This window comes from Bifidobacterium sp. ESL0798 (genome assembly GCF_029395415.1).
Classification (GTDB): Bacteria; Actinomycetota; Actinomycetes; order Actinomycetales; family Bifidobacteriaceae; genus Bifidobacterium.
The window spans coordinates 1728878-1786548 of the sequence record NZ_CP113914.1 but is presented as its reverse complement, the minus strand read 5'-3'; the positions used below and the strand labels follow the sequence as shown (position 1 = coordinate 1786548).

Genomic DNA, 57671 nt, shown 5'->3' with positions numbered 1-57671 from the left:
GTACCCACCCACGAGCTGGTCAGCCCTGAGTCGCTGATTGCCCGAACCAGTATCAACCGGATGGCCGGCTTCACCACCATGCCCCCGCGCGATGTCGCCAGTTTTCTGCCGCAAACGGGGTTCGAGCCGCCGGAGGGCCCGTTTTATCTGGTCATCGATCCGCACACCGGCACCGCCTACGTCAACCGTGAGCCGGATGTGGCCCGCAAGCTCATCGATTCCGACGAGCGTATGCCGTTGACCCTCGAGGAAGGGCTGGCCATCGCCACCCAGCATCCGGATTGGCTGGTGCGTAAGAACGGCTTCAACCTGCTCGGTTCCCGCAGCGCCGACGGTCGCGTGCCGAGCATCTGGATGAGTCAGAACGCCCCGCGTCTGGGCTCGGTCTGGCCCACCTCTCGTCACACGTGGCTCGGCAATGCATACTGCCAGGCCAGGCGAGGCATCTCCCTGTTCCGCTAAATAATTTACGAAAATTGCCTGTTGACTGCAGTGTGCTGATTTTCGTTTTTCATCATGAATCCGGCATCGTTTACAGTTTTCGGACTTAGCTGTCGCGAAAATGGTTCACATTAAATCGCAGTTACCAAAGGAAACCGTGGAAATACGTACAGTATTTTCTGGTAACCATAGGTTGGTGTGAACGCGATTTTATTTTCCTCATCAAATCTTGGAATATGGGCGGTTTTATCGCTTCGGCCCGTCTATCATTAGCATTTATATGTTTCTGAAAGGTAATTAAGCCTATCAAAACATACGATATTTAGTTACAGCGCGTCGCAACGTGCGGTACGCAACAAAAAAGAAAAGGAGGAGTGATGGGTCAGGATCAAGCATCATCGGTATTTGATCTCGCGGCAGTCGCCGCACAATCCAATGGAGGTAACAATGACCTGCTGCTGCCTCCCCGGCGTTTCGTAGGAGACCCACAAAAGCCCAGCAAAATGCCGTATACGAAGTATGTTGCGTACGACAGGCAGGTTCCGTTCGATTACCCCGAGCGCACTTGGCCGGAGAAGAAACTGCGCCGTGCTCCGCGTTGGTGCTCGGTCGATCTGCGTGACGGCAATCAGGCGCTGGTCAACCCGATGGATTCCGAGCGCAAGCTGCGTTTCTGGAACCTCCTGATTTCGATGGGCTTCAAGGAAATCGAAGTCGGTTTCCCCTCGGCTTCTGACACGGATTACGATTTCGTGCGTCTGCTGATCGAACGCGAGCTCATCCCCGACGACGTCACCATCGTCGTGCTGACCCAGGCCCGCGAACATCTGATTCGCAAGACCTACGAATGCCTGCGCGGTGCCAAGCGTGCGGTCGTGCATTTCTACAATTCCGTTTCCGTCCTTCAGCGCGAGGTCGTCTTCCGCAAGGACAAAGAGGGCATCAAGAAGCTGGCCACCGACGCCGCCGAACTGTGCAAGGACCTTGAGGGTGCGGCCGGCGACACCGACCTGTATTACGAGTATTCGCCGGAATCGTTCACCGGCACCGAGCCGGATTACGCCGTCGAGGTATGCAACGCCGTCATCGACGTCATCAAGCCGACCCCGGATCACAAGATGATCATCAACCTGCCGGCCACCGTTGAGATGACGACGCCGAACGTCTTCGCCGACGAGGTCGAGTACGTTTCCCGCAACCTCAAAGACCGCGATTCCATCGTTCTTTCGCTCCATCCGCACAACGATGAGGGCATGGGCGTGGCCGCCGCGGAACTGGCCGTGCTCGCCGGGGCCGATCGCGTCGAAGGGTGCCTGCTGGGCAACGGCGAACGCACCGGCAACGTCGACCTGGTCACGCTGGGCCTCAATATGCTCACGCAGGGCGTCGATCCGCAGATCGATTATTCCGACGTGCCGAAGATTCGCAAAACCGTCGAATACTGCAATCAGCTCACCATCTCCGAGCGTCATCCCTACGCCGGAAGCTTCGTGTTCACCGCTTTCTCCGGCTCCCATCAGGACGCCATCAAGAAGGGGCTCGAGGCTCGCCAGGCCGCGGCCGAAGAGCGCGGGGCGAACCTCGACGATTTCGTCTGGCTCGTGCCCTACCTGCCCATCGATCCCAAGGACATCGGTCGCAGCTACAAGGCCATCATTCGCGTCAACTCGCAGTCCGGCAAGGGCGGCATGGCCTACTTGCTCAAGACCAATCACAACCTCGACCTTCCCAAGCGCCTGCAGATCGAGTTCGAGAAGGTTGTGCAGAACTACGCCGACAAGACCGATAAAGAGGTCAAGGACGACGATATCTGGAGGCTTTTCAAGGACGAGTACCTCCCTGTCGAGGAGAACGGCTCGTTCGCGATCGGCGAGGCCGTGGGAGACGAGGGCGACGACGATCTGCAGTCGTGGGGCCGCCTGAAGCTCTTGAACGTTTCGGTGACTTCCGGCTCGGACGGTTCCGACACCGTCCTGAAGGCCAAGCTCCTGGACCGCGGTGCCGAACCGGGCGCCGACCCGATCGAGCGCGAGGTCAGCGGCGCAGGCAACGGTCCGCTGGACGCCTTCCTCAACGCGCTTTCCTCGATTGCCATTACCGTCAGCGTCATGGATTACGCCGAACACGCCATGACCGCCGGCACCGACGCGATGGCCGCCTCCTACGTCGAATGCCAGATCGGCGGTGAGGCCAACGCGAAGATCATCTGGGGCGTCGGCATCGATTCGTCGATCACCACCAGCTCCTTGAAGGCGATCATCTCCGCGATCAATCGCTCGCTGCGTTGATAGGGTCATCTCGTATTCCCTGCTGTTTCCGGTTGCCAAAGCCGGGGCGAAAGAGGATGCGAAAAACCTAAAACCATAAAGATATGGGCTTGTTTCACCGAGGATGCAAGCCCATATCTTTATGTTGTTGTTTATCGCTTATTGCTGCTGGGTCTGTGGGCTTTGCTGTTGTCCGCTTTCGCCGCCACTGGCCCCGCCGGTGCTGCCATTGGATTCGTTCTGCCCTTGGCTCGGGGTTTCGCCGGTTCCATTTCCAGCTCCTGCTCCGCCAGAACCGGTTGTGCTTCCAGCTCCGGAGTCCGTTGAGGTCGAGCCGTCTGAAGTGCCGCCAGACGATTTGTTCGAGTCGCTGTTCCCGTAGCTCCTGCGTTTGTAGGATCCGCTCGAATAACTTGATCTGGCGCCGCTGCCCCATGTGCCGTCCGGGCCGCCGATCTTGCCTTCGTCATGGGCGACGGGGAAGGTTTCGTTCGGTTGGTCGGCAAGTACCTGCTTCATGTACTCGGTGAACAGGTGGGCGGGGTAGAGGCCGCCGGAACCGTAGCCGCCATGCAACGGTTGGATTTCCTCCGGCGTGATGCCATCGGCCGCGGGCTTCCACATCGCGAAGACGGTGACCACGCTGGGGGTGAAGCCGATGAAGCTGCCGGCCGTCGAATCGTTTGCGGTGCCGGTTTTTCCGGCGATGGTCTTGCCTACTTTCCTCACTTCTGTGGCTGTACCGTACTGCACGGTTCCGGTCATCGCCTTGGCCACCAGCGCCGCGTCGTTGGCGCTGAAGACGCGCTCGGTATTGGTGGGCGCGCGATACATGTCCTTGCCGGCCGAATCCTTGACGCTTGCCACGATATGCAGCGTCGGTTTGTTGCCCTGATTGGCGATGGTGGCGTAGGCCTGCGCGACGTCGGAGACGCGCACGGCGTTGTTGCCGAGCACGGTGAACGCGTTGTCGCCGGGTACGAGCCTCGGGCTCATTCCCGCCGCCTGCGCGGTCTGCGCCACCTTCTTGGTCCCCAGATGCTCCTGCAGGTCCATGTAGACCGTGTTGACCGAATTCGCCGTTGCGCGGTACAGGTTCGTATAGCCATACTGCTCGTTGCTGAAGTTTCTGACCGGCTCGGTGATGCCGGCGTAGGTGCGCGGCGAGTTGCCGTTGAAGGTCGTGTCGAGGCTGACGCCTTCCTGGATGGCCGCCATAAGCGCGAACGGCTTCATGGTCGAGCCGAGCTCATAGGTGGACTGTGTGGCGTTGTTGAGCTGCTTTTTCAGGTAGTCGTCGCCGGCGTAGAAGGAGATGATCGATCCGTCCTTCGGGTTGACGCTCATTGCCCCGGTCTGCATGCCCTGGTTGAGAATCTTCTGGTTCTCCGCGCTTGACGGGCTTGCGGTGTTGAACATCAGATCCTGCTTGGCCTTGTCGATGGTGGTGACAATGGTATAGCCGCCGGTGTCGAGGTCGTCGCGGGTGAACGCCCCGCTGCCGGTCAGTTCGTCGCGCACCATCTGCAGGATGTAGCCGTTCGTTCCCTTATACGAGCTTTGCTGGCCTTGCGGGGCTACCGTCGGCGGCATCTGCTGGTTGGCCGCGGCGTCCTTCGGGCTGATATAGCCCTGTTTCTCCATGATGCCGATGACGCGCGTATAGCGCTGCTGTGCGCGCTTGGGGTTCACCGCCGGGTCCCAGGTCGAAGGGGCTGGGATGATGCCGGCCAGCAGCGCGGATTCGGGCATGGTCATATCCTTGGCGTCCTTGTTGAAGTAGGCCTTCGACGCCGCTTCGATGCCGTAGGCCCCGCGGCCTAGGTAAATCGTGTTCATGTAGTTGCACAGGACCTTGTCCTTGTCCTGCGACTTGGTGATTTTCATCGCCAGAATCGCTTCGCGCACCTTGCCGGCATACGTGTGGGTGTCGCCCATATAGTAGCGTTCCGCGTACTGCTGGGTGATGGTGGAGGCGCCCTGACGCGCGCCTCCGCTGACGTTATTGAGCAGGGCTCGTGCGATGCCTTTGAAATCGACGCCGGTGTCTTTGTAGAATGACTGGTTCTCGCTGGCCACCATGGATTGCCCGATGTATTTGGGCAGGGCGTCGCAGCTGATGATCTCGCGGTTCTGCGTGGCGAAATCGCCGACCGGAGTAGTGCCGTCGGCGTAATAGATCTTGGTCTTTTCGGCCATCGCGATTTTTTCCGGGAGTGGAATTTCGGTGGTGGCGTAAAGATAGGCGAACGTGCCTGCTCCGCCGACGATGAGCAGCGCAATGATGCCCAGCGTCCATTTGAGGATGCGATGCCTGTGTTTTTTAGGTGCCTTGCGTTGCGGCCCGCGTCTGTTCGGACGTTTGCGGGCCGTGTCAGCGTTGCTGCGCGAGTATTGGGCGCGCGGTGTTTTGGTGTTTCTGTAGCTGCGTTTGGGTTTGGCTCTGCCGGGATTTGCGGCACGCGCCGAAACTGTGCGAAACTCTGTGACCATGCCAACTACCGTAACGGTTGCCCTTGAAAAACAGCTGGGATTTGCGGGCAGAAGCGGTTTGAATGTGCGGTTTTGGTGACGGAAAACGGAAGAATGGCTCAATTCACGACCGCTTGGCCAGTGGCGCCTAACGTTTTCCTCGGTTCTTTCATGGAGTTGGCGGGTATCGGTTTTGGCAATTTTTTGTTACATTGGTTGTGTGTATACAGTACACGCCTGTGTTCTTTTCTTCATGAAGAGCTAGACTCGTAAATGGAATTTTGCACGTGAAATAAAGGAGTCAATATGAGTATTCGCGTGGCAGTGGCAGGCATTGGCAATTGTGCCTCGTCTCTGATTCAAGGTGTTGAGTATTACAAGGATGCGAAGGATGATGAGAAGATCCCCGGTCTCATGCACAACAATTTCGGCGGCTACCGGGTCCGCGACATTGAGTTTGTAACGGCGTTCGACGTTGACGCCTTGAAGGTGGGCAAGGATATCAGCGAGGCCATCGGTGCCTCGCAGAACAACACCTACAAGTTCTGCGACGTGCCGAACAAGGGCGTCGAAGTGCTGCGCGGGCCGACCCTTGACGGTTTGGGCGAATACTACAAGAAGATGATCACCGAGTCCGACGCCGAACCGGTCGATGTGGCCCAGGTACTGCGCGACAAGAAGGTCGACGTACTGGTCAGCTACATGCCCGTCGGTAGCGAGCAGGCCGACAAGGCCTATGCCCAGGCCGCGATGGATGCCGGTTGCGCCTTCGTCAACTGCCTGCCCGTCTTCATCGCCAGCGACCCGGAGTGGGCGCAGAAGTTCCGCGATGCCGGCGTGCCGATTATCGGCGACGACATCAAGAGCCAGGTCGGCGCCACCATCACCCACCGCGTGATGGCCCGCCTCTTCGAGGACCGCGGCGTGCGCCTCGACCGCACCTATCAGTTGAACGTCGGCGGCAACATGGACTTCATGAACATGCTGCAGCGTTCGCGCCTGGAGTCCAAGAAGGTCTCCAAGACCCGCGCCGTCACCTCGATCGTGCCTCACGAGATGGAGTCGCGTAACGTGCACATCGGCCCGTCCGACTACGTGGCGTGGCTCGACGACCGCAAGCTGGCGTTCGTGCGTTTGGAAGGCACCACCTTCGGTGACGTGCCGCTGAATCTGGAATATCGTCTTGAGGTTTGGGATTCCCCGAACTCCGCAGGCATCGTCATCGACGCCGTGCGCGCCGCCAAGATCGCGCTCGACCGTCACCTTTCCGGCCCCGTTCTCGCTCCGAGCTCCTACTTCATGAAGTCCCCGGCCGTCCAGCATGAGGACAACGAGGCGCGTGCGCTGGTGGAGAAGTACATCGCCGGCGAAGTCGAGAAGGACGAAGCCGGACTCGATGCCGATGTGAAGTCGGCCAAAGACAACGGCAAGGACGTCTGGCACGCCTGAGTAAAGCGTGTATGATATTCATCAATATCTGGTCGCCACTTGCATTACGCAAGTGGCGATTTTCGCATCAGATGCCTTCAAAAATTCCGTCATGCGGCCGTATGGTCTTTCCGATCGGTTCAATGCGCTCCGACCCCTTGATTTTCCTGCTTTTTCTTCGATACGGACATCGTTCGACATCGATTTGATATTGTCGTTCATTCATGGATTTACCTGTTTTTTGGAATCGATGTAAACAAGCATTAGTCATCATCGTATAATTATTCCATCTGTCATGAAAAACAGAAAAGAAAGAAGCAAGAAGTCAAATGAAACGGAAAAGATGGTCTGGGCTGACGGCATTAGCCGTAACAGTCTCGATGTTCGCCGGCTTTGCAGGCGCGATGACCACGGCGAATGCCGCGGAAGTCGACAACGGTGGCGCACTGACGTTGAATCAGCGGGTCCTCAAGGGCGAGAAGGGGAAGGTCGCGCCTTCGGTCGCTGGAGCGTCCGGCAAGATTGATGCCTTCATTTCCACGACGGGTACCGCTGGAGTGGAGAAAAAGACGCAGGTCCTCGATCGTCTTGACCTGCTTCGTAGCGGTTCGCCGTCGCAGCGTGAGCAGCAGGCGAACAGCGAGGGACGGCAGTCGGCCAGCAAGGCCGGTGCGACGGCAAACCGCGTATTCGCCGAGCTGAAGAAAATCGACCCCAGCGCGCAAATGACCTTTGTGACCTCGTATTCCACAACTGGTGTGGCGGTTCGTGCCGATGCGTCCGCGTTGCGCGATTTGGTCAAACGCTCCAAAAACGTTTTGCGTGTTTCGTCTTTGCCGAAGATGACCGTGGCCGATGATCCGTCCACTTCGGGTCAGGCCGGGACGGCGAAAGCCCGGGCTGCCGATGGGGAAACGAAGGCCACGGCAAACGGCAACGATACGACTCCCGCTCCTACCGGCAACGCCGGCGATAGCAGCAAAGCCGCTGATCCGAAATCCGATGAAACCCCCAAGGCTGGCGTTCAGTCCGAGGCTCCGAGTGCTACTCAAGGGTCGGCGCAAACGCAATCGAGCGCCCAGCCTGAAGCGCAGGATGCCGGTGAGGTTCCATACAACAAGCACAGCGATCAGTTCATCAATGCCGTCAATACTTGGAATCAGACGGGTAAGACGGGTGAAGGCGTCAATGTGGCCGTGGTGGATACCGGCCTGGATTATACCCATGCCGATTTCGGTGGCGTAGGCACTCCTTCCGCCTACCAGACCGCTCTTTCCTCCACCGCCGATCCGTTGACGGACCCGACGCTGAAAACGCTGCTCGACTCCGGCAAATTCAAGGGCGGCTACGATTTCGCAGGCCCGGTCTATGGTTCGGATGACGCCAGCGGCAATATGATCGATACCCCCACTCCGGACGCCAACCCGATTGATGGCGAGGGAGGCCACCACGGCACCCATGTGGCCGGTACCGTGGCAGGTTATGGCATTACCGCAGGTGGAAGCCGATTCTCGGGCAACTACACCTCGCTGAACAACAGCGATGTGCAAGGCATGAAGATCGGTCCGGGATCTGCGCCCAAGGCCGGCCTGTATTCGTTGAAGGTTTTCGGCGACAACGGTGGCAGCACCGGACTGACGCTCGAAGCCCTCGATTGGGTCTCCAGGCACAACCTGAGTTGCGCTCCCGCCGATAAGATCAGCATTGTTTCCATGTCGTTGGGCTCCTCCTTCTCGCAAGGGGACGAACCTGATGCGGCAGCGGTCGACAATCTTTCCAAGGACGGCGTGGTCTCGGTGATCGCCGCCGGCAATGACGGCGACTACACCGACATTCTGGGTTCTCCGGGATCCGCACGCAGTGCATTGACCGTCGCCGCCAGCGAAACCGGCATGATCCTGCAGGATGCCATCAAGGTTACCGCAGGTCCTTCCGTCATCAATGGCAGGTACCTTGCCGGACAGTATTCGTCCGGTTTCACTGGCAGCTTCAACGTCACCGCTCCGGTTGTCGCCATCAAGGGTTCGACGGATGACCCCAACGACAACGCCGAAGGTTGCAAGGCATATTCTGCTGCCGATGCGGCTGCGGTAAATGGCAAGATCGCTTATGTGCACTGGGACGACAGCAACGTCTCGTGCGGTTCGAGGGCCCGGTTCAACAATGCCGAGCACGCAGGGGCCGTAGGTATCATCTTCGATTCCCAGCAGAATGTGCCGGCGGCCGGAATCGCCGGTAACTCGACCATCCCCGGCTTCCAGATTATCAAACAGGATTCCGACGATATCTCCCTTGACTCCCTCATTGAGGCCGGTGGGGTGAGCGTGCAGCTCGGTGACGCGTTGAAGCAGACCCAGGAGAACGATTACTCCGGTGAAATTGCCGATACGATCGCCGACTTCAGCTCACGCGGAATCCATGGCTCCTATAACGGCACCATCAAGCCCGATGTGGCGGCTCCCGGCGTCGGCATCGGTTCGGCTTCGGCCGGAAGCGGCAATGGCATGGAAGTCATGCAGGGCACCTCGATGGCGACCCCGCTGGTTTCCGGCGTGACCGCTCTTGTGCGTGGCGCGCACCCCGATTGGAGTGCATCGCAGGTCAAGGAACAGATGATCAACACCGCCACCCATGACATCAAAACCGATCACACCCCCAACGCCAAGACTTATGGCCCGATGCGCGTGGGTACCGGTCGCGTCGATGCCCTTGCCGCGGTCAACAACCCGGTCCAGGTCTCCTCTGACGATCCTTCCGCGGTCACGGCCGGTTTCGGCGTGGTCCAGGTAGGCCAGAACGGATACAGCGCCAAGAAGACCATTACGGTCAGTAACACTTCCAGCGTTGCCCGCAACTTCTCGGTGGCCTACCTGCCCCGTACACAGACGCCCGGCGTCAATTACACGTTGAGCACGAGCAACGTCACCGTTCCCGCGAACGGAAGCGCGAACTTCGACATCAACCTGAGCGTCCCCGATCAGTCAGCGTTGCGTCACACCGTGGGCGACACCCAGACTGACAGCGCGCAAGGCATCGCCAGCGCCATCGTTACCGATGCCACCGGCGTGATCGAACTGACCCCGACCGATTCTGCGCCGAATGCTTCGCCGTTGCGTGTGGCCGTCGCCGTGGCTCCCAAGCCGGTTTCCAACACCAATACCACTTATGCGGTGGCGTCGGACGGAAGCAAGAGCCTGGTGACCGGCGGGCAAGGCATTTCCCAGGGCATCGGTAACCAGAAGTATGTTTCTCGCCAGATTCCTCTGGTGCTTTCGGCAACCGATTCCGAGACCGCGAAGGACGATGAGGTTGCGGCCGGCTGGCCGGTGCGTGGTTCCCAAGCCTATGACATTCGGGCCATCGGCTATTCCAGCACCGCGCCTCAGGTCAGCGACCCCACTAATGCCGCCGTCAGTTTCGGCATCGTCACCGACAAATCCTGGAGCCATCTGGCTGACGGGTTCAACTTCGACATCGATATCGATACGGACGGCGACGGACAAATCGATCGCATCATCGAACCGTCGCTCAGATATCAGGGCAACCAGCTGGACACAGCGATTGCCTTGGTGGCAAAGGTCAGTGGCGGCAACACTACGATTGTCGACCAGGTCGAGATTGACCCGGAGTTTGTCAATGATTCCAACCAGCTTGTAGTCACGGTACCGTTGAGCGATCTGGCCGATGTCACTTCTGCCAGCACGAGCGCACCTATGTCCTATAAGGTCGAATCGTCCTATTTGGGCACAAACCAGACGGTCGATGAGGTCGGATCGTTCAGCGATACGAAGTTCGATGCCATCAAGCCGGCCATGTGGTATGGCAATGCAGGCTTGGGCAGTAACGGCGATTTCGAATTCCCCGATCAGAACGGAACCACCATTCCGGTTCACATGGCTCAGGCTGCCCCGCAGGTTTCCGCTCAGGGCGGTAGTGCTGATGAGCGGATTCCGGCCACCCTGCTGGTCCACACATTGGGTCAGGTTCCTGACAACGATGCGCAGACCTTCTCGATGGATGTGGCATCGCGAGCAGGCAAGACGGATCTGCAGGCCGCCATCGATGCGGCCGCCGGTCTGAACGAAGCCGATTACACAGCGGCTTCATGGTCGCAGCTCCAGACGGCTCTCGCTTCGGCAAGGGCGGTAATGGCCGACGAGGACGCGACACAAAGCGATGTCGATACGGCGACCACAGTGCTCAGGAACGCCGAGCATGCCCTGGCGCAACAGGTGGCCGGACAGAGCGATCGTGACGTGCTGCAGGCAGCCGTTGATGCCGCTTCCAGGCTCAATCAATCCGACTACACGGCCGACTCGTGGCGCGCGTTCGCTTCGGCTTTGGCTCAGGCCAAGAGTCTTCTGGCGAATCCCAATGCCGCAAAGAACGATGTCGTGGCTGCCACCGTCGCCCTCAAGCAGGCCCAGCAGGGATTGCAGAGGCTTGAAGGCGGTTCCGCCGGTGTGGGGCCTGCGGCTCCAGGAATCGGCTCGGCTGCTCCCGGCCTTGCTTCGGCTGCGTCGCTGTCGTCCCGCTCTTCTCGCAGGTCTCGCGGATCTCGCGGTTTGGCTACAACCGGTTCGTCGGTTGTCTTCGAAGTGCTGGCTGCGGTGACATTGCTTGCCGGAGGTGTTGCGGTGTCGTTCGCAAAGCGTCGTCATATGATGCGTCTTTGAGCACCCGATGTCGTCCCGTAGCAGATGCTACGGTGACCGACTGATATAAGCAATCGCGTTCGTCCTGATATTCCATGGGATGAACGCGATTGTGCATCTTGTCTTTCTTGGCGATCCAGTAGGCTTGTGTTGAGAAGGTGCTTTTGGGATATGCAAAATACGTCTTCTTTGCTGTTCCTACGTTTTGGCGCAAAGAAAGACGCATACGAGGAATAAAAAAACGTCTTTCCGGCATTGTGGTGTTGGAATGCCGGAAAGACGCAGTAACGGATCGCAGTTACTCTTACTTGCCTAGCAGCGGGGAGACCTGCTTGTCGTAGGCGATGAGCGCTGAATTGATGACCTGGTGCATGTCGTAGTAGGCGTAAGTGCCCAGTCTGCCGCCGAAGATGACTTGCGGCTCCTTGGCTGCCAAGTCCTTGTATTGCTGGTAGAGTTTCTGGTCGTCGGCGGTGTTGATGGGGTAGTAGGGTTCGTCGTCGCGTCCGGCGGCGCGGCTGTATTCCTCCCAGACCACGGTCTTGTTAGGGTTCTGCTTCTCCTTGCGCTCGGGGTTGAAGTTCTTGAACTCGATGGCGCGGGTGTAGGGCACGTCGGCGTCCACGAAGTTCATCACCGGGCAGCCGAAGTGGTCGCCCTCCTCGTAGCGTTGCTCCTTGAAGTCGACGGTGCGCCACTTGAGGTCGCCGAGCGCATAGTCGAAGTATTTGTCGACCGGGCCGGTGTAGACGATGGGCACGCTTCCGACCAGCGCCTTCTTGTTGAATGGCTGGTTTTCATCGAAGAAGTCAACTCCGAGCGTCACATGGATCTTCGGGTCGTCGATCATGCGCTGCATCCAGGCGGTGTAGCCGTCGGTGGGCAGCCCCTCCCAGGTGTCTTTGAAATAGTGGTTGTCGTAATTGAAGCGTACAGGCAGGCGCTTGATGATGCTCGCCGGCAAATCCTCCGGCGCGGTCTGCCACTGCTTGCTGGTGTAGTTCTTGATGAACGCCTCGTAGAGCGGGCGGCCGATAAGCTGGATGCCTTTGTCGTTGAGGTTCTCCGGGTCGGTACCGGCCAGCTCGCCCGCCTGCTTCTCGATGATCGCCTTGGCCTCACCCGGCGTGTAATGCGCATGGAAGAACTGGTTGATCGTCCCCAGGTTGATCGGCATGGGGTAGACCTCGCCGTCGTGCGTGGCGTAGACGCGGTGCTGATAGTCGGTGAAGGTCGTGAAGCGGTTGACGTAGTCCCACACGCGTTTGTTGGAGGTGTGGAAGAGGTGCGCGCCGTACTTGTGGATTTCGGCGCCGGTCTCCTTGTCCATATAGGAGTAAGCGTTACCGCCGATATGTGGCCGGATGTCGATGATTTCGACGCTGTGGCCGTGCTCGGCCGCCTGCTGCGCCACGGTCAGTCCGAACAGCCCTGCCCCCACGACCACCAGATCGGGTAACGTCGTGTCCGTGTTCTGTGCCATCTGTGTTCCTATCTGTGGTTCTGTCAGCCTACGTCTGGAGCGAAGCGATTCCATTCCCGTTCGGCGAGGAATACGCCTCAAATGGACTTCGCTGCGGACGATACTATTCCGGTGTTGCTTCAACCATAGTACCCAGTTTGTTGATGTTTTCCTATAATGTCATGCATTTCGGAGAGTCTGCATCGCTTGCATGTCCCTATTGGTCCCCGTTTTGTGATTCGCGGGCAAGCCGGTCCCGGCATGGGGTATACTGGTTAAGCCTTCACGTGGCGTTATGTCACCCAATCCCCCCAGGGCAGGAATGCAGCAAGGGTAAGTGGCCTCTGTCGGGTGCGTGAAGGTTTTCTCGTCTTTAGAGCCAGCCGAATCGGTGTCGATTTCAACGGTTGGTATCTTGGTTCGTTTATCAAGGAATTCGTAATATGCGACCATACCGGCCTTTAGACTTTGAACCATGGTTATGAGCGGGAACGATACGTTGGATTTCAGTGGTTACGTCGCAATGGATGCGGCGAAAACGATGCTGGATGGTGCCTCCGAAACCCATGCCCGCACGCTTCTGGTGGCGGGCGCGCCGTGCTCGGGGAAAACCGGGTTCGCGCTGGCGGCAACGCTGGAAGGTATCTTGCGATTCGGTGACGGCAAGGTTTCCATGGCCGTTTCAGGCAGACAGGCGGCCGACAGGCTTTCCGACCGAATCATTCGTACCGTCAGCTCCACTTCCACCGCCCGGCCAGTGACCACGCTATCGGCCATCGCTTTCCGTCTGCTTTCAATCCTTCGCGATAACATGCGCGAGCCCCTGCCGAAACTGCTGAACGGTGCTGAGCAGGATGCGCTGTTGCGGCAGGTGGTCGCGGTCCACGTCGGCCATGCCCGCTCCGGCGAATTGTGCGATACCTGCGAGTTGATGCGGCAGTATTTCGCTGCCGACGACTGGGTCAATACCGTTTATGGCGATGACGGAAGCGGGGCGGCCGGCAAGGCTCGTGGTTCTGTGGCTGGCGGTCAAAAGCCAAAGGCGGAGGTGAAAGTGGACCAGCCTCGCTCGGTTTCGCAAGGTGCCGGTTCCAGCGATGTCCTGTTCGCGCGCGGGGTCAACGATGCGTTTGTCATGCAATTGCGTGATATGCTGGCCCGCATGGACGAGCTGGGCCTGGGGGCCTCGCGTGAGGACGAGGTCCTCGCGATGCTTGCGGAATCGCAGAATTCCGGCGATGGCTACAGTCTGCGTGTGGAGCGGCTTGGCGTCCAGTGGCGGTTGGCGTTCGCCTTGCGTCGTGAATACGTGCAGGCGGTGGTCGACGGCTATCCGGGCCAGTTCCGGCTTGATTCCTCCCGGCTGTTGGTTGAAGGTGCGCAGGCGGCCGCACAGGTCCCTGATGCCGTGCTGCCGGAATTTGTGGTGATTGACGACTTTCAGGATCTGACGCTGGCCGGGCTGTCGTTCCTGGAGGCGTTGGCACGACGTGGCGTGAGGCTGCTGTTGGTGGGCAATCCCGACGAAGCCGTACAGACCTTCCGTGGTTCCTACCCTGAGTATCTGTTCATGCATGCGCAGCAGCCCCCGCTTTCGGCCGGATTGCTGACCTTGCCTGTGCGCCCGATTTGTAATGTTGGCCATTCTTCTTATCTCGATCTGCTTGCCTCGCGCGTTTCGCTTTCCATCGCCGCAAACGAGGATACTTCCGTGGCATTGCCCGACCGGCCGGGGAAATTGCCGCGTGTCTCGGCAAGTCTGCCCATCGAGACCTTGGAGGCGAACGATTCGAGGCCGGAGGACGGCAGCGTAGAAACCCTGCTGTACCGCAACCCGCGTGAGGAGCTGGACGACGTCGTCTGGCGCATCAAGGAAGCCCATCTTTCTTCCGGTTGTCAGTGGAACGATTTCGCGGTGATCGCCCACGACAACGATACGGTACGCGCGTTCGGCGAGCGGCTGCGAGGCGACGGGGTGCCGGTGCGTTATTCGGCGGTCACCAGGCCGCTGAAGGACGATCCGAGCGTGCAGGGCTTGTTCGCGTTGCTGGAATTGGCGAGGTTGCGCCACGACGGCATTGACGCTTCCGGCATGTCGTTGACGCAAACGGCGAGATATGTGCGCAGTCGCGTGCAGACGTTGTTGGAAAGCCCGTTGGTCTCTCTCCGTTCGTCTTCGGCGGCTTACACCTCGTCCCTTCCCGCGCGTCTGTCTCCGGTGGAATCGGTGATGAAGGCCGTCGCCTCGTTGGCACAGGTGGTCGATGGCGAAATGAATGGCCAAGCCACGTCGACAGGTGCTGACGAATACGAGCATACTTTGGATGTCACCGCGCAGCTGCCTCGTTTGCAAGCCACGTGGAAGCAGCTACGTGAGCGGATTATCGCGCAGCGTCCGGTGGATGATGTCGAAGTAGATGACAGCCTTGTCGAAGGTGCCTCTGACCGGGATGAAGCAGACATGCCCTTCGGTTTGGATGCGATGTATGTCATGCTCGAATTCGATGGTTCCGGGTTGGAAGCCGACTCTGCAGATGGCTCTGCCAAGCTGGAATCGGATATTTCCATTGACGCTAACACCGGCTCTGCCGGACCTGAAACCGATTCTGTTGATGATGTCGAAGCTGTGTTTCAATTGATCGGCAAGGTGGGCGGTGACCTCTATTCCCGTGCCTTCGCCCACGTCTGGGATTTGGTGGCTGCCGTCGAGCAGGGGTTGCGGGCCTTGCCCAGCAGTGAGCCCCAGTATGCGCTCGGGCTGGCTTGGGAGGCTTGCCACGTGGCCGAAGCTTGGCAGTGTCAGGCGCTCGCGAACAACGCCGATGGCCGTGCCGCCAACGACCGGCTCGACGTGATGATGCGGCTTTTCGCCTACGCGTCCGGAACGGGAGCGGAGCAAAGCGTCGGGGATTTCATTTCCAGCGTCCGTTCGATGCGCATTGAGGCTGATTCGTTGGCCAAGGTCGCGCCCGTCGATCAGGCGGTCACGCTCACCACGCCGGCCGGTGCGGCGGGCAGTCATTGGCGCTTCGTGTTCATCGTGGCGATTCAGCAGGATGTCTGGCCGAACCTTGCCGCGCGCAACACCATGTTCGGCGGCGAGAATCTTGCCGACATCGTCTTGCACGGCGGTATGCGAGACGAGCATGAGCCGGGCAGGGCAGGGGGCGATCCCGAACTCGCCCAGGTGCTTTCGGCCGAGCAGAAAAGCTTCCTGGTGGCGCTGACGAGGGCGGGCGAACGGGTGACGTTGAGCGCGGTGCTGAGCGACGATACCGTGCCTTCCGATTTCCTGTATACCTATGTGCCCGAACGCTTTGACCGCGTGCTTGACGCCGATCCGACGACCCGGGATTACACACCGCTTGCGGATTCCGGACGCTTCGCCGGCCTTGACGCCGATCCGCGTGGGCTCGTGGCCGCCTCACGTATCGAGCTGATGCGTCAGGCTGCTATCACCGGAAGTGCTTCCGGGCACGCCGATGACGTCGCCGGCCGTCAGGCTGACAAGAATCCCGGCACGGCTGGGGTTGCGGGCGTCAAGGCCGATTTCTCGCAACCGGCTGTCGCGCCTGACACCGCATCTTCCGCTCGCGTCCGTGACGCCGCCGCATCGTTGGCGCTGCTTGACGATGCCGGACTTGGAGCCGCCGACCCCGATAGTTGGCCGTATACCTTCGATACGCAGGACCAAGTTAGTGCACAATCCAAAGTCGCACGAAATGCAAACACAGTGGAATCGTCACATCGTGATGATCTCAATAAACTAGTCTCAACGAAAGTTTCGCAGACCTCATCGAACGCCCCGGGCGGCAAGGAACCATCGTCTTTGGCTCCTACGGTGACGCTTTCCCCCTCGCAGGTCGACCGCATCTGGGCCTGCCCGGTCTGCTGGATGCTGGAAAGCCAGTTCGCCGGCCCGCGGCCGTCCAATGCGGCCACGAGTTTCGGCACCCTGATCCACAAGGTCGCCCAACTTGCCAGCGAAGCCGGCTTGGACGCTCCCGATTTTTTGGCACAAAAGCCCGAAAACGAACGTATCGAGGCGATTACGGCTCGCTTGATGGATATGTATCGTGAGCTTGCCGACGACCTGGGTGCCATCGATGACCCTGAGCAGCGCTATCGCGCGGAAAGCAAGGATGAGGGCGCGCGGCAGACGCTTGCCGATATCGCGACCTACTTTGTGACTTCAAACGACAAGGATTATCCCTACGCCAATCTCAAGAACTTCACTGTTGGCCGTCTGCAGCGGGCGGATAGCGAGTACGAGTTCGCGGCAAAGTTCGGGCTGGATGATATCTGTGCGGCCTATAACGCCATCGAGGGCATCGAGCCGATTGGCGTTGATGACCTGGCGGGCATCATGGGCGTGCTCAACGGCGGCTGGCCCGAGGCCATGAGCCTGGATCTGCAGGTGCGCCTGACCGGACGCATCGACCGTATGGAATGGCGGGATCTGGGCGACGGCAAAGAGCATATACGCCTGATCGATTGGAAAACCGGGCACAAGCATACGGCCAAGCAGATGTTCAACGATCTGCAGCTGGTCTGCTACCAGCTCGGCCTGGCGTTCCCCGAGGCGAATCGTTCGCAGAACCACGGGGAAGGCGCGACTTCGACGGCTCTGCCCAATACGGGCTTGCATGGGACGCAGGCGCTCAAGGCCATGCCCGACATCACCCAAAGCGCCTTGTTCGACGTCGATGAGGCCACGGCTCCGGCATTGAGCTATCGAACCCCCGAAACGCTTTTCCAACCCCCGCTTTTCCATGGCGGAGCGTTGAACGGCACGGGTTTCACACCGCGCAGCCATTATTCCGACTTGCAAAAACTGGCGGATATTCCCGATTTGCCGGCTGATGCGCCGCAAAACGTGAGTGGGCGCGCCTGGCAGGGGTTCCTCTCGTTGCGCGGCACCCAGGCGGTATGGGCGCTGACCATGATCTCGCGTATTTTCTATGCTGCGGCGGCCTCGCGTTCGAGTGTGTTGGTCGCCCGTCCTCAGCCCGACCACGTGGCTTGGTGCCATATGAAAACGGTGTGCCCGGCCTGTGCCGGTGAGGTGGATACGGTCTATGAAGTCAGGAGGGGCTGAGATGACGGAAGAGGAGAACCTGAGCCGGTTCAACGACATCGACGGCGTGCGTGTCGGGATGAAGCCGTCCGACGGCAATAACCGTGACGATGCGGGCCATGGGCCCACAGTCGCCGCGACCAATACCGACAGTCCCGAGCAGTCCGCGGTCATCAACGCGCCCCAGAACGCCGACGTACTCGTGGTCGCCGGTGCCGGGTCCGGCAAGACCTACACCATGACCCGCCGCATCATCAACCTGATCGAGGTCGGCGTGCCGCCCGAGAAGATCCTCGGCCTCACGTTCACACGCAAGGCCGCCTCCGAGCTGTTGGGCCGCGTTTCGGGCGCCGTGGCCGAAAACGCCAGGACGGGCGAGGCTGCGGCGGCCGCTGCCGGCGCTTCGCACCGTGCCAACGTGTTCCTCAAACCCCAGGTCTCCACCTACGATGCCTTCTTCCAGTCCATTGTGCGTCAATACGGCCTTCTGGTCGGCTTTGACCAGAACACCCAGCCATTGAGCGAGGCCGGAGCCCATCAGCTTGCCGTCACCGTCATCGATGAGAACATGGACATCCTGCGCGGGCAGGGTTTCGGCGGTTTTTCCGATATCGTCACCAAGGTGCTGGGGCTTTCCAACGCCATCAGCGGTTCGATGATCGGCGAGCATTGCGTGAGCGTTCCCGATGCCATCGCCCGTATACGTGCGTGGGACCAGGCGTTCATCGCGCAAATGGACACCGCCATCGGCGATGAGGTGGTGCCGCAGGACGGACCGAAGCCCGGCAAACCCCCGAAGCGCAGGAAAAAGGACAGCGACGAGCGATTCGCCGAACGTATCGCCGAATATCGTGCCACCTACCATGCCCTGGCCGTTTTCCGCAGTGCCGGAGCACGTGCCGTCGCGCAGAAACGTGAGATCCTGTTGACCTTGGTCGAGCGTTACCACGAGCGCAAACAGCAGCTCAATATGGCGGAATTCAACGATTTCACCGTCGCCGCCTATGCATTGATCACCCGTTTCCCCTCGATAGGCGAGCGTCTGCGTCATCGCTATACCCATGTCCTGCTTGACGAATATCAGGACACGTCCACCACCCAGGCTGCGCTGATTGCCGCCTTGTTCCATCCTTATGGTTCTGCATCGCGGTCAGGCTGTTCCGCGGTCAACGCCGTCGGCGATCCCTTCCAGTCCATCTATGCCTGGAGAGGTGCAAGCCCCGGAGCGTTCCGCATGTTCCAACGTGATTTCGGCATGGATGAGGCCGCCAGGCCGTTTTCGTTGAGCGTCACCCGACGCAATGCCAGAGTGGTTCTCGAGGCGGCCAACGACTTGACCCAACCGCTGCGTACGCCCCAGGCGATGCCGTCGAGCTCGCCGATGCATGAGGTGGCGGTGCCGGCGCTGACCACCATTGACGGGGCCAAGGAAGGCACGCTGGGTGTGCTTGGTTTCGATACGCTTGGCCAGGAAATCGACGCCGTCGCGCGTTTCGCCAAAACCTCCATCGCCAGGCACACGCCCAAAGATCCGGGCCGCAAAGACGTCCGCCCGCATGTGGCCGTCCTGTTTAGAGGCAAGAGCACCATGCCGCAATTCGCCGAAGGGCTGCGTAAAGCGGGACTGACGACGCTGACCGTCGGCTATTCGGCGCTCCTGGACCGTCCCGAAATCCGTGATGTGCTGGCCTTGCTGCATGTCATCGCCGATCACACGGACTCAGGTGCCCTGATGCGTCTTTTGGCAACGCCGCGCTTCGGGCTGGGCAGCCATGACCTGAACGCTTTGGCCAGGCTCGCCAGCCGTCGCAACGACGAATACCGGTTCCGTGCACTGGCCCAGGCCGGGCTGGTGCCGGCCGATGCCAAACCGGACCAGAGGGCGAAACTGGTCGCCGAGCATCGCGATCAGGTGCCCAACATGGTCTTTCTTGCCGATACTCTGAGCGACGACAAGCTTGTGGCGACCTTGGATTCGCCTCGTGTCGCCTCGCTTTTCAGCGCGTCCGGACTTGCCGCCATCCGTCATGCGGCGGGAGTTTTGCGGCAGGTCAATGCCGTTGTCAACCACGGTCTGGTCGAAATCATCGAAACCGCCGTCGAAGCGCTCGATCTCGATATCGACACGGTCGTGGCGCTTGCGCTTGAGGAATCCGGGAGCCGGGTCGAGCCCGCTTTGGCGCGTTCGCCGATGAACGCCCTGGTGGACTTGGTCAACACCTATACACGGGAAATCACGGAGGGGGCAACGCCTACGCTGCGCGGGTTCGTTTCCTGGGTGGATTCGCTCAAGACCATCCCCGACGAAACCGCGGCGGTTCCGGGCGACCCGGTCGACGTGGTGCTGATGACCATCCACCAATCCAAGGGCCTTGAATGGGATTCCGTGGCCATTGTCGGCATGAAGGCTACGAGTTTCCCGTCCAATCAGGGCGACAAGCTCAAGGTCGAATTGGATGAGAATCATATCGGCGGTCTGAAAGACGGCGTCTGGCAAGCCCCGCAATATCGTGAGACGGCCAATACCTGGCTTGATGACCCGGCGGCCGTGCCTGTGCCGGTACGTGCCGATGCCAATATCCTTCCCCGATTCCCGCACGATGCAGGTGTCGGCGACGATCCACTTGCGGCCCTGCAGGAGCTTTCCAGCGTGGAGACGATGGGCAACGAGTCCGAGGGGCTGATGTGTGCTTTCGACGCCATCGAGAGCGCTGATGATAATGTGTTTGATGGGAGAGGGGGTCTCCGGCTGCCGTTGATGGTGCAACGTACCTTTCCCAACAGGAGGAATACGGCCGGCGGCTGCATGCCGACGAACGCCGGCTGGCCTACGTCGCCTTGACGCGTGCCCGCGAGGAGGTGCTGATGACCTACAGCCGTCACGCCGAACTCTCGCGAGATCCCGGTGCGGCCGGCACGGGTCACGATTCCAAACCGTCGAATTTCCTTACCGAGGTGCATGACGCTTTGGCATATAGGGATGATGTGGCCGTACTTGAAGAGGATACACAACCTTGCGATGGTGGCAGCGACAATGTGCTCGATGTCAAAACCGCGGATGGCGAAGAAACGTCGCAAAATGATCATTCTGCGGTTGCGTCAGGCAACGATACCGATACCGAAAACGTTACGGAAGCCAATCCGCCTGTTCATCCGACGTTGTCGGATTTGGGAGCGCCGAAACCGGACGGTCTTTTCGTCGGTTCGCAGGCAGGTCAATACGAACGGGCCATTGTCGAAGAGGCTTGGCAGACGCCTCTTGATCAGGATCTTATGCGGGAGGACGAGCCGTTGCCATGGCCGGCTTCGATGAGCGAGGAGATGGCGGGGCAGTTGCGTCGTTCGGCCACGCTGACCCGGCAGATGTACGATCGTCTTGTGAAGGAGGCCAAGGACGGCAACGAATCCCAGCCCGAATCGCAGGTCGGAGGCGATGCCGTCGCGCTTGCGGTTGACCGCATAGCCGCTGAGCTGCCCGAAGGCCAATCACTTGCCGAACGTACGCGTATGCTGTTGGCCGACAACGATCTGATGCCATCGATGCAAATCGTGCAAGAGCGCAATGCCGGTACCTCCAACCAACGTATCGCCAGTAACCCCGCCAAAGGCGTTTCCGGTAAAGCCGAGTTCGACAATCCCGTTGAGCGGTCTAGCGAAGAGGGTTCCCGTGCCGAAAACGTGAATGCTCTGGATGTCGAGGTGCGTCGTCGCGGCGAGCGTATTCTTGCCGGCCGTCGGCAGAATGTCACCTCGTTGCAGGCCAGTGCAGGCAATATGAGCAAGAAGGAGAGCCGGAATTATTGGCGCGCTCTTGTGCGTCCGATTCCCCGTGTCGCGTCGCCTGCCGCCGAAGCCGGTACGCGATTGCACGCATGGGCGCAACGCTTCGTCGATGCGTTCGGGGCCGATGAGGTTGCCGAGACACCCGCAGACGATGGCATATCAGCTGTAGCCGGCGGTAACCAATCTGAGACCCGCGCCTCCCTGATCGCCGGCCTCGAGTATTCCGAGCGGAACCCGGAGGCCAACCGAACCGCCGCCGACCGCAAAATCCTGACATGGCAGCGCCGACTGGTCGAAAGCCGTTGGGCGTCCCGGCGTCCGTATGCGGCCGAAGAGCAGATTGTCGTCGCGATTGCCGAACTCGGCAACCGTATTGTCAACGGCAAGCTCGACGCGGTGTTCTATGGCGGACTTGATGTCGACGACCCGACGAAACGGTTCACCATCGTCGATTGGAAAACCGGTAAGAGGCCGACGACGCAGGAGGATATCGACCGGAAACTGGCGCAGCTCGACATGTACCGGCTGATGTTTTCGCAAATGAAGAACATTCCGTTGGACAGCATCGACGCCACATTGTATTATCTTGACGTGGCCCGCGAGGATCGTCGTGAGGAACATGCCAAGCCAAAATCCAAGCTTGAGATTTTGAGGGAGCTGAACGCCGGAATCCCGGTGGCCAGTGACGAAGATTAGGCATTTATGTCGACGATGTATGCCACCTGGTGATATATTGTGCGTTGTTTATGGCCGGTAGGGTTTACGTTCGTCAATACGGCGGATATGGCTCGTAGCGTAACACAATATGGGTATGATGTAGTGGTTTTGATTTTTGATTTGTCTCTTGAATGAGGCTTTTGCCCGGAATACGGGTTCTGTGTCGGTAGGGGCCGGCAGGTGACGGAGTATAGATGATTATGGAGGAACACGGACGTATGGAACATGTTGAGCAAGGCGATGCCGGAATCGGAGTGGTCTATTCCCCGATGATCTGGAGTGATGTAGAGGCCATCACCCGGCAGTTCGATGAGACCTGGGGCCATTATGCGCTGCTGGGTGACAATCAAAAGCTTTCGCTGCTTCTTTCCTACCATTTTGTGTTGCATTATATCGAGCCGGCGACGCGAGGCGAAATCGCGCACAAAAACGGCCAATTCATGGGGGTCGTGCTTTCGCGGGTCTCCGGCCAGCCGGTGATGTTCGGCAACGTTGCGCAGGAAATGGCGAAAATCGACGAACGGCTCAACTCGATTCCGGCTGGGCGTAAAGCGCTGATGGATACGGAACTGGGCTTCGAGATCGAGCGGCGTATGGAACGCCAGACCGGTATCAACGACAAGGCTCCCGCCGAAGTCGAGCTTTTCCTGGTGTCCTCGGCCTCCCGAGGCCAAGGCGTCGGCGGCCAGCTGTGGAGCCGCACCATGGAGTATTTCGAGCGCTCGCACGAGCCGATGTTCTACCTGCATACCGATTCGGATTGCGACGTGAGCTTCTACGATCGTCACGGGATGAAGCGCATCGCCGAACGGGAGGAACAACGCCATCCCGATGATGGCCGCGACCGCGGGATGGCCCCGACCAAGATGTTCATCTATGCCGGCGTTCCCGCAAAGGTCAAGCAGACCGTTTCATAAAGAGCGGCAACAAGTGATTGCTTCGTGCCATTAAAGACGGTGGTCCTGGTTCGGAGATGTCGATGAGGGGCGTTTGATCTCGGAGGTCTTGCTTTAGGTCGGAACGTCAAGCGCGGGCCGGGTTGCCAATAACGCTGAAGTGAAAGCGGGCGCCGTCCGACTCGCAAAGATGCCGGTTTCACGACGTCTGCAGTTTGGTCGGCCTGTCGCTATGCTGCTTGGTCCTCTGTCTTTGCGGATTTCACCGGTATCTCGATCCGCGAGACGTGTTCCTCGAAATGGTCTGATTCATACGAACCGATCAGACACATCTCAATCGGATCGCCACATATCCGATAGCCGCGTTTGGCGATTTCCAGTTTCATTTCGTCGTAGATTTTCGCGCATTCCAGGAATGGGCCTTTGAACGTTCGGCAGGCATAAAATCCCTTGGCGAGGATGTAAGGTATTTTGGGATTCTGCTCGCCGGTGTAAAGCATGATCGCCTTGGAGGGAAGCAGCCGTTTACTTTCTGCGTGGTGTCCACCAGATAGGTCGGTATGCTGCGTAACGTTTTCAGCCGCTCGTGTTTGTTGACGGCCATGTATTGGGCGAAGGCATAAGGGATGTCCTCGTAAAACAGAAGGTCGGTGGAGACCAGTTCGCAGGGGCGTGCATCAAGCGCCTCGATGGTCATCACGGAGGTCTGGGCGTCGGATATCGCGGTCAGGTCGTATTTGAGTTCCTGAACGATGTCCTGTTGCTGCCGGGTGAGCCTGTCGATCTGCTCCTGCAACGATCCGAGCTTGTTGTCCAGCAAAGCCAAAGTCGACTTGAAATCATGGTGTTTGAGGTATTCCTGTATATCCTCCAGATCCACGCCCATCGCGCGCAGCTCCATGATGACATTGAGCTTGAAGAAATCGGCTGAATCATAGACCCTGTAGGAATTGTAAGGGTTCCTTTTGGGCACCACGAGCCCAAGCTTTTCGTAGTAGTAGAGGGTGTCGATGCTGACACCGTAGGTTTCGGCGGTCTCTTTGATCGACTTGCCGCCGTTGATGAGATGTTTGACATGCATAAGCGATATCACCTTTGAAATCTCTGGGCTAGCACAAGGGTTGTTGGTTGTCATTTTAGTCCTTTATTGCATAAATAGATGCTTATTTATATAGATTAATCGTTATATATAGGTATATTTGTCGTATTTTTTGACATTTTTTCGTTTTGACTCCTGCATGACACGGGGGTATAGCCTGAAGCCGATTTTGGACAGCGCGGTGCGTCGCGCGTGCGTACACGGCACATGTCCTGCTTAGAGAAAGGAACGATAATGCCGAAAGTTACTACGAAAACCGGCGTGCTAACCGGTAAGGAGCTTGAAGGTGGAGTTGACGCCTATCTGGGCGTTCCCTATGCCAAGCCTGCAGTGGGGCCATTGCGTTGGCAATCGCCGCAGCCGCTGAACCCGAGCGATAGGGAAATCGACTGCACCGAATTTGGCAAGGTCCCGATGCAGAAGGTCGATCCGGTCATGGTCGACTCCCTGATGGAAATGAGCGAGGACTGCCTCAATCTGAACGTCTGGGTCAAGAATCCCGAAGGCAAGAAGGACCTGCCCGTGATGGTCTTCATCCACGGCGGCTCCTATATGGAAGGCGGCATCGCCGACCCCGAGATCAACGGCGCCCAGTTCGCACGTCGTGACGGCGTGATTCTGGTCAATATGAACTACCGTCTCAATGCGTTCGGCTTCCTCAACGTGGGTTCCCTGCCCGGCGGCGAACAGTTCCAGGATGCCAGCACCTGCGGCATTCAGGATCAGATCGCGGCGCTGAAATGGGTTCATGAGAACATCGCGGCCTTCGGCGGGGACCCGAGCAACGTGACGCTGTTCGGCGAATCCTGCGGAGGCGGTTCGGTGCTGCTGCTGTGTGTGGCGCCCAGTGCCAAAGGGCTGTTCAAGAAGGCCATCTGCGAATCCGGCCCGATTCAGCTCTACAACACGCCCGAAACCAGCGCCCCGTACGCCAAGGAGGTCATGGAACTGCTCGGTTGCAAGACTGCCCAGGAACTGGCCGCCGTGCCGGTGGGCATGGTCCAAGAGATTGTGTGCAACAAGTTCTTCTACAACCACGAGCATGATGTTTCGCTGCTCTACGCGCCGACCTGCGATGGCCGGGTGCTGCCGAAGAAGCCGCTGCAGGCGCTCAAGGATGGTGCCGCCAAGGACATCGAGCTGATGATCGGCACCAACGCCGACGAGTTCGCCTATTGGGGCCTCTATTGGGACCTCGCCACCCAGATGCCGGACTTCTGGCACCATCAGGCCGTCATCCACTTCGACGGCAAGCTCGACAACGACAAGTACGAGACCGCCTGGGCCAACGCCTATCCCGACCAGGATCCGGGCGAGCGCTATCTTGAGTACACCAACCAGATCGGATTCCGTGTCGGTACCGACCTCATCGCGCAATACCAGGCCAAGTACAACAAGGTCTATCACTATCTGTTCAAATACGAATCCAAGGTTCCCGGCATGCATTCCTGCCATGCGCTCGAGCTTCCGTTCGTCTTCGACAACCGTGACGTTCCGGGAGTCAACAAGGGTCTGACCGGCGAAGTGCCGCCACAAGGCCTCGCCGATCGCATGCAGGACGCATGGGCTTCCTTCGCCCGCACCGGCGACCCGAGCAATCCGTCGATTCCCGTCTGGAAGCCTTACGATGCCGAGAATCGCAACAGCATGGTCATGGATGAGAATTCGTGGGAATGCAAGAAGAACATCAACGACAAGAATGACGAGCTGCTGCGCTCCGCATTCGAAGAGTGCCTGCTCGAAAAGTAAGAGAAAAGAACAATCATGGAAAAGAAACAATCTCCCGCATACCGCTGGGTCATCCTGGTGGTCGTATGCCTGATCGGAGTACTGTCCAACTACATGCAGTATCAGATTTCGGCCATGGCCGTTTCGCTGACACCGCTGCTGAAAATCGACCCCGCCGGCTTCTCGACGCTGCTGATGATGCCTATGCTCACCGCGGTGTTCCTGAGCATCCCCATGGGCACGTTGGGTGACAAGCTCGGCCCGAAGCGTGTTGTCTTCTGGTGCCTGATCATCGCCGTCATCGGCGCGTTCCTGCGTACCGTCTTCCTGAACTTCCCGATGCAGGCCATCTCGATGTTCCTGCTGGGCGCCGGCATCGCCGCGCTCAACGCGAACCTCATCAAGATCCTGAGCGTCTGGTTCGGCGACAAGGCTCAGGTCGGCATGGGCTTCTTCTTCGGTTCCGCCGGCATCGGCGTGATCTTGGCCCAGATGGTCGCCCCGCGTATGAGCGTGTTCGTCTCCTACCTCACGGCCGCCATCATCCTGACGGTGTTCACGGTCATCTGGCTTGTGCTCATCAAGGACGTGCCTGACGGGGTTCAGCTCCCGCCGGCAACCGGTGAATCTCCGGTAAAGTACTTCGGTGTGGCCGCCAAGTCCCGTAACGTCTGGCTCATCGGTCTGTGCTACGGCTTCTCGATGGCTGCTTCCACCGCGTTCGCCGGTTTCATTCCGCAGACGCTGCGTACCATCGATCACTTCGACGTGACCACCGCCGGCCTCGTGGCTTCTGCAGCCGCACTTGGTTCGATTATCGGCTCCGTCATCGGCCCGCAGATCAGCTCCAGGCTTCGCACCTGGAAGTGGTACCTCGTGTTCACCATCGTGGTGGGCGCCGCGCTCATGGTCTTCTTCTGGGCCGTCGTTCTGGGCATGAAGGCCGCGCCGGCCATCCCGGTGCTCTTCATCATCATGATGATCTCCGGCACCTTCGGCGCCATGAACGGCCCGATTGTGCAGGCCATGCCGTATGCGCTTCCTGAGATCCGTGGCAAGTACGCCGGCAGCGCCGGTGGCCTGGTCACCGCCGTCGGCCTGCTTTGCGCCTTCCTCATCCCGGTCATCGTCTCCAAGCTGTGCGGTGCGAACCTGATCTTGAACCTCGCCATCGAAAGCGGCATCTTCCTGCTCTCCGCGGTGTTCGTCATCGCGATGCCGGAACTTGGCCCCGGCGGCAAGATCGCTCAGCAGATCGCTGCCAGCGAAGGTCGGCAGGCCTGAACTGATTCTCCCTTATCAGTCCGTTCACGGATATGAATCAATGTGTTCATGAACGAAAAAGGACCCATCGTTTGGATGGGTCCTTCTTTATTTGTGTGAACAGTAAGGTGACCGGTTCGGTTACGCTGCAGGCAATGCGTCCGAGCCGGGTGGATAGACTGGATATATACATCAAAAGTATCGAATTATGTGGTTGGCATCCGCCTTGATGATTTTGGCGTTTCGGCCTCGAAAACCGCGATTTCGATGCCGTGAGTGTCGCCGAAAAACATATTGGAAAGGGTTGATGGGCAGTGAGCAATATGGGTCGTAGCGTTCCGAGCCAGCGTCACCGGTCGCCGTATGGACGGCTTTTCGCCATTCCCGGTGCCAAGGCGTTCTGTATTTCCGGGGCGGTGGCCAGACTTCCGATTTCGATGATGAGCCTGGGAATCGTGCTTGCCCTGAACCACATGTACAACAACTGGACGATCGCCGGCACGATGAGTGCGGTCTACATCCTCGCCGTCGCCGTGGTCACGCCGTTCTATGCGAGGCTTTTCGACCGGTTCGGCCAACGCAAGGTGGGCTGGCCCGCGCTGGTCGTCTCCGTGCTGTTCATGCTGGTTTTCGCCTTTGCCGCTTGGGCCCGTGTCTCGATTCCCGTGCTGTTCGTGTTGGCCATCGCGATGGGCCTGACCCAGTTCGCGTTCGGCGCCTTGGTGCGTACCCGCTGGGCATATGCCTTGCGCGATCCGAAAGATGCCGATCTTTTGGATACCGCCTATGCGCTCGAGGCCGGCATCGACGAAATGGTGTTTATTTTAGGGCCTATTCTTGCGGCAGGCCTGGCGACTTCCGTGAGTCCGGTTTCCCAGCTGTTCGTGCCTACCATCGCCTGCGCGATCGGGGGAGCGGTCTTCTTCTCGTTGAAAGACACCCAGCCTCCCGTCATCGAAAGCGTGACGGTCGCCGCCGCGCCTGAGACGGATGCCGATGTCAAGGCGGCTTCGGCCAACCACGGTGGCGAACTCGGGCTGCGCCTCGACGAGGATGGGGTGAGTCTCAAGCAGCTGCATACCCACGCCCCGAAACCCAAGAGCGTGTTGCTCTACGGCGGTGTCATCCCGCTGCTGGTCGTGTTTGTGGTCTTCAACATGAGCTTCAACGAGTTCGATGTCTCGGTCACCGCGATGATGAAGGCCATCGGCCGCAGCCAGTTCCTGGGCGTGCAGCTGGCCATGTTCGCTGTCGGCTCCTGCATCGGCGCGTTCATCTTCGGTTCGCACAAGCCCAAGGGCTCCAACTGGAAGCATATGGTAGTCTATCTGGCACTGCTCACCTGTGGCTACGTGCTGTGCCGTCTTTCTATGGACAACCTCATCCTGCTGGGTGTTTTTTCGGTGCTTTCCGGCCTGTGTGTCTCACCGCTCTTCGCCACCGGCAATCTCATCATCAAGGACATCGTTCCTCCCGCCAGCCTGACCGAGGGGCTCTCCTGGGTCACCACCGCCGGCACCGTCGGCACGTCCTTCGGTTCCTCGCTGGCCGGCATGGTGCTTGATGTCTCCAGCCCGCATGTCGGTCTGCTCCTGCCGATTGCCACCACGTTCGCTGCCGTTCCTCTTGCTGTATTGGGCTGGTTCCTGGCACGCAAGCATAATTCATAATCGATAGAAATCATACGTAATAGAATCAAGTTCGCCCGGAATATGGCCGAAAGAGCAATATTCCAGTTTCCGGTATGCGGTTTCGGGGTACGATATTCATAGGATATTTCAAGACATCAAAACATGAAGGCAGGGATTAGCGATGATCAGAGTTTCAGTGGTCGGTGCGCAGGGACGCATGGGCGGCAGCGTGGTCGAGGCGGTCAACTTCGCAGATGATCTGCAAATCGTCAATCAGATCGGCGAGCATGACGATATCGCCGCCATCACGCCGGACAATACGGACGTGGCGGTGGAGTTCACCGTGCCGAACGCCTCGCTGGGCAATGTCCTGAAACTTGTGGCCCAGGGCGTCGACGTCGTGGTGGGCACCACCGGTTGGACCGATGAGAAGCTCGATCAGGTCAAGACCGCGCTCGCCAAAGCCCCGCGCCGCGATCAGGCCGTCTTCATCGCCCCGAACTTTGCCATTTCCGCGGTCCTGGCCGACAAGTTCGCCGCGCAGGCCGCCAAATACTTCACTTCCGCCGAGGTCATCGAACTGCATCACCCCGACAAGGTCGACGCCCCTTCCGGCACCGCCATCCACACCGCTCAAGCGATTGCCGACGCCCGCCAGCAGGCTGGTTGCGCCCCGATGCCCGACGGCACGCAGGGCGAGGCGGCTTCCCGTGGCCAGGTCATCGACGGCGTACACGTCCACGCGGTGCGTCTTCAGGGCCTCAATGCCCACGAGGAAGTGCTGCTGGGCAACACCGGAGAGCAGCTGGTCATCCGCGCCGACAGCTTCGACCGTGCCTCCTTCATGCCCGGCGTCCTGCTGGCGGTGCGCAATATCGCCTCCGGCTCCCATCCCGGCCTGACCGTCGGCCTCGACGCGTTCCTCGACCTTTAAGGTAGGGGCGTTAAGCGTCCCGCCCGCCAAGTAGCGTTAAAGCTATGAGTGAGTCTTCAATGCATCTACTTGATCCGGCGCCGTTTGGCCGTGTTATCCCCGCCATGGTGACGCCGATGCGCGATGATGGTTCCATCGATTTTCAGTCTTCCGCGACATTGGCCAAGCATTTGGTCGCCTCTGGTGCCGATGGCCTGTTGGTCAATGGCACGACCGGTGAATCCCCGGTCACCCACATGGATGAGAAGGTCAAGCTCGTTGAAGTGGTCAAGGAAGCCGTCGACGTGCCGGTGATTTCCGGCGCAGGTTCCAACGACACCGCCCATACGGTACGTATGGTCGAGCAGACGCAGGAGGCCGGCGCCGACGCGGTGCTGGTGGTCGCTCCTTATTATTCCCGTCCTTCGCAAGAGGGTATTTTCCGCCATTATCAGGCGGTCAACGAGTCGGCGGACAAGCCGATCATCGTTTACGACGTCCCCGGACGAACCGGTGTGCATCTTGAGCTTGAAACGTATCGTCGTCTCGCCGGGCTTGACCATATCAAGGCGGTCAAGGATGCCACGGGAGACATCGCAGGAGCCGTGCGCAAGCGTATGGAAACCGGTCTGACTTGGTATTCCGGTGATGACGCGCTCTTCCTGCCGTTCCTTTCCATCGGCGCCGTCGGTATTATTTCGGTAATTGCGCATGTCGCGTCGAACCCGATGCGTCAGCTTGCCGATGCTTTCGATCGTGGTGACATCCACGAAGCACAGCGTCTTGCCGTCCGTCTGGCTCCGCTGGTCGACGCCATCAACGGCACCGGATTCCAGGGTGTGCTTGCCAAGGCCGCGCTGCACGAGCGTGGATGGCTTGACGAGACCACGATGCGCCTGCCGAATGTCGGTCCGGGCCAGCCGGAATTTGAGCGCGCCCATCAGGGTATGGTCGCTGCCGGTATCCTGGATGCCTAGGTTTTAAGAAGGTTTTGACGATACAGCAAGGCAAAAGCATCACTCATTGCAGCGGGGGAGTCGACGGCGCGTAAGCGTTCGCGGGCTTTCGTCCGCTGTTTTTATACCTCGTCCACACACAGGTGCGGACACTAAGAAAACAGAAAACAGTTAAAGAATATGACAGAAACAAAAGAAAAAACTACCGCCACGCATCGCCGTGGCAGCGCCAACAAGGCACGCGCTCGCAAAAGCGAAGAAGTTGCCCAGAATTCCGAGAAGCGCACGAGTGCCAAGAGCGGTGAGAAACGCACAAGCAGCAAGCGTAGCGAATCCCGTAGCTCCTCCCGTTCGGGTGGACGTCGTTCGGGCGGCTCGAATTCTTCGCGGAACACCCGTGGCGGAAGCCGTTCGGGCAGCCGCCGTTCCAACCCGCGCTCTGTTTCGCGCACTCCCGGCACCTCGCCCAACCAGGACGCCGTGCTGATTGCTCCACCGAAGTACCGCAAGGGCTCCATGCGTATCGTCCCGCTCGGAGGCTTGGGCGAAATCGGCCGCAACATGAACGTGGTCGAATACAACGGCCATCTGCTGTTGGTTGATTGCGGCGTGCTCTTCCCCGACGAGGCGCAGCCCGGCGTCGACCTCATCCTCCCTGATTTCAGCTATATCAAGGACAGGCTCGACGACGTCGAGGCGCTCGTATTGACCCACGGCCACGAAGACCATATCGGCGGTGTGCCCTACCTGCTGAATCTGCGTCCGGACATCCCGCTGATCGGCTCGAAGCTCACGCTCGCCTTCGTCAAGGCCAAGTGCGAGGAACACCATCAGAACCCGCGCTGCGTCGAGGTCGATGGCCGCGACAAGCTCAAGGTCGGCCCGTTCAACCTCGAATTCGTCGCCGTCACCCACTCCATTCCGGATGCCTTGGCTGTGTGCATCAGCACGCCTGCCGGCACCGTCATCGACACCGGCGACTTCAAGCTCGACCAGCTGCCGATCGACCACCGCATCACCGACTTGGTGGAATTCGGCAAGCTCGGCGAGAAGGGCGTCGACCTGGTGATGGTCGATTCCACCAACGCCGAGGTACCCGGCTTTGTTCGCCCGGAAAGCACCATCGGCCCCGAGCTCGAGCGTGCCTTCAGCGAGGCCACCCGCAAGATCATCGTCGCCTCCTTCTCCAGCCATGTCCACCGTGTCCAGCAGGTCGTCGACGCCGCGCACAAGGTTGGCCGCAAGGTCGTCTTCGTCGGCCGTTCGATGGTACGCAACATGTCCATCGCCGCCGATCTCGGCTATCTGCATATTCCCGAAGGCACCGTGGTCGATCTGAAGCAGGCCAAGGACATCCAGGACAACAAGCTTGTCTATATGTGCACCGGTTCGCAGGGCGAGCCGATGGCCGCGCTCGGCCGCATCGCCGACGGCACCCACCGTGACATCACCATCAACGAGTTCGACACCGTGGTGATGGCCAGCTCCCTGATTCCCGGCAACGAGAACGAGGTCTATGGCATGATCAACAAGCTCGTGCAGAAAGGCGCGCGCGTGGTCAACCGCGACAACGCGAAGATCCACGTCTCCGGCCATTCCAACGAGGGCGAGCTCACCTACTTCTACAACATTTTGAAGCCCAAGTGCGTCATGCCGATCCACGGCGAGAACCGCCACCTGGTCGCCAACGGCCTCGTCGCCGTCAAGACCGGCGTCGATCCGAAGAACGTCGTGCTTGCCGAGGACGGCGATGTCGTCGATCTCTATCACGGCCAGGCCGCGGTCGTCGGATCCGTGCCATGCGCCTACGTCTACGTCGATGGAGACACCGTCGGCGAGCTGACCGACGAGGAGCTCGAGAAGCGCAAGATTCTCGGCACCGAAGGCTTCGTCTCCATCTTCGCCGTGGTCGACACCGACGCCAAGAACGTCATCTCGGGCCCGAAGGTCTACATGAACGCAATCCCCGATGACGAGAGCGATCTCGACAAGGTGCGTCGCCAGATCGTCGGCCAGCTCGAGGACGCGATGATGCAGGGCACCCACGACACCCACAAGCTCCAGCAGATCATGCGCCGCACCATCGGCGGCTGGGTCTCCCGTCAGCTTCATCGCAAGCCGATGATCGTCCCGGTCATCGCCGATGTCGCCCACGACGTCATCGACGGCACTCCGTCTGGCAGGTGAGGTCGGACTTAGAGGCGCTGGACACGATGAAATCGCGCGATGTGATTTCGGTCGGTGCCGATTACATGGCGTAAAGCCATGAATCTTGTGGATTTCCCCGGTAGGTTTCGCGCCTGCCGGGGAAATTGTTATATGGCTATGTGAACTTTTCCCGAACCTCTGCTATGCGTTCAGCGTTTGGGACTTCGTGAGGAATAGACTGTTGAATTTGGTATGAGGTTTAGCTCCGGCATCATATCGCTGAAGCTGAAATTAACTTGAAATTCGTCGTGAAGCGCAAACGGTGAAAGGTGCGTGCGGCAGCCGTCTGGAATCACCAAAACCACGAGGAATAACGTATGAAAAAGATATTTCCAGCCACCGCAATCGGTGCATTGGTGCTGCTGATTATTGGCACGTTCGCCGATTTGCGTATCGATCAGACGCTCTATATGCCCGGCAACGGTTTCTCGGCCTTCTTCGAACGTTTGGCACCCCTCATCGGCGCGACCGTCCTGATGGTCGGTGCGGCCCTGTTATTTTGGACCTATGCGTTCGTCAGGGAAAATCTGACAAAGCTGATACTTTCCGGTCTTGTCTACCTTGGTGTGACGCTTGTAGGGCTTGCGTTGTGCTACAAATATTGTCACATATTCGGTGTAGTTTACGGTGTCATTGTGGCTGTGCTCATTGCCTGCATCGTCTACAAGATACCCGACGAGCTAAAGCAGCGCTATCGTTGGGCCGGTATCGCCATCGTGGTGGTGTTCCTGTGCTCGATCGGTGTGCTGGAAGTCGCCAAGGTCATCTGGGGCCGTGTCCGTTTCCGCGCGATGCAAGGCGACCTCGACCTGTTCACGCCTTGGTATCATCCGAACGGCAAGCACTACCTCTCCGCCGTCACGGTGCGCGACAATATCAAGTCCTTCCCCTCCGGCCATTCGCAATTCGCCGGTGTGACCCTTTCGCTTTGCCTGCTTGCTTTGGTCAACCCGCGTTGGAAGAACAGGGAGAGTATGGTCTACGGCGTCGCCCTGGCCTATGCGCTTATCGTCATGTTCAGCCGCATGATGCAGGGCGCCCATTTCCTCTCCGACGTCACCGTCGGTTTCGCCCTGCCGATGTTCGCGCTCTGGCTGGCCCATCATCTGCTGCTCAAGCAGCTTGCGCAGCGCTATCCGCAAGAATACGAGCTCGTGTGATCCTATTGTTAAGTAATAAGTGAGGGCAGTAGCTACCGAAATCTCGGTGGTTGCCGTTTTGCTCTAAAACTTATGCGGATCGCCAACCGAAGCCAACGACCCGCACAAATCCGTTTATATCAATAGGACGGAATAATAGACCGCCCTACCGGTGAAGCCCAACGAGGCGAAGCTTTTAGTGACCCGGGCAAATGCCTCGAAGCGAACCGGCTTCAACCGATATTTTGAGCGTATCACGGTCCTCTTGAATCCACAACCTTTCTCAAGGTTTCTTGATTCCGATATAAAGAAATCTTGATTTTTCAATCATATTGCCGTTTTAATTTGCAATTCAAGTTGTTGTGTGTCACGTTGGTAATGCCGCACGTACGCGGCAGGTAATCCCCGAACCGGAGAGCTGAAACGTGCGTGCGACCGGTCGAGACCATAAGGCCGGCTGACGTTTATATCGAAGGAGGCCAATTATGGCATCCGTTAATAATAACAAGCCTGGGAACTCCGGGCTCTGCTGGCTCGTGGCAACGGTGTTGCTCACGATCGTGCGCAAGGTTGGTTCACTTGTGGCTGCGGCAATCCTGTTGATTTGTCTGCTGTATGCAATCAGCAGGATAGAGTAGTGCCAGTACCTCGCTATTCCAGCGGGTAGCGAGGCGGGTTGGCGGCGGAACAATCTGCCGCCTTTTTCATATTAACTGTTATTTCACCGCGGAAACGTAGACCTTGTGGCTGCGGGGGAATTCGCGCTTGAACGCCTGTTTGATGGCGTGCTTGCATTCGTGGGCGTCGTGCTTGTCCGAGGTGAAGGCCGTGCTTTCTTCGCGGTAACCCTGTTCGTGCAGGATCAGGCCGTTTTCGTCGTGTTCAAGGCACAGCGAACGGTCTTTTTTCGCGGTCCAGAAGCTGAGTTTTTTATATTCCGATTTTGCCGGCGTCGCGTTCTCCATCATGCTCAGCGCTTGTTTCACGGGAATCAGTCGCATAGTCCGGCCTCCTTCAGGTCGCGTTCGAGCATATGGGTGAATTCGTCCTTCTGCAGCACCGAGGAGATGAACAGCACGTTGACGTTTCCGTCGTTTTTCAGGTTCTTACTTGTCTCGCTGGTTCCTTGCTTGCTTGAGTTTTTACTATCGCACTCTTTGGAGTTGGTTTCGTTAAAGGTGCTGTTCTCTTCATTGGAAGGATGATTGCTGTTGCCATGGTTATCGTTTTCATTGACAATGAACGCGACGCGTGCGGAACCGGTGCGCTTGAGGTTGATGCGGCATTCGTAGACGCACTGCCCGCCGACCCGCGCCGACACCGCGCGCTTGACCTTCGACATCCCGGTTTCCAGCTGTAGTCCCAACGCTTTTTCGATGCAGGACTTGATGGTTTTCTCGTCGTCGCGATGCTTCTTGAAAAACTGCTTGCACCCGGAACGCTCATACGTAACATTCATTGTCTACACAACCCAACTTCTCTGGTTCTCCCCATGCCTTCAGCATATGGCAATCCTTGACCATTAAAAATAGTCTGTACCATTGAGGCAGCGATGCGTGCGATGGCCCTATTCGTATGAAAGTATTCTAGTTCTCTTAGACTTAGATTTATGGGTAAAGATGACGATACGAAAAGTACTGACAGAGTTGTTCCGGCTTTGAAATTGAATCCGTTGTATCCAAAATATGACGAAGACAGTCATCAGATTTATGTGGATCAACTTGATGACGCCCTTGGTGATTCTGAAATACGGAACATTGCTCTTTCCGGCCCTTATGGTTCCGGCAAAAGCAGCGTGCTTGGGCAATTCAGCGAGAAGCATCAGGGCGATGTAGTGCAAATATCGCTCGCTTCCCTTGCTGCTGGAGCATCTGGAACAGCCAGCCCGAATGTGGAGGGATCTGGAGAGGACTCTGACAAGAAGGATGGCAAGGCTAACAAAAAATCCGAAGATAGCGAACGTGCTGAATCCGATGGCCGTACAAGTCTGAAAACGAATCTTTTGCAAAAAGAAATTGTCAAGCAGCTGATTTATAGCGTGGATCCGGAAGACATCCCATTATCTCGTTTTCATAGGCCAAGCGCGGTAAATAGAAATAAAAAGAGCTGGATCTATAGTGGATTAGGCAGTATTGCTATTCTACTTCTTTTTATTGAATTCGGATGGTATCAGAAGCTGCTGCATTTGTTCCCTGAAGATTGGATTGCCCCCAAGGACGGGTATGCTTCGTTGGCGGTTAATTCTGCGGTTTTGTTAGGTCTTTTCACGTTTTTCGGCGTAGTTATAAAAATGCTGATTGAACATTATGCTGGGCGTTTCCATCTGGCTTCGGTTGCTTTTGGCGAAGCCTCTGCGTCGTTTGTAGACGATGATATGAATGATTCTTACTTTGATAAATATCTTGATGAAATTGTCTACTTTTTCGACGAGACCAAAAAAATACATAGTTATATTTGAAGATCTTGACAGATTCGATGAGCCGCAAATTTTTGATGATTTGCGTGAGCTGAATCTGGTTCTTAATAAAAACATTAATAAAAAAGAGCCGATTCGTTTTATTTATGCTATTAGGGACAGCGTGTTCCCAGACCAGGATTATCGCGATAATAAGAGGTTAGGGTCTTTCCCTCTTGCAAAATTTTTCGATCTCATTATTTCGGTCGTTCCGTTTGTTTCTCCTGAAAATGCCAGTCAGATAGCTTTGAAAGTTTTTACAGGTTTTCCTAAATTCATTGATAAGGTCGTTGGTTCCACCGCAAAATATATACCCGATAATCGGACTCTGCTTAATATAAGAAACGAATATGTTCTCTATGCTCGAGTATTTCAAGATGCGTATAGCAATATGCTTTCCAGCTCAAAGAATGACTCCGGACAGAATATGCAAAGAGAAGAAATCCGAGAACAGTTGACTGCTTCAGCAAAAGAGAATGACGATATTAGTTTTAACGAGTATGAGACTGGTCTCAAATATTCTCGATTGTTGGGCTTTCTGATATATAAGAACATTTTTCTTTCTGATATCGACGACCTGCAAGCCCATAAGAGCAAATTGGATTGTGTGTACTCGGCTTACCGGGAAATCGTAAAGGACAATTGTCAAAAACAACAGAACCAGATAAAGCTTCTTGAAGAAAAGCTCAGTGCTTATCAGGACTCTTCTCAAAAGGATTATGCTTATCGGCTTGCAAAAAACATGAAAGAAGTAATATCCAAAATAACGAAACAGTCGAATATCTCGCTTGATGTTTCATACAGTGTAGAGGGAAAGTCTAAATCTATTAGTGATTCGGGTCTTGAGGAAATTGATTTTTGGGAGGAGCTATATAAACTGTCGGCAGACACTCTACTTAATTTTTCTGTTAAGGGTGTTTCAAATATTGGGATTATGCTTACCCGTCAGCAGCTTGGCAAACTCATGGATTTGAATTTAAATATATCTCATTTCAATCAGGACGAATGCAAACGTTTGGAGAAACGGAGAAGCGAATTGTCGGAGAAGCGGCATGATTTGCTGACTGCTGATTTTGAATATGTGATCAAACATGATGAATACAAAACAACGATTAAGAATGCTCAACAAGGTGAAATCCATAATACTCAAGAAGTGTCACTGAGAGATATTGTCACCCAGGTTTCTGGTGGAAACTCAGACGGACTCATATATGCATTAATTTCTAATGGATGGCTAGCAGAAGACTATATCTTGTATTCGATGGTTCCTGATAATTTGGATGGTTCCGCAGTAAGGAATTTCTTTCATCATTATATTGATAGGAATATTCCTGCATACGATTTGTCTTTAGGCAACGAGTCTGCTGAAGAAATCGTAGAGCGAATAGGGGAAGATTCGACTTATTCCGCCGATGCGCTTTTCGAATCTCCGGTAATGCTCAACTATGATATTCTGAATTATCTGGCAGAATCGAAAACTTCTGACGATTTCCATTATTTTAGTCAACTGGTCAAGCAAATTTCGAAAATGCTTGATTGGCAGGATTATGCCTTTTTGGACGGCTATCTTGCAGCGGAAAAGCCGGAAAACGAGAGCCAGCATGAAATGGTTTTACAAGCTCTTGCCTATGAAGATAGCTTCATTCTTTTTTATATTTTTGATCGGGAAAAAGACAATGAGGAACTGAGACTCAAGTATATGAATGCTGCTCTTAGTAATCTCAAATTGGGAGATAATTATTTGGATGCCATTGGCGTATTGGAGAATGATGACACCTTTATTGATGAAGATCAGATAAGCGATGTCAGTGAGTATATTCAAGAGCATTTTGGCGATTTCGAATTTTTGACACAGGATTTACCTGAACGAGGTTTGATTGATCTTGATACCCTTGATGCTACAGACGTTGAGAACGAATCCGATTTCGGACTTTCTCATGACAATAAATATCGTATGAGGGCATTGGTCACGCTTTGGTTCCAGGGCGAGGATAACCTTTTAAAGCCGGTCGAGGATCTTTCGATTTTTTCTGAGTCGGTTCAGGATATGCTGATTGCCAATGATTTATATGAATATAATGAAAAGAATCTTCGTTATATAGCAACAAGTGATTCAAGCGGTTTGTTGCCGTCTTTGAACAGGATGAAAGGCTTCTTCAATAACTCTGACTATCATCAACAAATGAAGAAGCTTTTCTGTGCAAAAGACTATGACACCGATAGGTCTCGTCCTCAAGATATTTATGAACTGACGATAGAGCCAGAGAATTTTGAGAAGTATTTGGAATGGATCAGTTCTAATAAGCGTGATGCCTTTGAGAGTACCGGTGATGATAATGAATTGGCACAAATATTGGCAGATATAGCTTGGACTGGAGCAACATGGGAGACTCTGAGCAGAGCTCTTGAGCTTAGCTCGAAAGATATGGAAATTCAGAATGTTGCTGACTTTATTGATAATTGCCGCCGACGTTTAAAAGAGAATGAGTTGGGAGAGGAACAAAATAAATCAGAAGAAGAGAAATCGGAAGAAGAGGAAAATGAATTGAAAAACATTTTGCTTGCGTTATTCCGTTCAGAGAGGGCTTTCCCGAATGCTGCGAATATTCAATACTATTTTGAGACGCTGATAGCCGATGCTCCTTCCGAAGAGTCGAATCTGGCTGGTGACATTTTGTACCATTACTATATAGAGCGTTCCTCTGATAGGGGAGGTTCCCACCATAACCATGACTACCAACCCATTATGGCGAACAGACAGCAGGTGGAGGATATACTCTCCATTATTGAAAACAGTAATTTGTCAACTCGTGCTGAGTGCCATTTTCATAGCGGCCTATATAATCTTAAAGAGGAGCTTAGAAAACTTGTTATGTACCATAAGTTTATCCTATAGTAGTGGATGTTGTCTGAATCTTGATCCAGCTATTTGCCTATTGACTATCTCATGAAAGTCATCCATCATAATAAAATTATCCTAACAGTTTGAAATTAACTATGGATTGTAATATTTCATAGGGCTATTCATAGGTTGTATCTCAAAAGGAGCGAAATGCCAGGAGCGAATCTCACACGCGTCGAAGCCGAAGAACGTAAGTCAGTCATTACCGGACCGGTTAGCTATCATGTCGATCTCGATCTGACGCAGGGGTCGAAGAGCTTCCCGTCGGTTGCCGTCATCACGTTTGATGCGAAGGCAGGATCGTCCAGTTTTGCCGATCTCATCGCCGACGAGGTCAGCACTATCGAGCTCAACGGCGAAACGCTCGATCCGACGAAGTATTACGTCGATAATCGTATCGAACTTCCGGCTTTGAAGGAACACAACACCCTGAAGGTCGTTTCCTCCTGCCAGTATTCCACCACGGGCGAGGGCCTGCACCGCTCGGTTGACCCGGCTGACGGCAACGTCTATCTCTATTCCCAGTTCGAGGTGCCGGACGCCCGTCGCGTCTACGCCGTCTTCGACCAGCCCGACATCAAGGCAACCTTCGATTTCGAGGTAGCCGCCCCGGCTTCCTGGCTGGTCACCTCCAACATGCCGGTCAAATCCACGACCGATCTTGACGCGATGACCGCCGAGGGCACTCTGGGAACGCACCCCGCCGAGTCGACCAAGCGTTGGGTGTTCGAGACCACGCCGAAGATGAGCTCCTACCTCACGGCCATCTGCGCCGGCCCGTATGCCGAGTGGCACACGACCTACGCCAACGAGGACGGCCGCACCGTGCCGATGGCCCAGTACTGCCGCCAGTCGCTCAAGGACGATTTCGCTCGTGACGCCGACTACCTCTTCGACATCACCAAGAAGGGCTTCGCCTTCTATGCCAAGACCTGGGGCGTGCCCTACCCGTACGCCAAGTTCGACCAGATCTACGTGCCGGAATACAACGCGGGCGCCATGGAGAACATCGGCATGGTCACCATCCGCGATTCCTACGTCTTCGGCTCCAAGGTCACCGACGCGCTGGCCGAGCGCCGCGTGGTCACCGTCCTGCACGAGCTGGCGCACATGTGGTTCGGCGACCTGGTGACGATGAAGTGGTGGAACGATCTGTGGCTCAACGAATCCTTCGCCGAGTTCATGTCGAGTCTTTCGACCGCCGAGGCCACCGATTGGACGGATTCGTGGGCCACGTTCACCTCCGGCGAGAAGAGCTGGGCCCTGAACCAGGACCAGCTGCCGACCACCCACCCGATCACCGCGCCGATCAACGACCTGCACGACACCGAAGTCAACTTCGACGGTATCACCTACGCCAAGGGCGGTTCCGTCTTGAAGCAGCTGGTGGCCTACGTGGGCCGGGAGAAGTTCTTCAAGGGCATCAACAGCTACTTGAACAAGCACCAGTACGACAACGCCACGTTGAAGGACCTGCTGGTCGAGCTCGAGGCCGCTTCCGGACGTGATCTGAAGACCTGGAGCAAGCAGTGGCTCGAGGAATCCGGCATCAACACCATTGCGGCCGACGTCGAGGAGAACGGCGACGGCACCATCAAGTCGCTCACGCTGACGCAGACCGCGCCAGCCGAGCATCCCGTACTGCGCGCGCACCGCATGGCCATCGGCTTCTACAACCGTGACGCGGCGACCGGCAAGATTGTGCGCACTGACCGTATCGAGCTCGATGTCACCGGCGAGACCACTGTGGCCGCCGAGGCCGCAGGCAAGGCTCGCCCCGACTTCATCATGCTCAACGACGACGACCTGACCTACACCAAGCTGCGTTTTGACGCCAAATCCCGCGACTTCGCCGCCGAACATCTCTTCGAGTTCGACGATGCCCTGGCTCGTGCCGTGGTGTGGCTGGCTTTCTGGGACATGACCCGCGATGCCGAATTCCCGGCCGAACGCTTCCTTGACCTGAGCCTGAAGATGCTCTCCACCGAGCATGAATCCACCACCTTCCGTTATGCGTTGCGCTGCCTGAAGGTCACTGCCACGCAATATGTCGCTCCGGCACGTCGCGAGGCCGTCCGCCAGCACGTGGCCGAAGGTCTGTGGGACCTGGCCAATGTGGCCGAGGCCGGCAGCGACGAACAGTTCCAGCTGGTGAGCGCCTACTTGGACTACGGTGCGCAGGGCGATGCTCCGTTCATTTCCAACGTCAAGGGCCTGCTTTCCGGAACGCTGAAGCTCAAGGGCCTCGAGATTGACAACAACATGCGTTGGGCGCTCACCAAGGCGCTCGCCGCCGTGGGCGAGATGGACAACGAGGCAATTGACGCGGAACTGAAGCTGCGCGACACCACCGACAACCGCGAGTTTGCTTACGGCGCCAAGGCTTCCGTGCCGACTGCCGAGGCCAAGGCATGGGCCTGGGATGCCTCGATTCACGACCTGAACCTCACCAATTCGCAGCTCGCCGCGGCAGCCCTTGGCTTCTCGTCAAACCTCACCGGCAAACTGGCCGAACCATATACCGTAAAGTATTACGAAACCGTCGACTGGATTTGGGAAAACCGCACCTTCCACATGGCCGAAACGCTGCTGGAGGACCTGTATCCCTCCTATGCCGACCCGGCCGAGCTGGTGAACCTCGGCGACGAATGGTTGGAGTCCCATAAGGACGCCGCCCGCGCCCTGCGAAACATCGTCATCGGCAATGTCGAATCCTCTCGCCGCGCCCTGAAGGTAAGCGCCTACAACGCCAGCCTGAAATAAGTTTGGCGAACTTGACGATTCCGGGGATTTCAAAGGGTTCTGAGAGATCAAACCGGCATTAGATTTCTGCGTCGCTTGCAACCGATTGTTTCGGCTCCTGCAAGCGACGTTGTCTGTTCATGACGTTTTCACAGCTTCGTCAACCTTTGTGTGCTCGATTCGAGTAATAATCAGTGATTACGAAATGCGACGAAATCGGGCAGTGTTGGGTCTGGAGCGGCATACGTGAAATCTCTTGAGTAAGATGAGGCTCAGTAACATTTGTGCAAACGGAGGATGTGGCGGCATGCCTAATATGTTTGGAACCGATGGAGTTCGCGGACTGGCGAACAGGGATTTGACCGCAAGGCTGGCGCTCGACTTGGGCGATGCGGCAGTGCGTGTGCTTGGCGATTCGTCCGGAACCGAGGAGGAGCACAAGGAGGGTCGTCGCCGTGCGTTGATCGGCCGTGATACCCGTGTTTCCGGCGATTTCCTTGCTTCTGCGCTCGCGGCGGGCATGAGCGCGGGCGGGTTCGACGTCATCGATGCCGGCATTATCCCGACTCCCGGCGTGGCCTATCTGACCAGCGAGCTCAACGTCGAAATGGGTGCTGTCATTTCCGCCTCGCACAACCCGATGCCGGACAATGGCATCAAATTCTTCGCCCGCGGCGGCTTCAAGCTTCCGGACAAGAAGGAAGACGAAATCGAAGCGGTGCTTGGCAAGGATTGGGATCGTCCGACCGGTGCCGGCGTAGGCCGCGTAAGCCACGACATCAATACCGCCACCAATATGTATATCGACCATCTGGTTTCGGCCATCGCCCCGATCGCGCCCGACAAGACCCAGCCCAAGCCGCTCAGGGGCCTGAAGATCGTGGCCGATTGCGCCAATGGCGCCACTTCCGTGGTCGCGCCTGAAGCGTTGCGCCGCGCCGGCGCCGAGGTGCTGGTCATCAACGCTTCACCTGACGGCTACAACATCAACAAGAAGGCCGGTTCCACCCACCCCGAGCAGCTGCAGGCGATGGTCAAGGCCTCCGGCGCCGCGATGGGCGTGGCCTTTGACGGTGACGCGGACCGCTGCCTGGCTGTGGACGAAGACGGCAACATGGTCAACGGCGATCAGGAAATGGGCATCCTCGCGCGTGCCAAGAAGCGCGAAGGCAAGCTTAACCACAATACGCTGGTGGTCACGGTGATGAGCAACCTCGGTCTCAAGCTGGCGCTGAAAGACATGGGCATCTCGACGGTGCAGACCAACGTCGGTGACCGCTATGTGCTCGAGGAAATGCTCAAAGGCGATTATTCCATCGGCGGCGAGCAGTCCGGCCATGTGATCAACCGTGAGTTCGCCACCACCGGCGACGGCACGCTGACCGCGCTCACCCTGTGCAACGAGGTCGTCAAGTCCGGCAAGTCCTTGAAGGAACTCGCCGCCGACTTCCCGCAGCTGCCGCAGCAGCTGATCAACGTTCCCAAGGTCGACAAGAAGGCCGCACCCACCAACGCCAAGGTGCAGGACGCCGTGGCGCGCGAGGAGAAACTGCTTGGCAATACCGGCCGCGTGCTGCTGCGCCCCAGCGGCACCGAGCCGTTGGTCCGTGTGATGGTCGAGGCCGAAACCCAGCAGCAGGCCGATGAGGTCTGCCAGCGTTTGGCCGCCGTGGTCGCACAGGAGTTGGCAATCTGATGTTCTCCCATAATTCGAAAGTCGATATCGAACTCAACCGTGCCGTCGAGCAGCTCATCAAAACCGGCGGCAAGGAGAAGATTCTTCCCATCGTGCAGATGGGGGAGCCGGTGCTGCGCCAGAATGCCGCAGAGTATGACGGCCAGCTGAGTAAACGTACGTTGTCCAAGCTCATCGAGGCCATGCATGTCACGATGCTCGAGGCACCCGGCGTTGGACTGGCAGCCCCGCAGATCGGTCTTGGACTGCGTATTGCCGTGGTGGAAGACCATGTGCGTGCCGGCGGCAGGGGAGTCGATGACAATCCTGAAGGCCACGTCGGCAGCGAAGACGGTCAGAAAAATGACGATGAGAGCGTCATCGACGATACGAACGATCCGCGCGAAATCGCCGAATTCCCGTTCCGTGCCATTATCAATCCGACATACGAACCCATCGGTACGCAGCAACGCAGCTTCTACGAAGGCTGCCTGAGCTTCTCGGGCTATCAAGCCGTTCGTCGGCGTTGGCTCGACATCATTGCTCGTTGGCAGGATGAGAACGGCAACAAGCACGAGGAACGACTGCACGGTTGGCCCGCACGCATTTTCCAGCATGAAACCGATCATCTGAGTGGAGAGGTCTATATCGACCGGGCCGAGATTCGCTCCCTGGCCACCGATGAGAACCTCGAGGATTATTGGTGTGAAGATCCGGTGCCCACTGCTGCCGCCAAAGAGCTGGGCTTCAAACTCGTCTGAAATCACGAAAGGATCAACCGTTCGTCTGACCAGCGAAGCCGGAAGCGCGGTTGATCTACTTCGTTCCGTTCGCTTGCTGGCAGATGAACATTGCGTTGGACCAGGTCTGCGCATGGCATTTGGCCATGATATGGCTGCGATGGGAATAAATCGTATTGACGGAAATGCCGAGTTGCTTCGCGATTTGGTTGGGCTTCAGTCCCTTTCTCGTGAACCTGATGACGCACAATTCCATAGGTGTCAGAGGCACTGCAGGAAGACTGATTCGGTTGACGGCCTCCATTCGGTGCCTGTCTGCTGCTAAATCATGGTTGACGGGCTTCGACCTGCCGAGGTTCCTATTATGTTTTGCCCGATTGGCGTCGCTTAACGAGATTTCACTTCGTTGTGAACGTTTCCTTTTCCGAGACGTCGGAATGCCGTTTTGTCTGTGTGGCGTAAAGGCCGTTGTATTCCTTTCTTTACTTGGAATGCGGGATCCGTGCAATGGTTTGTCTGAGCGTTTTGTTGCGCCTTGACAATACGGTTTCTCATATGAATAGGGCAGTTGGCTGTGGGTTTCTTTGTTTTGGCCGTTAGAAGGCGGGCTAGATTGCTCGTCGTGTACCGCGGATAGATGGCGAGGCCTTTTCCGGCGGTAAATGGCTTCGACGATTTTCGGCAGTTTTCTGCTCAGGCTGACTTTGCTCACAATATAATGCAGCTGCAACGATTTAGCCATCGATTGAGGGTAGTTCTCGAAGTGGGAGGTGATCCCGATGATGATGGTGTCGGGACGCAATTGCCTTATTTCATTGGCAATATTGCGGTTGCTCTTGTCCAATAGAGACAGCTCCAGAAAAACAGCATCAGCCGGATGGGGGTCGTGCGCGCACTTTTCCAAGCCAGCATCGAGTTTGATGGTGCCCCATACCCGCAGATGGAATCCGTCGTAGTTTTGCAGACGATTCAGAAGTTCTGTTTCATAGCGCAAGGCCAATAGGTCATCCTCGATGATGACTATGCTCAGTTCGCGTCTTTGCGGTCGTTTATTGCTTCCCATATTTCAATATTAGACAAAGTACTACTGATATCATAATTATTGAGCAAAATTCAAGATTTCTTGATTTTCCGCCACTTGACTTGACTTTTGCGAATATCGTGCAAGTCAAGGTTTTACCCGTTAGCCAATCGCCTTGCGCGCTGGTAGGAAATGCCTAGAGCCTGGCCGATTTGACGCATCGTCAATCCGACTTGTCGCAATCCTTTTGCTGCCTTGCGAGATTCTTGCGCTGCCAGAGTGTTCGCTTCTTTCGACTGCTCCCGATAGCGTTTCATGGCTTCTAGATGGGCTTCGACTTCTTCGGGGAACTTCATCTCCTGCTTGATGGCGAAATTCCTGTCTCCGGTCATAATCTCGATAAGGTCGCGTGCCATCGTGTCCACTTCGCTCAAAGTTCGAGCTTGTGTCGCCCCTACTCCGGGAATGGTAAGAAACCAGTATTTTTCATCGGCCTCGACTATAACCGGATAGCTTTCTTTATGAACTGTTTTATTGCCATATGCGTCATAGCCTGCTTTGAGTTTCTTGGGCCTCATTTTGTATCCTTTCTTTTCAAAGCGAGTGCGACTTCTTTCTTAATCATTTCCGCCTGATGTTTTGCTATTTCCTTATGTCGAGGAATGGGGATTACTCGATCGTTGAGATAAAAAATTTCGTGATTCCCTCCTTGGCGCCGGTGATAGAACTTCACTCCTTTTGCTTTGGCTTCCTTGCGTATCTCTTTGACGAGCAGCTTTCGTTGAACCATATTGTAAATCCCTCACTAGACTAAAAGCGCAATCCTTCACTAGACAAAAACGATATTGTTTCTTGCTTTCCCTGTCCTTGCTAGCTTAGGGAATCTTCAACGTTTACCGGGGCAAAAACGACCACTGTGGTCGGATGCTACGGGTTATCCACATTTCGGGTGTGTCGCGCGCAAGTTATCAACAGCTCAGCCGTATCTCGCTCGTGTTGTCCATATGGATTTTGAATAGGCGGGGACTCCATGTCTCGTTTCAATGTCGACTTATGGGTTGAGGCATCGTATGTGAAGGTACGTGCTTGGTAACGGCTGCGTGTAAAATGATGGTTAGCAAAATGTGAGCGCTCACATTACCTTAGACCAAGTTAGGAAAATGGTGGTGTAAGGCTTACAGAACTGGCGGAATATGGCTGGTTGTAATCGGTGAGGTCCGGACTTCGCCGGTGGTGCTGGCCAGTTTCGCTCCAATATAACAACGCTATGACAGTAAAGGAGCTTAGATCGCGATGGCAGTAGAGAAAAACACCACAGAACACGTAGCGCAGATAGCGGAGAAGATACGCGCGGGCAAGACTTCGCTGGGTATCGAGTTCGGCTCGACCCGTATCAAGGCCGTGCTGATCGACGATACGTATGCCACCATCGCCGCCGGCGACCACGGCTGGGAAAACCATCTTGAAAACGGATTGTGGACCTATTCGCTTGACGAGGTGTGGTCGGGCCTGCAGGCGGCGTATGCGGCGCTTGCCTACGACGTGGAGAACGCTTACGGCGAGAAGCTCACCAAGATCGGTACGATGGGCTTCTCGGCGATGATGCACGGTTATCTTGCCTTCGATAAGGACGGCAAGCTGCTCGTCCCGTTCCGTACGTGGCGCAATTCCAACACGCACGAGGCACACGAAAAGCTCTCCGAACTCTTCCAATACAACATTCCAGAGCGTTGGTCGATTGCCCATCTCTATCAGTGCATCCTCAATAAAGAAGACCATGTTCCTTCCGTTGCGTTCTTCACCACGCTCGCCGGCTATGTCCATTGGAAGCTGACCGGTCGTAAGGTTCTCGGCGTCGATGACGCCTCAGGAATGTTCCCGATCGATCCGGAGACCCACGGCTTCAACAAGCACATGCTTGAACAGTTCTCGGCGCTGCCCGAGGTGGCCGCACAACCGTGGAAGATCGAGGATCTGCTGCCGACGCCACTGGTGGCCGGAAGCGACGCGGGAACGCTCACGGCCGAGGGCGCGAAACTGCTTGATCCGACCGGTACGTTGCAGTCCGGCACGCCGTTGGCCCCTCCGGAAGGCGATTCGGGCACCGGCATGGTCGCCACGAATTCCGTTCGCGTCGGCACGGGCAACGTTTCCGCCGGCACCTCGATTTTCGCTTCCGTCGTGCTCGACCATCCGCTTGAGCGCCTCCATCCTGAGGTCGATCTGGTCTCGACCCCGGCCGGCGACCCGTGCGGCATGAGCCACGCCAACAACTTCACCTCCGACTTGAATGCGTGGATCAAGGTCTTCAGCGAATTCGCCAAGGCCATCGGCACGCCACTTGATGCCGGAACCCTTTATGGCACGCTGTTCCGTGCGGCCATCGGTGAAGATGCCGATGACAATGCGGGCGGGCTCATCAATTACTGCTTCTATTCCGGCGAGTTCCTGGCAGGGTTGGAAGAGGGGCGGCCTGTCTTCGCACGCGGCCCGGAAAGCCGGATGAACCTCGCCAACTTCATGCGCGCCCAGCTTTTCGGTGCATTCTCGCCGGTTAAGATCGGCATGGACGTGATGACCAAGGACGAGCATGTCAAGGTCGATTCGATGGTTGGTCATGGCGGCATCTTCACCACTCCCAAAGTGGCGCAGAAGATTCTTGCCGCGGCTTTCGATACGCCGATCAAGGTGATGTCGACGGCGGCGGAAGGCGGTGCCTGGGGCATGGCCGTACTCGCCGATTATCTGTGGCACAAGGACACCCCGCTGGATGTGTATCTCGACGAGCGTGTGTTCGCCGATGTCCAATCGACCACCGAGGAGCCCGATCCGAAGGACGTCGCCGGTTTCGAGGACTTCTTCGCCAGGTTCACCCGCGCGCTGCCGATTGAAAAGACGGCCATCGAGACCATCGACCTGGAAAGCTAGTTGTTTTGGTTTCCGCCATATTCAGGCCGCTAGGAAGCACAGTGGCTTATTGACGGCGGAAACCCGAGCTGTGTATTTATAACACCAACAAAAGGAAGTAATGATGACATTCGAAAACCCATTCGAAGGCAAGACCATCTGGTTCGGCGTCGGTTCGCAGGACCTCTACGGCGAGGAAGCGCTGCGTCAGGTCGCCGAGCAGTCCACCAAGATCGTCGATGCGTTGAACGCCACCGGCAAGATCCCCGTTCGTCTGGTCCTCAAGCCCACGCTGAAGTCCTCCGACGGTGTCAAGGAATTCATGACAGAGGCCAGCGCCGACCCCAGCTGCATCGGCGTGATCGCCTGGATGCACACGTTCTCGCCGGCCAAGATGTGGATCCGTGGTCTGCAGGTGCTGACCAAGCCGCTGCTGCAGCTCAACACCCAGTTCCACAAGGAGATCCCGTGGGACACCATCGACATGGACTTCATGAACTTGAACCAGTCCGCCCACGGTGACCGTGAGTTCGGCTACATCCTCACGCGTCTGGGCATCCCGCGCAAGATCGTCGTCGGCCATTACACCGACCCCGAGGTCGCCGAGCGCATCGCCACCTGGGTTCGCGCCTGCGCCGGCTGGAACGAGGCCCAGAACATGCGCGTGATGCGCTGGGGCGACAACATGCGCAACGTCGCGGTCACCGAAGGCGACAAGACCGAGGTCGAGCGCGTCTTCGGCACTCAGGTCAACACCTGGGCCGTCAACGAGCTGTGCGGCTACTACGACAAGGTGAAGGACGATCAGGTCAAGGCCATCATCGAGGACTACAAAGCCAAGTACGACGTGGCCCCCGAGCTGCTTGATTCGCGTTACGACGAGCTCACGATCGCGGCGCGCGAAGAGGCCGCGATGGTCAACATGATGAAGGACAACGGCGCCACCGCCGCGGTCGACAACTTCGAGGACCTCGGCACCCTGCCGCAGCTGCCGGGCGTGGGCGCCCAGCGCCTGCCCAGCGAGTACGGCTATGGCTTCTCCGCCGAAGGCGACTGGAAGACCTCGGTGCTGGTGCGCATCGCCAGCGTGATGGGCTACGGCCTTGAGGGCGGCTCGAGCCTGATGGAAGACTATTCCTACAACTTCGTCGAGGGCCACGAGATGGACATGGGCTCGCACATGCTCGAGGTCTCGCCGTCGGTCGGCACGATTGCCAAGCCGAAGCTGGAGATCCACCCGCTCGGCATCGGCAACAAGTCCGACCCGGTGCGCTTGGTCTTCACCGTCGCCCCGCACAAGGCTGCCACGGTCATCTCCATGGCCGACATGCGTGAGCGCTTCCGTCTGCTAATGGACGTGGTCGACGTGGTCGAGCCGGAAGGTTCCTTGAAGGCCCTGCCGTGCGCACGCGGCCTCTGGCAGCCGCGCCCGTCGCTCAAGAGCGCGGCCGAGTGCTGGCTGCGCGCCGGCGGCTCGCACCACACCTGCATGACCACCTCCTTCGGCCGTGAAGGCTGGGAGGACTTCGCCCGCATCGCAGGCGTCGAGCTGGCGACGATCGACGAGAACACCACGCCGCGTCAGTTCGAGCGCGACCTTGAGATCTCCGAGATGTACCACCGTCTCGACAATCACTGCTGAAGGTTGTTGCCGGTCCGAGATAACAGAGCGCGGCAGTTGAGTTGTCGCTGATCGGCGAACGGAACCTGGCATGTCAGTTGGGCGTCTCATGGAAATTCCATGAGACGCCCAATTCGTTGTTGAATGTTCCTCGGCATGTCGATGGCGAAATCCTGTTCCTCTATCGCGGCCATGTTCGCAATGTCGAAGACGAATCAGAGCGGTTCGGAAGAAATGAAAAAAGCGCGGTTAAATGCAATGAAAACGTCTATATTATTGAACGAAATGGGATATTGATAACAAGGCGAGAGGAATGATGGTAGATTGAAACGAAATAAAGGATTCCTGCAATGTCGTATAACGAAGTGCGTAATGATATGAACGAAAAGCATAGGCATGTCACTTTACGCAGTGTCGCCGAGGTTGCCGGGGTATCGCTGAAAACGGCTTCGAACGTCATCAACGGCACAGGTCGTATGACCGACGAGACGAGGAAAAGGGTCAAGGCCGTCATCGACGACCTGGGCTACCGGGTCAACGTCGCTGCCCGCAATCTCAACCGTGGGCTCACCGGATTTATCACCCTTGCGGTGCCGTCGCTGACCCCGCCGTATCTTGCGCAATTGGCCAATTGCGTGATCGACGAGGCCCATAAATGTGGTTATTCGGTTTATGTCACGACATACGCGCAAGGTTCGGCAAAAGGCGTGCGAGAGGTGCTGCGTTCCTTCAATCCCACGGTTTCCGACGGGATCATTCTCTCCATGAGCGAGCTTGAGGATATCTCTCCCGAAGATTTCGATGTCGATTATCCGCTCGTGGTCGTCGGTTCGCGCACCACCTGGCGGCGTGCTGATCATGTGACCGTCGATGATATCGATGCCGCGCAGACGGCGACCAAATACATGTTGGAACACGGAAGTTCGCGGCTCGCGGTTGTCGGGGCACGCGAACCGTTGGACCCGGGAAAGCTGCGCAATGCCACGGAAGGCAATGCCCAGTTGCGTTTGAAGGGGATCGTCGAGGAATGCGGCCGGCATCATCGTCAGCTTGACCCGGCGCTTGTCGGAATCACTGCCGGAGACTGGACCATCGGTGCCGGCGGTCGTGCCATGCGCCGGTTGATTGACACCGGGGTGCCGTTCGACGGTGTCATCGCGTTGAACGACCAACTGGCCTTCGGGGCGCTTTCGGCGCTGGCGGCCGAGGGCATCAGGGTTCCCGGGCAAGTGCAAGTCATCGGTTTCGATAACATGGAGGAATCCGCGTATCTGCATACGCCGTTGACCAGTATGGACTCTTGTCTCGATTGGACTGCTCCGGCTGCCGTAAAACGAATCATCGGTAGGATCAATGGGACGATTACGACCCCGGAGTTGCTGAAGGTCAAGTCCGAAATCATCGTTCGGCAGACCACGCGCCCGTAAACGCTTTAATGGATATACCGGTTCATATTGATGAGGCGCGGCGCTCTCCATGGTGTCGCAAACCTCATAAATTTAGTGCTTTTGTAATGAATCCCACTTCAAGATGGCATCGTATTCGGCCTACAGTATTGTGTAGTAGGCGTTCCCGTGGGATGCACCATTCTTCCTTTCAGATGGATGCAGATACCCATGGATTGCCGCTGGAAAGGTGTTTTTATGTTCGACCGTCGGCTTTTCACCCTCGTTGACCGCAGTGGCGTATTTGTCGTTGCGAAAGTGCTGAGCCTTTGGGTCTCGCAGCTTGCGGATATCGGATTCGCGTTCATCGCGGTCGGTCTGCTCGGCAATCTTTTTCCGGTGCTCACCATCGCCCACGAGAATGTCAAACCGTCCATTGTCAAAAAGCTGCTGAACGATTTTCAGGCGGTGCCGCAAGGGTATTCGGCTTTCATCTTCGCGCTGGTGGTTGTCGCGATTATCAAATACATGGCCATTCGCGCCTCGCATTTCTTCGGTACCGAAGCCTCGGAACGCGTCAAGATCTCTTTGCGGGAGCGTCTGTATAACAAGATGCTCGATCTGGGCCCTACCTATTCCGAGCACGTGAAAACAGCTGATGTCGTGCAATCGTTGGGCGAAGGCGTCGACCGTATACAGAGTTTCTTTGAAAGGTATCTGCCGCAGTTGATTTTCGCCGTTCTGGGGCCTTTGACGCTGTTCGTGGCGATTCTGCCGTTGAACGCGCCGACGGCAGGCCTGCTGCTGGTCTGTGTCCCTATCGTGGTCGGCATCGTCTGGTGGGTGTCGGTGGCCACATCGCGCGCATTCGACAAATATTGGGACGCATACACGGATATGGGTGCCGCCTTTCTCGACAACGTTCAGGGATTGGAAACGCTGAAGACCTTCGACGCCGACGAGGCTGCCGCCCGGCGTATGGATCAGAAATCGGAAGATTTCCGAAAAACCTCCATGAAGGTCCTTCATCTCGAACTTCGTTCACGCCTTGCTTTGGATTTGCTCTCCTATGGTGCAACGGCCGGCGGCATTGCCATCGTCGTCTGGCAGGTGGCGAGCGGCCATCTGAAACTTCCCGCAGCGTTGGTGGCCATCCTGCTTTCGATGAGCTTCTTCGTTCCGCTGCGTCGGCTTGCCTCCTGTTCCGATACGGCCATGAACGGCTTGGCGGCGATCAAACGTATCTATGGGATGCTGGATGCGCCGGTGGCTGGGGATGGGCAGGCGGCGTTGCCCCAAGGCGTGGAGGATTGCTCCGTCACCTTCCGCAATGTCGATTACACCTACGAGCCCATCGAGCCTCCGGTTGATGCGGAGGCATCCGGCAATGGCGCTTCTTCGAAGAATGGCACTGCTGCGCAGCATGCGGCTGGACATGGAAACGACAGCGATTCGAACGGTCACAAAGCCTTGGACGGCGTCAGTTTCAGTGCCCGTGCCAACGGTTTCACCGCCATCGTCGGGGTGAGCGGTTCAGGCAAATCCACCATCGGCGCACTGATCGCCGGCACCCGCAACGATTATCGTGGTTCGATCCGACTGGGTTACCGCGTGTTGGGAAGCGTGGGCAGCTGCGAATTGCACAGCCTGAAAAACCGTTCGCTGTGCGATGCGGTCACACTCGTCGATTCCCGCAGTCACCTCTTTACCGGTTCCTTGCGCGAAAACCTTCTGATGGCCAAGCCCGATGCCACGGCCAACGAAATGTGGCTCGCGCTCGAAGGCGCCCACATCGACGATTTCGTCTATTCCCAGCCGCAGCGTCTCGACATGCGTATCGAACCGGATGCCGACAATCTTTCAGGCGGGCAACGCCAGCGTCTCGCCATCGCCAGGGCATTGCTGCGTGACAGCCCGATTTACGTGTTCGACGAAGCCACCAGTAGTGTCGACGCCGAAAGCGAGGAACTGATCGATGTGGCGATCCGCGATCTGGCCCATACGCATACGGTCATCGTCATCACCCATCGCCTCACTCAGGCCAGGGATGCCAGCAATATCGTCGTTCTGGACGGCGGGCATGTGGTGGAAAGCGGCACCCACGACGAGCTTATGGCCGCTCAAGGCCGTTACGCTACGATGTTTGAGACTCAGGAGTCGATCGAGCATGTCGCGCATCGTAACAGCTGGGGGAGTGCCTATGCCAAGCCTCGTTCCGCCAAAACCGAGGTGCGCAGGCTGTTTGATTTCTCGTTGCTTGATTACCAGGATCATGACGATGTTGACGATTTCGGCAATCGAGCTGAACGTCGAGACCCGGATCAAGACGGAATGGAGGCTAAGCAGGGGCATCATTTGTCGGCCGCTGAGGCCGCCGCCGGTCATTCGGCGAAAACGGAAGCGCTTCGAGCCCGCATCTCTTCCGCGAAAGCCGTGGTCGATTCCGTGAAACGTCCCAAATCCGCAGCTCAACAGACTTCGCCGAAGAAACCCGAGCTCGCCTCCTCCGGTCTGCACAATTCCGCTTCATCGAAGTCGGGTAGTCAGCCTTCCAATGGAACGCATTCGGACGAACCTGTGACGCGGCGCGATGAGACGGATGCGATACTTGATGTCGCCAATCGCCCTCGTACGTCAAACAAGCAGATGGGGACCTTCCATCTGACGCTGAGACTGCTTGGCTGCGTCGGCCGCCTGACCCCGTTCATCGTGGGCGCAAGCCTGTGCGGGACCATCGAGCGCCTTTCCGAGACGTTCATGCCTGTTTTCGGTGTGCTGGCATTGATGGCGTTCTTCGGCTATCCGGTTTGGGGTGTGGACGTCTCCCTCGCCCTCATCGCCGTCGCGGTATGCGCCATCCTCAAAAGTTTCATGCATTATGCCGAAGAGTATATGAACCATGAGATGAGTTTCCGCGTGGTTTCGTTGTTCCGTTCCAAGGCTTTCGCCGCTCTTCGCCGTCTCGCCCCGGCAAGACTCGCTGGTCGGGGCAAAGGCGCATTGACCACGTTGGCAACAACCGACATCGAGTTGCTTGAGACCTTCTTCGCCCATGCCATTTCGCCGGTGGTCATCGCGCTGGCCACCTCGGTGGTGTTCGCCGTGGCGCTGTTCACGCTCGACCCGTCCTTCGCCCTGCTGCTGATTGTCGCCCACCTGTTTGTAGGCGTCGTCCTGCCTCGCTTTTACGCCGGCAACGTGCGCGGAATCGGCGCGAGGATCCGCAACGATTCCGCCAAACTCGGCGACAGGCTTGTCGATGACATGCACGGCATGGACGAGATCATCAGATTCAACCAGGGCCGCCGCCGTCTGGCCGATATCATTGCACAGGGCAAGAGCCTCTGGCTTTTCGAGAGCAGGCTGAGCCGCAAGAATGGCGTGTTCGCAGGTCTGGGTGCGGTTTGTGTCGTGGCCGCCACGTTTGTCGCGGTGAGGATCATGTTCGGCATCGTCCAGGCCGATCCCGTTTCGATGGCCATGTATGTGGTCGCGGTGATGCTTATTTTCAGTTCGTTCGGTCCGACTCTGGCTCTGAGCGATTTGCCCGGTAGCCTCAACCAGCCGTTGGCTGCCGCAAGGCGCATGTTCGATTTGTTCGATGAGGTGCCTGCGGTTGAAGAAAAGGGGAACGACAAGCCGAAATTCGAAACCGTTCGCTTGAAAGACGTCACTTTCGGCTACCCGCTTTCTTCGGCCAGCTCGACTTCTGTTCCTGCTTCCGCGCTGGTGTTGAAGGACTTCAACCTCACGACGCTGCATTCGGGAATACTCGGTGTGCAAGGTCAGTCCGGACACGGCAAGTCCACGATTCTGAAACTCATGATGCGCTATTGGGACCCTCAGGTCGGGGCCGTCGACTTCTCCGGGGAGCCTTTGCCGAATATCGAGGCGCATTATCGCCGCCGTGTGGAGACGATGATGGATCAGGACACGTATCTTTTCGACGGCACGATTCGCGACAATCTTCTGATCGCCGACCAGCGTGCGACGGATTCGGATATGCATCAGGCGCTTCAACGCGCTTCGATCGACACCCTTATCGAGTCGTTGCCGGACGGTCTGAACACCCAGGTAGGTGAGCTTGGTTCGAGGCTGTCCGAAGGCGAACGCCAGCGCATCAGCCTGGCGAGGATCTTCCTTACCGGCGCCTCGCTGGTGCTGTTTGACGAGCCTACGAGTCGTGTCGACGCTTTGAACGAGTCGGTGATTCTTCATTCCATCAACACGCTGGCCAACGAGCGCCCGGTCTCCATCGTGTTGGTCTCCCATCGCGCTTCCACCATGCAGATTGCCGACCGCGTCATCACGCTTTAGATTTGAGCATTTGGTTGCGGCGGTTTCTCTCGCTGCTCGCCGAGCGCAAAAGCGGCTGTTGGAGGCCGTTTCCGGCATCGATGGTGATGAATGCAGGGAAACGTTCATTGAGTATTGGCCAGTGAACGTTTTTTCTGCATGAGCGTTTCGGGTTGCGGGGGAAACATTCGCTGTCCATAGATCTGTATGTCGTGGTTTTGCTGGACAGGGTCGGCTAGTAGTGTGGTTGTTGGTTCATGAGAGAAGGAGCAAGTGCGATGAGTGCTGAAAAAACCGTTGGAGGAGTGCAGGGCATTGCCGATATCACGTTAAGCGACGGCAACAGGATCCCGCAGGTCGGGCTTGGCGTGCTGCGTATCGGCGATGATGAGGTGACCGACGTTGTCAAGTCCGGGCTTGTTGCCGGATATCGCCATATCGACGCCGCCGCAGGGTACAACAACGAACCGGGTGTCGGCCGTGCGCTCGCACAAACCGGCTTCAATAGCGGGCAGGCTCGTAAAACGCTGTGGGTCACCACAAAACTCAAGGACTCCGAGCAAGGTTACGACAACGCGCTCAGGGCTTTTGACCGGCAGCTTGGCGATCTGCGCCTCGATTACGTCGACATGTATATGCTGCATTGGCCCACCCCGTTCAACTGGCGTTCCGGTGAGACCTGGAAGGCGCTGATGAAGCTGCGCGACGAGGGGCGTATACGCACGCTGGGCGTCTGCAATTTCCTGCCCGAGCACCTCGAGCGCCTGCACCGTGAAACCGGGGAATGGCCGACAGTCGATCAGATTGAGCTGCACCCGACCTGGCAGCAGCGTGAAGTGGTCGCGTTCTGTCGCGAGCATGGGATCGCCGTCGAAGCGTATTCACCGATGGCCCGCGGAGCCGATCTCAATGCCGGAGACGGGACCATCGCCCGCATCGCCGCAGCCCACGGTGTCTCGCCGGCCCAGGTCATCCTGCGCTGGCATATCGAAAACGGGACCATCATCATTCCCAAGTCGGTTCACGCCGATCGTCAGCGCGAGAACCTCGATCTCTTCGGCTTTGCTCTGACTCAGGGCGAGCATGCGCAGATCGATGCGTTGGATGGGCCTACCCGTGCCGGCCACGACCCGATGACCTTTACCTATGCGTGAGAGCTTTCGGCTGTTGATACATTTTGGTTGATTTTTTGTATTTATGTATGATTTTTGGTCGTATGATGTGATTATTCCGTATCCGGAATGTTTGCAAATGTTGTGGAAACGCGACGACGTTTCTCAGAGTGCGTCTGAATTTAATTCCGATATTATAGTGTGAGCTAGGTTACATTTTTAGATGTGAAAGGAGTAACCATGCCACAGAAGATTAAGGCATCGATAGCGTACGGCGTCGGCAAGGGATTTGCTCAGCCCGAAGAAATCATCATCGACGACCCGATCGGCGCCGAGGTATTGGTGGATGTTCAGGCTTCCGGCCTGTGCCATTCCGACCTGCATCTGGTTGAGGACGATGATCAGTTCTTCCCGTTCCCGGCCGTCATCGGCCATGAAGTTGCGGGCGTTGTCGAGGCAGTTGGTCCTGAAGTTCAGGGTATCAAGGTCGGCGACCATGTCGTCGCCTCGCTCGAGCAGGTGTGCGGCCATTGCGCCAACTGCCTGAACGGCCATCCGCAGTCTTGCTCGCAGCAGCAGGAGTGCGTACGCAAGCCGGGCGAGAAGCCGCGCCTGTCCTTCCCGGACGGTCGCCCGATCACGCAGGCCTTCGGCACCGGCGGTTTCGCCGAGAAGGCGCT

General features: G+C 57.2%; 34 protein-coding genes, 1 other RNA gene and 1 pseudogene (2 of these 36 running past the window's edge). 28 read left to right on the top strand and 8 right to left on the bottom strand.

Annotated features, from left to right (window positions below; all coding sequences use genetic code 11):
* Positions 1–462 carry the 3' portion of a DUF5701 family protein gene (locus tag OZX74_RS07415; protein ID WP_277156296.1) on the top strand. It extends 159 nt beyond the left edge of the window, so the window shows 462 of its 621 coding nt (coding positions 160–621); its start codon lies off the left edge, out of view; its stop codon occupies positions 460–462.
* A 356-nt stretch (positions 463–818) separates the two neighbouring features.
* Positions 819–2729: a 2-isopropylmalate synthase gene (gene leuA / locus OZX74_RS07410; RefSeq protein WP_277156295.1), complete on the top strand. Its 1911-nt coding sequence runs from the start codon at positions 819–821 to the stop codon at positions 2727–2729.
* 138 nt (positions 2730–2867) lie between these two features.
* Here the strand turns inward: leuA and OZX74_RS07405 are convergent, their stop codons facing one another.
* On the bottom strand, positions 2868–5201 hold the full coding sequence (locus OZX74_RS07405; RefSeq protein WP_277156294.1) for a transglycosylase domain-containing protein: 2334 nt from the start codon (positions 5199–5201) through the stop codon (positions 2868–2870).
* A 285-nt stretch (positions 5202–5486) separates the two neighbouring features.
* Between OZX74_RS07405 and OZX74_RS07400 the strand changes: the two genes are divergently transcribed.
* Together OZX74_RS07400 and OZX74_RS07395 are read left to right on the top strand one after the other, a co-directional pair.
* Positions 5487–6629 (top strand): inositol-3-phosphate synthase, encoded by a 1143-nt coding sequence (locus OZX74_RS07400; protein WP_277156293.1) that lies wholly within the window; start codon positions 5487–5489, stop codon positions 6627–6629.
* Between the two features lie 308 nt (positions 6630–6937).
* Positions 6938–11284 (top strand): S8 family serine peptidase, encoded by a 4347-nt coding sequence (locus OZX74_RS07395; protein ID WP_277156292.1) that lies wholly within the window; start codon positions 6938–6940, stop codon positions 11282–11284.
* Positions 11285–11567: 283 nt separating this feature from the next.
* On the opposite strand, the gene glf is transcribed toward OZX74_RS07395, so the two are convergent.
* Positions 11568–12746: a UDP-galactopyranose mutase gene (gene glf / locus OZX74_RS07390; protein ID WP_277156291.1), complete on the bottom strand. Its 1179-nt coding sequence runs from the start codon at positions 12744–12746 to the stop codon at positions 11568–11570.
* Between the two features lie 253 nt (positions 12747–12999).
* Between glf and ffs the strand changes: the two genes are divergently transcribed.
* The 5 genes and pseudogenes from ffs (at position 13000) to OZX74_RS07365 (ending at position 23219) form a co-directional block, all read left to right on the top strand.
* An RNA gene (gene ffs, locus OZX74_RS07385) (signal recognition particle sRNA small type) lies at positions 13000–13096 on the top strand.
* Positions 13097–13206: 110 nt separating this feature from the next.
* A complete protein-coding gene (locus OZX74_RS07380) occupies positions 13207–17823 on the top strand; it encodes a PD-(D/E)XK nuclease family protein (protein WP_277156290.1) in 4617 nt (1538 codons plus the stop codon).
* Between the two features lie 58 nt (positions 17824–17881).
* Positions 17882–20784 (top strand): annotated as a pseudogene (locus OZX74_RS07375) (UvrD-helicase domain-containing protein); the annotation flags it as partial.
* Positions 20785–21075: 291 nt separating this feature from the next.
* On the top strand, positions 21076–22281 hold the full coding sequence (locus OZX74_RS07370) for a PD-(D/E)XK nuclease family protein (RefSeq protein ID WP_348519566.1): 1206 nt from the start codon (positions 21076–21078) through the stop codon (positions 22279–22281).
* A 215-nt stretch (positions 22282–22496) separates the two neighbouring features.
* Positions 22497–23219 carry a GNAT family N-acetyltransferase gene (locus OZX74_RS07365; RefSeq protein WP_277156287.1) on the top strand — a complete coding sequence of 241 codons (723 nt, stop codon included), beginning with the start codon at positions 22497–22499 and terminating at the stop codon, positions 23217–23219.
* A 361-nt stretch (positions 23220–23580) separates the two neighbouring features.
* Here OZX74_RS07365 and OZX74_RS07360 read toward each other — a convergent pair whose 3' ends face one another.
* Entirely contained in the window at positions 23581–24279 is a 699-nt protein-coding gene (locus tag OZX74_RS07360; RefSeq protein ID WP_277156286.1) for a MerR family transcriptional regulator, read from the bottom strand.
* Positions 24280–24531: 252 nt separating this feature from the next.
* On the opposite strand from OZX74_RS07360, the gene OZX74_RS07355 reads away from it, so the two are divergent.
* From OZX74_RS07355 to OZX74_RS07320, 8 genes are all read left to right on the top strand, one after another.
* Positions 24532–26046 carry a carboxylesterase family protein gene (locus tag OZX74_RS07355; RefSeq protein WP_277156285.1) on the top strand — a complete coding sequence of 505 codons (1515 nt, stop codon included), beginning with the start codon at positions 24532–24534 and terminating at the stop codon, positions 26044–26046.
* Between the two features lie 15 nt (positions 26047–26061).
* A complete protein-coding gene (locus OZX74_RS07350) occupies positions 26062–27309 on the top strand; it encodes an MFS transporter (RefSeq protein WP_277156284.1) in 1248 nt (415 codons plus the stop codon).
* A 302-nt stretch (positions 27310–27611) separates the two neighbouring features.
* Complete coding sequence (locus OZX74_RS07345) at positions 27612–28958, top strand: MFS transporter (protein WP_277157462.1); 1347 nt, start codon at positions 27612–27614, stop codon at positions 28956–28958.
* A 142-nt stretch (positions 28959–29100) separates the two neighbouring features.
* Positions 29101–29853, top strand: coding sequence for a 4-hydroxy-tetrahydrodipicolinate reductase (gene dapB, locus OZX74_RS07340; protein ID WP_277156283.1), 753 nt, complete (start codon positions 29101–29103; stop codon positions 29851–29853).
* A gap of 44 nt (positions 29854–29897) precedes the next feature.
* Positions 29898–30809, top strand: a complete 912-nt coding sequence (gene dapA / locus OZX74_RS07335; protein ID WP_277156282.1) for a 4-hydroxy-tetrahydrodipicolinate synthase — start codon at positions 29898–29900, stop codon at positions 30807–30809.
* 159 nt (positions 30810–30968) lie between these two features.
* Positions 30969–32975, top strand: a complete 2007-nt coding sequence (locus OZX74_RS07330) for a ribonuclease J (protein WP_277156281.1) — start codon at positions 30969–30971, stop codon at positions 32973–32975.
* Between the two features lie 338 nt (positions 32976–33313).
* Positions 33314–34156: a phosphatase PAP2 family protein gene (locus tag OZX74_RS07325; RefSeq protein ID WP_277156280.1), complete on the top strand. Its 843-nt coding sequence runs from the start codon at positions 33314–33316 to the stop codon at positions 34154–34156.
* A 464-nt stretch (positions 34157–34620) separates the two neighbouring features.
* Positions 34621–34773, top strand: a complete 153-nt coding sequence (locus OZX74_RS07320) for a hypothetical protein (protein ID WP_277156279.1) — start codon at positions 34621–34623, stop codon at positions 34771–34773.
* Positions 34774–34851: 78 nt separating this feature from the next.
* On the opposite strand, the gene OZX74_RS07315 is transcribed toward OZX74_RS07320, so the two are convergent.
* Complete coding sequence (locus OZX74_RS07315; RefSeq protein WP_277156278.1) at positions 34852–35136, bottom strand: hypothetical protein; 285 nt, start codon at positions 35134–35136, stop codon at positions 34852–34854.
* A complete protein-coding gene (locus OZX74_RS07310; RefSeq protein ID WP_277156277.1) occupies positions 35127–35594 on the bottom strand; it encodes a hypothetical protein in 468 nt (155 codons plus the stop codon). Before OZX74_RS07310 ends, OZX74_RS07315 begins: the two co-directional genes overlap by 10 nt.
* Before the next feature lie 150 nt (positions 35595–35744).
* Between OZX74_RS07310 and OZX74_RS07305 the strand changes: the two genes are divergently transcribed.
* From OZX74_RS07305 to OZX74_RS07285, 5 genes are all read left to right on the top strand, one after another.
* Positions 35745–36593, top strand: a complete 849-nt coding sequence (locus OZX74_RS07305; protein WP_277156276.1) for a hypothetical protein — start codon at positions 35745–35747, stop codon at positions 36591–36593.
* On the top strand, positions 36541–39486 hold the full coding sequence (locus OZX74_RS07300) for a hypothetical protein (RefSeq protein WP_277156275.1): 2946 nt from the start codon (positions 36541–36543) through the stop codon (positions 39484–39486). The genes OZX74_RS07305 and OZX74_RS07300 overlap by 53 nt, the downstream gene beginning before the upstream one ends.
* 156 nt (positions 39487–39642) lie before the next feature.
* Complete coding sequence (gene pepN, locus OZX74_RS07295) at positions 39643–42255, top strand: aminopeptidase N (RefSeq protein WP_277156274.1); 2613 nt, start codon at positions 39643–39645, stop codon at positions 42253–42255.
* A gap of 286 nt (positions 42256–42541) precedes the next feature.
* Positions 42542–43930 carry a phosphoglucosamine mutase gene (gene glmM / locus OZX74_RS07290; RefSeq protein WP_277156273.1) on the top strand — a complete coding sequence of 463 codons (1389 nt, stop codon included), beginning with the start codon at positions 42542–42544 and terminating at the stop codon, positions 43928–43930.
* The gene (locus OZX74_RS07285) at positions 43930–44670 is read left to right on the top strand and encodes a peptide deformylase (RefSeq protein ID WP_277156272.1); all 741 of its coding nucleotides are present in this window, start codon (positions 43930–43932) and stop codon (positions 44668–44670) included. The genes glmM and OZX74_RS07285 overlap by 1 nt, the downstream gene beginning before the upstream one ends.
* A gap of 55 nt (positions 44671–44725) precedes the next feature.
* Here OZX74_RS07285 and OZX74_RS07280 read toward each other — a convergent pair whose 3' ends face one another.
* From OZX74_RS07280 to OZX74_RS07270, 3 genes are all read right to left on the bottom strand, one after another.
* On the bottom strand, positions 44726–45712 hold the full coding sequence (locus OZX74_RS07280) for a LuxR C-terminal-related transcriptional regulator (RefSeq protein WP_277156271.1): 987 nt from the start codon (positions 45710–45712) through the stop codon (positions 44726–44728).
* Between the two features lie 113 nt (positions 45713–45825).
* Positions 45826–46248 carry a hypothetical protein gene (locus OZX74_RS07275; RefSeq protein WP_277156269.1) on the bottom strand — a complete coding sequence of 141 codons (423 nt, stop codon included), beginning with the start codon at positions 46246–46248 and terminating at the stop codon, positions 45826–45828.
* Positions 46245–46460 carry a type II toxin-antitoxin system HicA family toxin gene (locus tag OZX74_RS07270; protein WP_277156268.1) on the bottom strand — a complete coding sequence of 72 codons (216 nt, stop codon included), beginning with the start codon at positions 46458–46460 and terminating at the stop codon, positions 46245–46247. The genes OZX74_RS07275 and OZX74_RS07270 overlap by 4 nt, the downstream gene beginning before the upstream one ends.
* 503 nt (positions 46461–46963) lie before the next feature.
* On the opposite strand from OZX74_RS07270, the gene OZX74_RS07265 reads away from it, so the two are divergent.
* The 6 genes from OZX74_RS07265 to OZX74_RS07240 form a co-directional block, all read left to right on the top strand.
* Positions 46964–48598: an FGGY-family carbohydrate kinase gene (locus OZX74_RS07265; RefSeq protein ID WP_277156267.1), complete on the top strand. Its 1635-nt coding sequence runs from the start codon at positions 46964–46966 to the stop codon at positions 48596–48598.
* A gap of 103 nt (positions 48599–48701) precedes the next feature.
* A complete protein-coding gene (gene araA / locus OZX74_RS07260; RefSeq protein ID WP_277157461.1) occupies positions 48702–50219 on the top strand; it encodes an L-arabinose isomerase in 1518 nt (505 codons plus the stop codon).
* A gap of 329 nt (positions 50220–50548) precedes the next feature.
* On the top strand, positions 50549–51625 hold the full coding sequence (locus OZX74_RS07255; RefSeq protein WP_277156266.1) for a LacI family DNA-binding transcriptional regulator: 1077 nt from the start codon (positions 50549–50551) through the stop codon (positions 51623–51625).
* Positions 51626–51841: 216 nt separating this feature from the next.
* On the top strand, positions 51842–55900 hold the full coding sequence (locus OZX74_RS07250) for an ATP-binding cassette domain-containing protein (RefSeq protein ID WP_277156265.1): 4059 nt from the start codon (positions 51842–51844) through the stop codon (positions 55898–55900).
* Between the two features lie 257 nt (positions 55901–56157).
* The gene (locus tag OZX74_RS07245; RefSeq protein ID WP_277156264.1) at positions 56158–57033 is read left to right on the top strand and encodes an aldo/keto reductase; all 876 of its coding nucleotides are present in this window, start codon (positions 56158–56160) and stop codon (positions 57031–57033) included.
* A gap of 198 nt (positions 57034–57231) precedes the next feature.
* Positions 57232–57671: the beginning of a Zn-dependent alcohol dehydrogenase gene (locus OZX74_RS07240; RefSeq protein ID WP_277156263.1), read on the top strand. Its footprint extends 676 nt past the window's final position; the window shows 440 of its 1116 coding nt (coding positions 1–440); it begins with the start codon at positions 57232–57234; its stop codon lies beyond the right edge, outside the window.

Bases quoted from the DNA above. Each gene is read 5' to 3' on its own strand.
- leuA (WP_277156295.1), top strand. From the start codon at position 819: ATGGGTCAGGATCAAGCATCATCGGTATTTGATCTCGCGGCAGTCGCC.
- OZX74_RS07405 (WP_277156294.1), bottom strand. From the start codon at position 5,201: ATGGTCACAGAGTTTCGCACAGTTTCGGCGCGTGCCGCAAATCCCGGC.
- OZX74_RS07400 (WP_277156293.1), top strand. From the start codon at position 5,487: ATGAGTATTCGCGTGGCAGTGGCAGGCATTGGCAATTGTGCCTCGTCT.
- OZX74_RS07395 (WP_277156292.1), top strand. From the start codon at position 6,938: ATGAAACGGAAAAGATGGTCTGGGCTGACGGCATTAGCCGTAACAGTC.
- glf (WP_277156291.1), bottom strand. From the start codon at position 12,746: ATGGCACAGAACACGGACACGACGTTACCCGATCTGGTGGTCGTGGGG.
- OZX74_RS07380 (WP_277156290.1), top strand. From the start codon at position 13,207: ATGAGCGGGAACGATACGTTGGATTTCAGTGGTTACGTCGCAATGGAT.
- OZX74_RS07370 (WP_348519566.1), top strand. From the start codon at position 21,076: ATGCGGGAGGACGAGCCGTTGCCATGGCCGGCTTCGATGAGCGAGGAG.
- OZX74_RS07365 (WP_277156287.1), top strand. From the start codon at position 22,497: ATGATTATGGAGGAACACGGACGTATGGAACATGTTGAGCAAGGCGAT.
- OZX74_RS07360 (WP_277156286.1), bottom strand. From the start codon at position 24,279: ATGCATGTCAAACATCTCATCAACGGCGGCAAGTCGATCAAAGAGACC.
- OZX74_RS07355 (WP_277156285.1), top strand. From the start codon at position 24,532: ATGCCGAAAGTTACTACGAAAACCGGCGTGCTAACCGGTAAGGAGCTT.
- OZX74_RS07350 (WP_277156284.1), top strand. From the start codon at position 26,062: ATGGAAAAGAAACAATCTCCCGCATACCGCTGGGTCATCCTGGTGGTC.
- OZX74_RS07345 (WP_277157462.1), top strand. From the start codon at position 27,612: ATGGGTCGTAGCGTTCCGAGCCAGCGTCACCGGTCGCCGTATGGACGG.
- dapB (WP_277156283.1), top strand. From the start codon at position 29,101: ATGATCAGAGTTTCAGTGGTCGGTGCGCAGGGACGCATGGGCGGCAGC.
- dapA (WP_277156282.1), top strand. From the start codon at position 29,898: ATGAGTGAGTCTTCAATGCATCTACTTGATCCGGCGCCGTTTGGCCGT.
- OZX74_RS07330 (WP_277156281.1), top strand. From the start codon at position 30,969: ATGACAGAAACAAAAGAAAAAACTACCGCCACGCATCGCCGTGGCAGC.
- OZX74_RS07325 (WP_277156280.1), top strand. From the start codon at position 33,314: ATGAAAAAGATATTTCCAGCCACCGCAATCGGTGCATTGGTGCTGCTG.
- OZX74_RS07320 (WP_277156279.1), top strand. From the start codon at position 34,621: ATGGCATCCGTTAATAATAACAAGCCTGGGAACTCCGGGCTCTGCTGG.
- OZX74_RS07315 (WP_277156278.1), bottom strand. From the start codon at position 35,136: ATGCGACTGATTCCCGTGAAACAAGCGCTGAGCATGATGGAGAACGCG.
- OZX74_RS07310 (WP_277156277.1), bottom strand. From the start codon at position 35,594: ATGAATGTTACGTATGAGCGTTCCGGGTGCAAGCAGTTTTTCAAGAAG.
- OZX74_RS07305 (WP_277156276.1), top strand. From the start codon at position 35,745: ATGGGTAAAGATGACGATACGAAAAGTACTGACAGAGTTGTTCCGGCT.
- OZX74_RS07300 (WP_277156275.1), top strand. From the start codon at position 36,541: ATGAAATTGTCTACTTTTTCGACGAGACCAAAAAAATACATAGTTATA.
- pepN (WP_277156274.1), top strand. From the start codon at position 39,643: ATGCCAGGAGCGAATCTCACACGCGTCGAAGCCGAAGAACGTAAGTCA.
- glmM (WP_277156273.1), top strand. From the start codon at position 42,542: ATGCCTAATATGTTTGGAACCGATGGAGTTCGCGGACTGGCGAACAGG.
- OZX74_RS07285 (WP_277156272.1), top strand. From the start codon at position 43,930: ATGTTCTCCCATAATTCGAAAGTCGATATCGAACTCAACCGTGCCGTC.
- OZX74_RS07280 (WP_277156271.1), bottom strand. From the start codon at position 45,712: ATGGGAAGCAATAAACGACCGCAAAGACGCGAACTGAGCATAGTCATC.
- OZX74_RS07275 (WP_277156269.1), bottom strand. From the start codon at position 46,248: ATGAGGCCCAAGAAACTCAAAGCAGGCTATGACGCATATGGCAATAAA.
- OZX74_RS07270 (WP_277156268.1), bottom strand. From the start codon at position 46,460: ATGGTTCAACGAAAGCTGCTCGTCAAAGAGATACGCAAGGAAGCCAAA.
- OZX74_RS07265 (WP_277156267.1), top strand. From the start codon at position 46,964: ATGGCAGTAGAGAAAAACACCACAGAACACGTAGCGCAGATAGCGGAG.
- araA (WP_277157461.1), top strand. From the start codon at position 48,702: ATGACATTCGAAAACCCATTCGAAGGCAAGACCATCTGGTTCGGCGTC.
- OZX74_RS07255 (WP_277156266.1), top strand. From the start codon at position 50,549: ATGTCGTATAACGAAGTGCGTAATGATATGAACGAAAAGCATAGGCAT.
- OZX74_RS07250 (WP_277156265.1), top strand. From the start codon at position 51,842: ATGTTCGACCGTCGGCTTTTCACCCTCGTTGACCGCAGTGGCGTATTT.
- OZX74_RS07245 (WP_277156264.1), top strand. From the start codon at position 56,158: ATGAGTGCTGAAAAAACCGTTGGAGGAGTGCAGGGCATTGCCGATATC.